General features: G+C 70.9%; 54 protein-coding genes and 3 pseudogenes. 22 read left to right on the forward strand and 35 right to left on the reverse strand.

Features of this window, described 5'->3' with window-relative positions:
• Positions 1–114: 114 nt before the first annotated feature.
• The 8 genes from ACTWQA_RS48645 to ACTWQA_RS48680 form a co-directional block, all read right to left on the reverse strand.
• The gene (locus ACTWQA_RS48645) at positions 115–879 is read right to left on the reverse strand and encodes a GNAT family N-acetyltransferase (RefSeq protein WP_443165650.1); all 765 of its coding nucleotides are present in this window, start codon (positions 877–879) and stop codon (positions 115–117) included.
• A 116-nt stretch (positions 880–995) separates the two neighbouring features.
• Positions 996–1,385 (reverse strand): D-ribose pyranase, encoded by a 390-nt coding sequence (gene rbsD, locus ACTWQA_RS48650; protein ID WP_443165651.1) that lies wholly within the window; start codon positions 1,383–1,385, stop codon positions 996–998.
• Entirely contained in the window at positions 1,382–2,302 is a 921-nt protein-coding gene (locus tag ACTWQA_RS48655; RefSeq protein ID WP_443165652.1) for a ribokinase, read from the reverse strand. The genes rbsD and ACTWQA_RS48655 overlap by 4 nt, the downstream gene beginning before the upstream one ends.
• Positions 2,299–3,252: a D-ribose ABC transporter substrate-binding protein gene (locus ACTWQA_RS48660; RefSeq protein WP_371825984.1), complete on the reverse strand. Its 954-nt coding sequence runs from the start codon at positions 3,250–3,252 to the stop codon at positions 2,299–2,301. Before ACTWQA_RS48660 ends, ACTWQA_RS48655 begins: the two co-directional genes overlap by 4 nt.
• 42 nt (positions 3,253–3,294) lie before the next feature.
• Entirely contained in the window at positions 3,295–4,263 is a 969-nt protein-coding gene (locus ACTWQA_RS48665) for an ABC transporter permease (protein WP_443165653.1), read from the reverse strand.
• The gene (locus ACTWQA_RS48670) at positions 4,247–5,755 is read right to left on the reverse strand and encodes a sugar ABC transporter ATP-binding protein (RefSeq protein WP_443165654.1); all 1,509 of its coding nucleotides are present in this window, start codon (positions 5,753–5,755) and stop codon (positions 4,247–4,249) included. The genes ACTWQA_RS48665 and ACTWQA_RS48670 overlap by 17 nt, the downstream gene beginning before the upstream one ends.
• A complete protein-coding gene (locus ACTWQA_RS48675; protein WP_443165655.1) occupies positions 5,752–6,768 on the reverse strand; it encodes a LacI family DNA-binding transcriptional regulator in 1,017 nt (338 codons plus the stop codon). Before ACTWQA_RS48675 ends, ACTWQA_RS48670 begins: the two co-directional genes overlap by 4 nt.
• A 144-nt stretch (positions 6,769–6,912) precedes the next feature.
• Positions 6,913–8,154 carry an NAD(P)/FAD-dependent oxidoreductase gene (locus tag ACTWQA_RS48680; RefSeq protein WP_443165656.1) on the reverse strand — a complete coding sequence of 414 codons (1,242 nt, stop codon included), beginning with the start codon at positions 8,152–8,154 and terminating at the stop codon, positions 6,913–6,915.
• Between the two features lie 207 nt (positions 8,155–8,361).
• Here ACTWQA_RS48680 and ACTWQA_RS48685 point away from each other — a divergent pair, with 207 nt between their 5' ends.
• The gene (locus tag ACTWQA_RS48685) at positions 8,362–9,291 is read left to right on the forward strand and encodes a hypothetical protein (protein WP_443165657.1); all 930 of its coding nucleotides are present in this window, start codon (positions 8,362–8,364) and stop codon (positions 9,289–9,291) included.
• Between the two features lie 115 nt (positions 9,292–9,406).
• Here the strand turns inward: ACTWQA_RS48685 and ACTWQA_RS48690 are convergent, their stop codons facing one another.
• Both ACTWQA_RS48690 and ACTWQA_RS48695 read right to left on the reverse strand, forming a co-directional pair.
• Entirely contained in the window at positions 9,407–9,838 is a 432-nt protein-coding gene (locus ACTWQA_RS48690; protein WP_443165658.1) for a type II toxin-antitoxin system PemK/MazF family toxin, read from the reverse strand.
• Positions 9,839–9,879: 41 nt separating this feature from the next.
• Positions 9,880–10,776: a helix-turn-helix domain-containing protein gene (locus ACTWQA_RS48695; protein ID WP_443165659.1), complete on the reverse strand. Its 897-nt coding sequence runs from the start codon at positions 10,774–10,776 to the stop codon at positions 9,880–9,882.
• A gap of 88 nt (positions 10,777–10,864) precedes the next feature.
• Here ACTWQA_RS48695 and ACTWQA_RS48700 point away from each other — a divergent pair, with 88 nt between their 5' ends.
• Positions 10,865–11,218: a VOC family protein gene (locus ACTWQA_RS48700; protein ID WP_443165660.1), complete on the forward strand. Its 354-nt coding sequence runs from the start codon at positions 10,865–10,867 to the stop codon at positions 11,216–11,218.
• A 17-nt stretch (positions 11,219–11,235) separates the two neighbouring features.
• On the opposite strand, the gene ACTWQA_RS48705 is transcribed toward ACTWQA_RS48700, so the two are convergent.
• Entirely contained in the window at positions 11,236–12,219 is a 984-nt protein-coding gene (locus tag ACTWQA_RS48705; protein WP_443165661.1) for an epoxide hydrolase family protein, read from the reverse strand.
• Positions 12,220–12,350: 131 nt separating this feature from the next.
• Between ACTWQA_RS48705 and ACTWQA_RS48710 the strand changes: the two are divergent.
• Both ACTWQA_RS48710 and ACTWQA_RS48715 read left to right on the forward strand, forming a co-directional pair.
• Positions 12,351–13,362 (forward strand): annotated as a pseudogene (locus tag ACTWQA_RS48710) (helix-turn-helix transcriptional regulator).
• Positions 13,363–13,366: 4 nt separating this feature from the next.
• Positions 13,367–14,146 carry an acyl-CoA thioesterase domain-containing protein gene (locus ACTWQA_RS48715; protein ID WP_443165662.1) on the forward strand — a complete coding sequence of 260 codons (780 nt, stop codon included), beginning with the start codon at positions 13,367–13,369 and terminating at the stop codon, positions 14,144–14,146.
• A gap of 22 nt (positions 14,147–14,168) precedes the next feature.
• Here the strand turns inward: ACTWQA_RS48715 and ACTWQA_RS48720 are convergent, their stop codons facing one another.
• Positions 14,169–14,474, reverse strand: coding sequence for a hypothetical protein (locus ACTWQA_RS48720; RefSeq protein ID WP_443165663.1), 306 nt, complete (start codon positions 14,472–14,474; stop codon positions 14,169–14,171).
• A 141-nt stretch (positions 14,475–14,615) separates the two neighbouring features.
• On the opposite strand from ACTWQA_RS48720, the gene ACTWQA_RS48725 reads away from it, so the two are divergent.
• Entirely contained in the window at positions 14,616–15,320 is a 705-nt protein-coding gene (locus ACTWQA_RS48725) for a hypothetical protein (RefSeq protein WP_443165664.1), read from the forward strand.
• A complete protein-coding gene (locus ACTWQA_RS48730; protein WP_443165665.1) occupies positions 15,320–15,877 on the forward strand; it encodes a DUF6529 family protein in 558 nt (185 codons plus the stop codon). The genes ACTWQA_RS48725 and ACTWQA_RS48730 overlap by 1 nt, the downstream gene beginning before the upstream one ends.
• 37 nt (positions 15,878–15,914) lie before the next feature.
• On the opposite strand, the gene gndA is transcribed toward ACTWQA_RS48730, so the two are convergent.
• The 3 genes and pseudogenes from gndA to ACTWQA_RS48745 form a co-directional block, all read right to left on the reverse strand.
• Positions 15,915–17,339 carry an NADP-dependent phosphogluconate dehydrogenase gene (gene gndA, locus ACTWQA_RS48735; protein ID WP_443165666.1) on the reverse strand — a complete coding sequence of 475 codons (1,425 nt, stop codon included), beginning with the start codon at positions 17,337–17,339 and terminating at the stop codon, positions 15,915–15,917.
• Positions 17,340–17,401: 62 nt separating this feature from the next.
• Positions 17,402–17,608 (reverse strand): HAD family hydrolase, encoded by a 207-nt coding sequence (locus ACTWQA_RS48740; protein ID WP_443165697.1) that lies wholly within the window; start codon positions 17,606–17,608, stop codon positions 17,402–17,404.
• Positions 17,591–18,133: pseudogene (locus ACTWQA_RS48745) on the reverse strand (HAD family hydrolase); the annotation flags it as partial. The gene ACTWQA_RS48740 and the pseudogene ACTWQA_RS48745, both read right to left, overlap by 18 nt.
• A 14-nt stretch (positions 18,134–18,147) precedes the next feature.
• On the opposite strand from ACTWQA_RS48745, the gene ACTWQA_RS48750 reads away from it, so the two are divergent.
• The 5 genes and pseudogenes from ACTWQA_RS48750 (at position 18,148) to ACTWQA_RS48770 (ending at position 23,193) form a co-directional block, all read left to right on the forward strand.
• Positions 18,148–18,792 (forward strand): SDR family oxidoreductase, encoded by a 645-nt coding sequence (locus tag ACTWQA_RS48750; RefSeq protein WP_443165667.1) that lies wholly within the window; start codon positions 18,148–18,150, stop codon positions 18,790–18,792.
• A gap of 5 nt (positions 18,793–18,797) precedes the next feature.
• Positions 18,798–19,868 (forward strand): annotated as a pseudogene (locus ACTWQA_RS48755) (aldo/keto reductase).
• 73 nt (positions 19,869–19,941) lie between these two features.
• Positions 19,942–22,443, forward strand: a complete 2,502-nt coding sequence (locus ACTWQA_RS48760; protein WP_443165668.1) for an ATP-dependent Clp protease ATP-binding subunit — start codon at positions 19,942–19,944, stop codon at positions 22,441–22,443.
• 168 nt (positions 22,444–22,611) lie between these two features.
• Positions 22,612–22,818 (forward strand): cold-shock protein, encoded by a 207-nt coding sequence (locus ACTWQA_RS48765; RefSeq protein ID WP_305924757.1) that lies wholly within the window; start codon positions 22,612–22,614, stop codon positions 22,816–22,818.
• 144 nt (positions 22,819–22,962) lie between these two features.
• On the forward strand, positions 22,963–23,193 hold the full coding sequence (locus tag ACTWQA_RS48770; RefSeq protein ID WP_443165669.1) for a hypothetical protein: 231 nt from the start codon (positions 22,963–22,965) through the stop codon (positions 23,191–23,193).
• A 43-nt stretch (positions 23,194–23,236) separates the two neighbouring features.
• Here the strand turns inward: ACTWQA_RS48770 and ptsP are convergent, their stop codons facing one another.
• The 8 genes from ptsP to ACTWQA_RS48810 are packed head-to-tail and all read right to left on the reverse strand — an operon-like array spanning position 23,237 to position 29,786.
• Positions 23,237–24,913 carry a phosphoenolpyruvate--protein phosphotransferase gene (ptsP, locus tag ACTWQA_RS48775; RefSeq protein WP_443165670.1) on the reverse strand — a complete coding sequence of 559 codons (1,677 nt, stop codon included), beginning with the start codon at positions 24,911–24,913 and terminating at the stop codon, positions 23,237–23,239.
• A complete protein-coding gene (locus ACTWQA_RS48780) occupies positions 24,906–25,187 on the reverse strand; it encodes an HPr family phosphocarrier protein (protein ID WP_327582166.1) in 282 nt (93 codons plus the stop codon). The genes ptsP and ACTWQA_RS48780 overlap by 8 nt, the downstream gene beginning before the upstream one ends.
• Positions 25,188–25,199: 12 nt before the next feature.
• On the reverse strand, positions 25,200–26,204 hold the full coding sequence (locus ACTWQA_RS48785) for a zinc-dependent dehydrogenase (protein WP_443165671.1): 1,005 nt from the start codon (positions 26,202–26,204) through the stop codon (positions 25,200–25,202).
• Positions 26,201–26,626 (reverse strand): PTS sugar transporter subunit IIA, encoded by a 426-nt coding sequence (locus tag ACTWQA_RS48790; protein WP_443165672.1) that lies wholly within the window; start codon positions 26,624–26,626, stop codon positions 26,201–26,203. The genes ACTWQA_RS48785 and ACTWQA_RS48790 overlap by 4 nt, the downstream gene beginning before the upstream one ends.
• The gene (locus ACTWQA_RS48795) at positions 26,619–26,918 is read right to left on the reverse strand and encodes a PTS lactose transporter subunit IIB (protein ID WP_305924763.1); all 300 of its coding nucleotides are present in this window, start codon (positions 26,916–26,918) and stop codon (positions 26,619–26,621) included. The genes ACTWQA_RS48790 and ACTWQA_RS48795 overlap by 8 nt, the downstream gene beginning before the upstream one ends.
• 3 nt (positions 26,919–26,921) lie before the next feature.
• Positions 26,922–28,022, reverse strand: a complete 1,101-nt coding sequence (gene mtlA, locus ACTWQA_RS48800; protein WP_443165673.1) for a mannitol-specific PTS transporter subunit IIC — start codon at positions 28,020–28,022, stop codon at positions 26,922–26,924.
• A 49-nt stretch (positions 28,023–28,071) separates the two neighbouring features.
• A complete protein-coding gene (gene pfkB / locus ACTWQA_RS48805; protein ID WP_443165674.1) occupies positions 28,072–29,028 on the reverse strand; it encodes a 1-phosphofructokinase in 957 nt (318 codons plus the stop codon).
• A complete protein-coding gene (locus ACTWQA_RS48810; protein WP_443165675.1) occupies positions 29,025–29,786 on the reverse strand; it encodes a DeoR/GlpR family DNA-binding transcription regulator in 762 nt (253 codons plus the stop codon). The genes pfkB and ACTWQA_RS48810 overlap by 4 nt, the downstream gene beginning before the upstream one ends.
• Positions 29,787–29,894: 108 nt before the next feature.
• Between ACTWQA_RS48810 and ACTWQA_RS48815 the strand changes: the two genes are divergently transcribed.
• Positions 29,895–30,743, forward strand: a complete 849-nt coding sequence (locus tag ACTWQA_RS48815; RefSeq protein ID WP_443165698.1) for a hypothetical protein — start codon at positions 29,895–29,897, stop codon at positions 30,741–30,743.
• Positions 30,744–30,955: 212 nt separating this feature from the next.
• Here ACTWQA_RS48815 and ACTWQA_RS48820 read toward each other — a convergent pair whose 3' ends face one another.
• Positions 30,956–31,468, reverse strand: coding sequence for a transposase (locus ACTWQA_RS48820; RefSeq protein ID WP_443165676.1), 513 nt, complete (start codon positions 31,466–31,468; stop codon positions 30,956–30,958).
• Between the two features lie 163 nt (positions 31,469–31,631).
• Between ACTWQA_RS48820 and ACTWQA_RS48825 the strand changes: the two genes are divergently transcribed.
• The gene (locus ACTWQA_RS48825) at positions 31,632–33,638 is read left to right on the forward strand and encodes a zinc ribbon domain-containing protein (protein WP_443165677.1); all 2,007 of its coding nucleotides are present in this window, start codon (positions 31,632–31,634) and stop codon (positions 33,636–33,638) included.
• A gap of 17 nt (positions 33,639–33,655) precedes the next feature.
• Here ACTWQA_RS48825 and ACTWQA_RS48830 read toward each other — a convergent pair whose 3' ends face one another.
• The gene (locus ACTWQA_RS48830; RefSeq protein ID WP_443165678.1) at positions 33,656–33,823 is read right to left on the reverse strand and encodes a hypothetical protein; all 168 of its coding nucleotides are present in this window, start codon (positions 33,821–33,823) and stop codon (positions 33,656–33,658) included.
• A 471-nt stretch (positions 33,824–34,294) separates the two neighbouring features.
• On the opposite strand from ACTWQA_RS48830, the gene ACTWQA_RS48835 reads away from it, so the two are divergent.
• The 3 genes from ACTWQA_RS48835 (at position 34,295) to ACTWQA_RS48845 (ending at position 35,990) form a co-directional block, all read left to right on the forward strand.
• Positions 34,295–34,456 (forward strand): hypothetical protein, encoded by a 162-nt coding sequence (locus tag ACTWQA_RS48835; protein WP_443165679.1) that lies wholly within the window; start codon positions 34,295–34,297, stop codon positions 34,454–34,456.
• Between the two features lie 80 nt (positions 34,457–34,536).
• On the forward strand, positions 34,537–35,094 hold the full coding sequence (locus tag ACTWQA_RS48840) for a PadR family transcriptional regulator (RefSeq protein ID WP_443165680.1): 558 nt from the start codon (positions 34,537–34,539) through the stop codon (positions 35,092–35,094).
• Positions 35,091–35,990 carry a CPBP family glutamic-type intramembrane protease gene (locus ACTWQA_RS48845; protein ID WP_443165681.1) on the forward strand — a complete coding sequence of 300 codons (900 nt, stop codon included), beginning with the start codon at positions 35,091–35,093 and terminating at the stop codon, positions 35,988–35,990. Before ACTWQA_RS48840 ends, ACTWQA_RS48845 begins: the two co-directional genes overlap by 4 nt.
• An 80-nt stretch (positions 35,991–36,070) precedes the next feature.
• On the opposite strand, the gene ACTWQA_RS48850 is transcribed toward ACTWQA_RS48845, so the two are convergent.
• Complete coding sequence (locus ACTWQA_RS48850) at positions 36,071–36,256, reverse strand: hypothetical protein (RefSeq protein WP_443165682.1); 186 nt, start codon at positions 36,254–36,256, stop codon at positions 36,071–36,073.
• A gap of 548 nt (positions 36,257–36,804) precedes the next feature.
• On the opposite strand from ACTWQA_RS48850, the gene ACTWQA_RS48855 reads away from it, so the two are divergent.
• From ACTWQA_RS48855 to ACTWQA_RS48865, 3 genes are all read left to right on the forward strand, one after another.
• The gene (locus ACTWQA_RS48855) at positions 36,805–37,500 is read left to right on the forward strand and encodes a hypothetical protein (protein WP_443165683.1); all 696 of its coding nucleotides are present in this window, start codon (positions 36,805–36,807) and stop codon (positions 37,498–37,500) included.
• Between the two features lie 17 nt (positions 37,501–37,517).
• Positions 37,518–37,703 carry a hypothetical protein gene (locus tag ACTWQA_RS48860; RefSeq protein ID WP_443165684.1) on the forward strand — a complete coding sequence of 62 codons (186 nt, stop codon included), beginning with the start codon at positions 37,518–37,520 and terminating at the stop codon, positions 37,701–37,703.
• Between the two features lie 69 nt (positions 37,704–37,772).
• Positions 37,773–38,642, forward strand: a complete 870-nt coding sequence (locus ACTWQA_RS48865; RefSeq protein WP_443165685.1) for a hypothetical protein — start codon at positions 37,773–37,775, stop codon at positions 38,640–38,642.
• Between the two features lie 21 nt (positions 38,643–38,663).
• Here ACTWQA_RS48865 and ACTWQA_RS48870 read toward each other — a convergent pair whose 3' ends face one another.
• The 5 genes from ACTWQA_RS48870 to def all read right to left on the reverse strand — a co-directional run bounded on the left by ACTWQA_RS48870 (position 38,664) and on the right by def (position 42,159).
• Positions 38,664–39,023, reverse strand: coding sequence for an MmcQ/YjbR family DNA-binding protein (locus ACTWQA_RS48870; protein ID WP_443165686.1), 360 nt, complete (start codon positions 39,021–39,023; stop codon positions 38,664–38,666).
• Between the two features lie 148 nt (positions 39,024–39,171).
• Entirely contained in the window at positions 39,172–39,477 is a 306-nt protein-coding gene (locus tag ACTWQA_RS48875) for a CBS domain-containing protein (RefSeq protein WP_443165687.1), read from the reverse strand.
• Between the two features lie 55 nt (positions 39,478–39,532).
• The gene (locus ACTWQA_RS48880; RefSeq protein ID WP_443165688.1) at positions 39,533–40,978 is read right to left on the reverse strand and encodes a pyridoxal phosphate-dependent decarboxylase family protein; all 1,446 of its coding nucleotides are present in this window, start codon (positions 40,976–40,978) and stop codon (positions 39,533–39,535) included.
• Positions 40,971–41,591, reverse strand: a complete 621-nt coding sequence (locus ACTWQA_RS48885) for a helix-turn-helix domain-containing protein (protein ID WP_443165689.1) — start codon at positions 41,589–41,591, stop codon at positions 40,971–40,973. The genes ACTWQA_RS48880 and ACTWQA_RS48885 overlap by 8 nt, the downstream gene beginning before the upstream one ends.
• Positions 41,592–41,598: 7 nt before the next feature.
• Positions 41,599–42,159, reverse strand: coding sequence for a peptide deformylase (def, locus tag ACTWQA_RS48890; RefSeq protein ID WP_327582142.1), 561 nt, complete (start codon positions 42,157–42,159; stop codon positions 41,599–41,601).
• Between the two features lie 117 nt (positions 42,160–42,276).
• Between def and ACTWQA_RS48895 the strand changes: the two genes are divergently transcribed.
• A complete protein-coding gene (locus tag ACTWQA_RS48895; protein ID WP_443165690.1) occupies positions 42,277–43,071 on the forward strand; it encodes a class I SAM-dependent methyltransferase in 795 nt (264 codons plus the stop codon).
• A gap of 84 nt (positions 43,072–43,155) precedes the next feature.
• On the opposite strand, the gene ACTWQA_RS48900 is transcribed toward ACTWQA_RS48895, so the two are convergent.
• Both ACTWQA_RS48900 and ACTWQA_RS48905 read right to left on the reverse strand, forming a co-directional pair.
• Positions 43,156–43,671, reverse strand: a complete 516-nt coding sequence (locus ACTWQA_RS48900; RefSeq protein ID WP_443165691.1) for a hypothetical protein — start codon at positions 43,669–43,671, stop codon at positions 43,156–43,158.
• A gap of 39 nt (positions 43,672–43,710) precedes the next feature.
• On the reverse strand, positions 43,711–44,640 hold the full coding sequence (locus ACTWQA_RS48905) for a hypothetical protein (protein WP_443165692.1): 930 nt from the start codon (positions 44,638–44,640) through the stop codon (positions 43,711–43,713).
• 130 nt (positions 44,641–44,770) lie between these two features.
• Between ACTWQA_RS48905 and ACTWQA_RS48910 the strand changes: the two genes are divergently transcribed.
• Together ACTWQA_RS48910 and ACTWQA_RS48915 are read left to right on the forward strand one after the other, a co-directional pair.
• Positions 44,771–45,733, forward strand: coding sequence for a GNAT family N-acetyltransferase (locus tag ACTWQA_RS48910; RefSeq protein ID WP_443165693.1), 963 nt, complete (start codon positions 44,771–44,773; stop codon positions 45,731–45,733).
• Between the two features lie 36 nt (positions 45,734–45,769).
• Positions 45,770–46,543, forward strand: coding sequence for an arylamine N-acetyltransferase family protein (locus tag ACTWQA_RS48915; RefSeq protein WP_443165694.1), 774 nt, complete (start codon positions 45,770–45,772; stop codon positions 46,541–46,543).
• Positions 46,544–46,948: 405 nt separating this feature from the next.
• On the opposite strand, the gene ACTWQA_RS48920 is transcribed toward ACTWQA_RS48915, so the two are convergent.
• Positions 46,949–47,425 (reverse strand): hypothetical protein, encoded by a 477-nt coding sequence (locus ACTWQA_RS48920; protein ID WP_443165695.1) that lies wholly within the window; start codon positions 47,423–47,425, stop codon positions 46,949–46,951.
• Positions 47,422–49,632 carry a DNRLRE domain-containing protein gene (locus tag ACTWQA_RS48925; protein ID WP_443165696.1) on the reverse strand — a complete coding sequence of 737 codons (2,211 nt, stop codon included), beginning with the start codon at positions 49,630–49,632 and terminating at the stop codon, positions 47,422–47,424. The genes ACTWQA_RS48920 and ACTWQA_RS48925 overlap by 4 nt, the downstream gene beginning before the upstream one ends.
• Positions 49,633–51,009 lie beyond the last annotated feature (1,377 nt).

Below are 51,009 nucleotides of genomic sequence, written 5' to 3' on the forward strand. Positions count from 1 at the left end.
CCGGCGTCACGACCCTGACCAGCAGGACGTCGCGGGCGGTCTCGGTGCCGAACGAGGTGCGGAACGGCGCCACCAGCGGCATCGCGATCCGCCGCAGCTCAACCCCGGTGATCTTCACACTCTCTCCACTACATAGAAGGACTTCTCGCAGAACCCGGTCACCTGACCGCCTTCGGCCATCAGGCCGCCGAGCACGTCGCGAACGGCGTGCCGCCACGCCTTGGCCGTGCCCGGATCGCTCCGCCGCAACGCCTCGATGTCGGCGGGCAGGCCGACCAGCACCGTCGCCCCGTCCGCGCGCCCCACGACGGGGCGACCGCCCTCGTCCGCGAGCACCACGACGGCGTCCTCCGGCGCCGCTGTGACGTACGGTTCGCGACGTGCGAGAGCTTCGACGTGCGGTGCGGTGAGCGGCCAGGAGGCGAGCAGGCGGTCGGACTCGTCGCCCTGGTTGATGGCGTCGTCCATGACGCCGTAGAAGCAGGGCAGGTACTCCTGGGGGCGGGCGCCGAGTTTGGCCAGGTTGAAGTGGGCGTTGCGGCGTACGAGAGGGTCGTAGGTCCAGGTGATGCACTCCAGGCCGCGTTCCAGGGCCCAGCGCCGCTGGTGCAGCTTCAGCTCCAGCCCGACGCCTTGCCGTGCGGTCGTGCCGGTGATGTGGGAGTGCAGCGTGCCGCCCGCGGCGAAGAAGCCTACCGAGCCGCCGACGAGCCGGTCACCGTCGAAGGCGCCCGCCACGTAGTTGCCGGAGTGCGCGAACGCGCACATCAGCTCCAGCGTGACGGGCGGGTCGCCGGATCCGAAGTGCCAGATCTCGTCGTACAGCTCAAGGACCCGTTCGAACTCCGCGATCTCATGGAGCTCCCTGACCGCGATCAACTTGCCGCCTTTCCTCCTGGACGTTCACCGGCGACGGTATGCCATGGTGCGGTCGGCGTATTCGTGCCGGACAACCAAGAGGAGGCGCGCATTCGTCGAAGCGCACCGGAGCCCGGTCAGAAGGCGACGCCGCAGCGCAGGATGACGTTGGCGTACGGCCGCGCCTCACCGGTGCGCACCACCAGCTTGCTGCCGGCGGAGAGCTGCTTGAGCCGCTCGTGCGGCACGTACGCCAGCCCTGGCAGCCGCTCGCCGAGCAGCGCGTCGCAGGCGGGGTTGGCCCCGCGGACCTCCTCGGCCGCCGTGGCGCCCTCGACGACGATCTCGGCGAGGATGCCGTCGAGCACGTCGGCGAACGACGGGATGCCCGCGACGAACGCCAGGTCCACCACCGGCACGCCGGCCGGCAGCGGCATGCCGCTGTCGCAGATGAGCAGCTCGTCGGTGTGCCCGAGCCGGGCCAGGGCTCCCGCCAGGGCCGCGTTGATGACGCCGCCGCGCTTCACAGGTCCTCCACCTCCGTCATCGTCGGGTACGAATCCTGCGCCCCCGCTCTGCGCACGGCCGCGGCGCCCACCCTGGCGGCGAACGCCGCGGCATCCGCGAGCGGCTCACCCACGGCCAGCCTCCAGGCCAGCGCCCCCGTGAACGCGTCGCCGGCCCCGGTCGTGTCCACGGCCGTCACCGGGGGACTGGGCACCGCGTGGACGGCGCCGGCCTCGGCCACCACGGCCCCGTCGGCGCCGAGCGTGATGACGACCGAGCGGGGGCCGAGCGCCAGCAGGCTCTTGGCCTGCCGGTCCGGCTCGCCGGGCACGCCGAGCAGCAGGGCCGCCTCGTGCTCGTTGACGACCAGCGGATCGCACAGCGCCAGCAGCTCGTCCGGCACCGGGGCGGCCGGCGACAGGTTGAGCACCGCGCGGCGGGCCAGCCGGGCCGCGGCGAGCACCGCCGGCAGCGGGATCTCCAGCTGCAGGGACACGACCGGAGCCGACCGCAGCAGCGGCGCCGCGTCCAGCACGTCGGCTTCGGTGAGCCGGGCGTTGGCGCCGGGGGCGACGATGATGCTGTTGTCGCCCTGCGGCCCGACGGCGATCATGGCGATGCCGCTGGCGGCGGGCGTGTCGTGCAGGTGAGCGAGGTCGATGCTGTCACGTTCCAGCGACTCGCGCAGCAGCCGCCCGTGCCCGTCGGCGCCGACCCGGCCGAGCAGCGCCACCCGCGCGCCGAGCCGCGCGGCGGCCACGGCCTGGTTGGCGCCCTTGCCTCCGGGGTGGACGGCGAGCTCCGAGCCGAGCACGGTCTCGCCCGGCGCGGGATGCCGTTCCACCCGGACGATCAAGTCGGCGTTGGCCGACCCCACCACCACGACGTCGAACGGGTGGCGGGGCCGGCCTTCGTCCTGTTCACCCACCGTGCTCATGCCCCGGTGAACTCGGACAGGTTGTCCTTCGTGGCGACCTTCACCGGCACGTTGAGGGTGGCCTCCAGCTTCTCGCCGCCCGCGGCCTTGACCGCGTTCTGCACGGACTGCTGGCCGAGCAGGGCCGGCTGCTGGGCGATGCTGGCCGCCAGGGTGCCGGCCTCGATCGCCTTCAGCCCGTCCGGGGTGCCGTCGAAGCCGACGACCTTGACCTCCTTGCCGGCCTTGGCGCCGAGCGCCTTGATCGCGCCGAGCGCCATCTCGTCGTTCTCGGCGAACACGCCGGTGACGCCGGGGTGCGACTGCAGCAGGTTCGTCATGACGTCCAGGCCCTTGGTGCGGTCGAAGTCGGCCGGCTGCTGGGCGACGACCTTGATGTTCGGGAACGCCTTGATGCCCTCGGTGAAGCCCTGGCCGCGGTCGCGCGAGGCCGAGGTGCCGGGCACGCCCTGGAGAACGACGACCTCGCCCTTCTCGCCGATCTCCTTGGCGAGCTGCTCCGCGGCCAGCTTGCCGCCGGCCACGTTGTCGGAGGCGACGGTCTGGGCGACCGTGGCCCCGTTGACGCCGCGGTCCACGGCGAGCACGGGAATGCTGGAACGCTCCGCGACCTTGACCGCGGGCGCGGCGGCGTCGGAGTCGACCGGGTTGATGATGATCGCCTTCATGTTCTGGCTGGTGAAGTTCTGCACCTGGTTCACCTGCTGGGAGGCGTCGTTCTGCGCGTCGGTGACGGTCAGCGTGACGCCCAGCTTCTTGGCCTCGGCCTCGGCGCCCTCGCGCAGCTGCACGAAGTAGGGGTTGTTCAGGGTGGAGATCGACATGCCGATCTTGACGTCGCCGCCGGAGGCGGTTGCCGGCGAGCCGGAGGAGGACGTGCCGGACGAGCCGCAGGCGGTCAGGCCGAGGGTCAGTGCGGCGCCCGCCGCGATGAGGGCGTGGATGCGCATGGGGTGGTACCTCACTTTGTTCTTGCTGGTTGTGCGGTGGGGTCAGCGGCCGCTTCGGCGGCGCAGTGTGTCGAGCAGGACGGCCAGGGCGATCACCACGCCGATGACCACCTGCTGCCAGAAGGCGGAGACCGACAGCAGGTTCAGCCCGTTGCGCAGCACGGCCAGGATGAGCGCGCCGACCAGCGTGCCGAGCGCCCTGCCTTTGCCGCCCGACAGGCTCGCCCCGCCGATGACCACGGCGGCGATCGCGTCCAGCTCGTAGCCTGAGGCGGCCTGCGGCTGGGCCGAGGCCAGCCTGCTGGCCAGGACGATCCCGGCCACCGCGGCGAACGCGCCGGACAGGGCGTAGGTGACGAGTTTCTGCCTGCTGACGGCGATGCCGGACAGCCGGGCGGCCTCTTCGTTGCCGCCGATGGCGTACATTGCCCGGCCCGCGTAGGTGCGGTTGAGCACGACGGCGGCGATCACGCCCATGAGCGTCATCACCAGCACGGGGACCGGCAGGTAACCGCCGACGGTGTCGCCGAGGTGGGAGACCGCCTCCGGCATCTCGATGGGGCTGCCCTGGGAGACCACCAGGGCCAGACCCCGCGCCACGCCCAGCATCGCGAGCGTGGCGATGAACGGCGGCAGCTTGCCGTACGCGATGAGCGCGGCGTTGACCAGCCCGCACCCGACACCGACGGCGAGGGCGACGAGCGTGGCCAGCGGCCAGGGCAGGCCGGTGTCGGCGGCCGTCCAGGCCAGCACGATCGCCGAGAGGGCGGCGACGGCGCCGACGGACAGGTCGATCCCGCCGGTGATGATGACGAACGTGGAGCCGAAGGCGAGAATAGCGGTGACCGCCGCCTGGACGCCCACGTTCAGCAGGTTCGTCACGGTCAGAAAGTCGCCGGACAGCAACGACAGCGCCACGATGAGCACGACGAGCGCCGCGAGCGAGCCGTTCTCGGCCAGCAGGCTCCTGGCCGCCGGCCGTCCGGCCAGCACGTTAGTGGACACGGGCATCCTCCACCTCGGTGACGGCCAGCGCCATCACGGAGTCCTGGGTCGCTTCGGCGGCCTCCAGCTCGCCGACGAGCCTGCCTCTGGCCATGACGAGGATGCGGTCGCTCATCCCGAGGATCTCGGGCAGATCACTGGAGATCATGAGGACCGCGTGGCCGGAGGCGGTGAGCGAATTGATCAACTGGTAGATCTCGACCTTGGCACCGACGTCGATGCCGCGCGTTGGCTCGTCGAGAATGAGTACGTTGGCGTCGGCGAGCAGCCACTTGCCGATCACGATCTTCTGCTGGTTCCCGCCCGACAGGGTGCGCACCTCCTGGCCGAGGTGGCTCATCCGCACGCCGAGCTGGGTGGCCACCCGCGCGGCGGCCTCGCGCTGCCCGGCCCGGTCGACGAATCCGCCGCGGGTGGCGCCGCGCAGGGTGACCAGGCCCAGGTTCTCGGCGATGTCGGCGCCCAGGACGAGCCCCTGGCCCTTGCGGTCCTCGGGGACCAGTCCGAGCCCGGCCTCCATGGCGGCGCGCACGTCGCCGCCGGGCAGCCGCCGGCCGCGTACCAGCACCTCGCCCGAGTCGTAGGCGTCGGCGCCGAACACCGCCCGGACCACCTCGGTGCGGCCCGCGCCGACCAGCCCGGCCAGGCCGACGACCTCGCCGGCGCGCACCTCGAACGACACGCCGGAGAACGCGCCGGCCCGGCTCAGGTCGCGCACCTGCAGCAGGGGCTCGCCGGCCGCGGCGACCTGGCGCGGGTACTGCTGGTCGATGGGCCGGCCGACCATGAGCCGGATCAGCTCCTCCTCGGGCGTGCCTGCGGGCACCTGCGCCACGGAGCGGCCGTCGCGCAGCACGGTCACCCGGTCGCCGATCTGCGCGATCTCCTCCAGGTGGTGGGTGATGAACACCACGGCGACGCCCCGCTCGCGCAGCTGCCCGACCAGGCCGAACAGGCGCTGCACCTCACTGGTGGTGAGCACGGCGGTGGGCTCGTCCATGATGAGGACGCGGGCGTTCAGCGCGAGCGCCTTGGCGATCTCGACCATCTGCATCTGCGCTATGCCCAGGTCGGCGACGCGGGTGCGCGGGTCGACGTCGATGCCCACCCGGTCGAGCAGGCCGCGGGCCTGCTCGTGCATGCGCCGCGTGTCGACGAACCCGAAGCGGCGCGGCGGGCGGCCCAGGGCGAGGTTCTCGCCCACCGTCAGCTGGGGGACCAGGTTGAATTCCTGGTAGATCGTGGCGATGCCGAGCCGCTGGGCGTCGGCGGCGGTCCGGATGGCGACCGGCTCGCCGTCGAGGAGGATGCGGCCGCTGCCGGGCTGGTAAGCGCCGGACAACATCTTGATGAGCGTGCTCTTGCCGGCGCCGTTCTCGCCGAGCAGGACGTGCACCTCGCCCTCGCGCAGGTCGAAGTCGACGCCGTCGAGCGCCACCACGCCGGGGAACCTCTTGCCGAGTCCCTCCACGCGCAGGATCTCCCGTGCCTGACTCACGAGCCGTCCTCCTTGCCTGGGCCTGTCTCTCCGCACGACTCGCGGACCACGAGCGTCGCGGGCAGCACGACCGAGTCGGTGGGCCGGCCGTGCAGCGCGTCGAGGATCAACCTGACCGCGCGCCGGCCCAGCTCGGCGGTGGGCTGGCTGATCGCGGTGATGCGGGGATTGATGTGGTTGAACCACGGCACGTCGTCGAACGAGGCCAGCGCGACGTCGCCGGGGATGTCCAGGCCGCGCTCGCGGACCTCGTCGAGCGCGCCGAGGGTCATGAGGTTGTCGCCCAGGAAGATCGCCTGCGGTGGTTCGGCCAGGTCGAGGAGTTCGGCGGTGATCCGCCGGCCGCTGCCGGCGCGGAAGTCGCCGACGCGCACGTACTCCTCGGGAACCTCCAGACCGTGCTCGGCCGCCGCCCGCAGGAAGGCCTCCGTCCGCTCGCGCCCGGTGGACAGGGTGCTCGGCCCGGAGACGAACGCGATCCGCCGGTGCCCGAGGCCGCGCAGGTGGGCGACCAGCTCGGCGATGGCGGTGCTGCCGTCGGCCCGCACCGACGGCACCTCCACGCCGCTGAGCGTCCGGTCGAGGAAGACCAGCGGCCGCTCCCCCAGGCTGACCTCCTCCACCAGGGGCGTCACCTCGGCGGTAGGGCAGATCAGCAACCCGTCCACCCGCTGTTCCATCAGGGTGCGCACGTAGTGGTCCTGCTGGTCGGGACGCTCGTCGGCGTTGCCCATGATCACGGTGTAGCCGGCCTCGCGGGCCTCGTCCTCCACGGCCCGCGCCAGCTCGGAGAAGAACGGGTTGAGGATGTCGCCGATGATCAGCCCGAGTGTCCTGGTGGCCTCGGTGCGCAGGGACCGGGCGACGGCGTTGGGCCGGTAGTTCAGCGCGGCCATCGCGTCGTGGACCCGGTTGCGCGTCTCCTCGGTGACCGAGGGGTTGTCGTTGAGCACCCGGGACACGGTCGCGACGGAGACGCCCGCCTGCGCGGCGACATCCTTGATGCGAGCCACCTGACCTCCATGTAATCGGTTACATGAGGGTATGTAATCGGTTACATGCTTGTGAAGCGAGAGGAAGTGTGATTCAGGTCACATTCGCAGCTGGCTCCGCTGGTGCTTGCCGGCGGACCGCGCGGGTCCTGGAGCCCTTCTCGCTCACGCGGTGGGCGGCGCGTAGGGCGTGACGTCCAGGGGCGGCTCTTCGCCGAGGGCCAGCGCGGCGGCGATCCTGCCGGTGAGCGGGCCTGCCGTGAGCCCGTACGCGGACAGGCCGGTCGCCACCACCACGCGGTCGGTCAGCGGGCCGATCAGGGCCGGGCCCGGCGCGTACACCGGGCGCAGGCCCACCCGCGTCTCCGTCACCGACGCCCCGAACAACCCGGGCGCCACCCGCAGCCCCGCCTCGATCAGCTCATCCAGGCCGCCCATCGTCACGCGCGGCGCGAACCCCACGTCCTCCACGGTCGCGCCGATCAGCACCCGCGAGTCGGCGAACCCCAGCAGGTACGGGCCGGCGCTGGGCAACACGATCGGCCACCACGCCGTGTCGATCCCCTCCAGCGTCACGTGCAGAATCTGCCCCCGCCTCGGGAACACCGGCAGCTCCACGCCCAGCGGCCGGCACACCTCGCCCGTCCACGCCCCGGCCGCGACGATCACCATGTCGGCCTCGAGCGGAACGCCCCCGCCGGCGAACCGGCGGGCCGACCCCATGGTCGCGGGCGGCGGGGCGGAAGGGACGAGCGGCGCGGCCTGCCGCCAGGACGTGGTCTCGCCGCTCACCTCACCCTGCGGCTCCGCGGGCGGGGACGGCGCGGCCGGGCGCCACGGCTCGGTCGGGGGCGGGCCGGTCAGAGCGTGCACGATCACCTCGCCGTCCGGGGTGAGCCGCGCGGCGCCCGTACGCACCTCGGCGCCCCTGGCGATGGCGGCGTTGAGCAGCGCGTCGCGTACCGAACAGCCGTCCACGCGGGCCGCGCCCGGCACCAGGAGCGCGCTCAGGGTGTCCGACAGTGGCGGGAACAGCTCGGCCGGGTCCGCCACGTCCGTGACCTCGCCCATCTCCGGCGCGTCCGGACGGCGGCGGCGCAGCAAGGCGCGCACCGGCTCCAGGTCCGCCGGGTCCTCCGCCACCAGCAGCGCGCCGACCTTGGCGTACCCGATGTCCTCGCCCAGCCCCTCCACCAGGTCCGGGTAGTGACGGGCGCCCTCGCGGGTGAGCCTGTACCAGTCGTCGTCCTCGGGATGGTCCACCCACGGGCACACGATGCCCGCCCCCGCCTGCGTCGCCTCACCCTGGTAGCCGCCGTCCACCACCGTCACGTCCGCGCCCCGGCCGCTCAGGTAGTAGGCCGCGCCCGCTCCGACGATGCCGCTTCCGATCACCACAACACGCATGAGCCCAATGATCGCAGCCCGGGTGACCTGGGCCGATGACCGGGCCGCCGCTTGTCGCGCGCATGCGTTCTCTGGAGGGGCGCCGGCCGGGCTCCGCCCACCTGCGTGCGCCCGTGTCTCGTAGGCCGGCCTGACGGCGGGGCCACCTCCCCGTGCGGCGCCACGGCGGGCTGAGGGGAGGCCGCGGTCCCGGGTAAGGATCAGCGCATGGAGCTCTCCCTCACGAAGATCGACCTGCCGCGCCCCATCCGGGCGGCCGCATCGGATGGAACGACCGTGTGGTGCGCGGGCACCGACGGAGTACGGGCCTACACGACGTCCGGCACGCTGCTGCGCCGTCCGGAGAGCGGCGGTCACACGAGGGGACGCCCGCCGGAGCTCCTCTCTCTGGCGGCGGTGCCGGGGACGGTGGCCGGCACGCCGGGTTTGCCGGGAATGTTGCCGGAGACGGTGATGGTGCCCAGGACGTTCGCGGGGACGGCGGCGACCGAGGGCACGCTGCAGGGGACGCTGGCCGGGACCGCGGGCCACCGGGTGTACTGGCTGGATCCGGCCGGCGTGCCCTTGGCCAGCGCGCGCTTCGACGGCCGGGTGCTCGCCGGCGGCGGGGAGATCTGGGCCGTCGCCGCCGGACAGGCGCGCAGACTGGCCGGACCGGGCCGGTTAGGGGAGCCGGTGGAACTGCCCGGCCTGGACGCGTGCGCCGTGGAGGGCGGGCGGCTGTGGTGGACCTCGACACGGGACACCCTGCTGCGGGGTGGTCCCAGGGAGATCGACCTGGGGCGGCGCGAGCGCGGCGGCATGGCCGTGTGCGCCGGCTCCCTGTGGATCAGCGTGCGGGGCGGGTTGCTGCGCGTCTCGGCCTGGTCGGGCGAGCCGAGGCGGCTCGTGGGCGCGCCGGACGAGCCGGTGCCGTTCCTCGTCTGCGCCAACGGGGTCCTGGCGGGAGGAGGACGTGACCTGTTCGCGCTGGCCCCGGCCGCCGGCGCCGCGCTGCGCGTGATCAGGCTCGGGCTGCGGGCGCCGCTCGCGCTGGTGATCGCGGCCGGCAAGCACGTCTGGGCCTTCCCCGCCGGGCGCGCCCAAGCCCTGATCGTGCCTGCCGAACTCCTCAGCGGCGGCGGGCCCGGCCGGTGACCTTGCCGACGTGCCCGTCCGGCTGGCCGTTACCGGCAGGTGGCTGTGCCGACGTGCCCGTCCTGCCGGCCATTACTGGCAGACGGCCGTGGCGACGTGTCGCTCCCGCCGGCCGTTACCGGCCGGCGCCCCAGCCGTGCGTCTTCATGAGCCGGGCCGCGACCCGGGCGAAGCGGTCGGCATCCAGCACCGCGCCCTCCCGCCGGATGTCGTCCTCGTCCAGCACGAAAACCCGGTCCAGCCGTACGTACGACGCCCGGCCGTCGCGCCCCCACGCGCCGAGCGACAGCCACTCGGGCCCGTCGTCGCCCTTGCTGGACAACATCATGCCCAGCAACCTGCGCCCAGTGCGGCCCACGACCAGCAGAGGCCGGTCCTTGCCCCGAGACGGGTCCTCCTCGTACGGCACCCAGGCCCAGACGATCTCCCCGGGGTCGGCCAGGCCGTCGAGGTCGGGGGAGTAGGCCAGGGTGGCGGGGCCGTTGAGCACGTGGATCTCGCGTACCGCACCCCGGGCAGGCTGGGGGTCCTCACCTAGATCGCGCATTGGGGGAGCTTATGGCCCGCGCCGGGCGGAAATCCACCCGGTCACGGATTTCGTGACGCGAGCAGGCGGCGCAGGGCCGTGGGGGTGTGGCCGACATGGCGGCGGATCGTGCGGGTCAGGTGCGCCTGGTCGGCGAACCCCAGGTCGGCGGCGAGCACGGCCAGGCCCGGCTCGCCGTTTTCCAGCCGGTCGAGCGCCCGCCCCACGCGGACCCGGTTGCGGTAGTGGGTCAGCGAGATGCCGAGCTCGCGGGTGAAGGCCCGGCTGAGCTGGTAAGGCGACACCTCCAGGAACTCGGCCAGCGACAGCAACCCGCCCGCCGCCGGGTGCCCGGCCGTGATGGCCTCGCGGGCGGCGCCGACGATGGCGGCGCTCGTGCGCGTGGTGGCATGCCCTGGACGGCCGGCGACGGCCCCTGGCCGGCCGGCGACGGCCCCTGGCCGGCCGGCGGTGGCAGATGGGCGGTGGATGGCGGCCTTCGGGGAGCGGTCGGCAGCCTGCGCGAGGGCGGCGCCGATCAGCGGCAGCAGCGACTCGGCCACCGCGAAGTCGGTGTCGCAACTGCGCGCGGCCGCGAGCACACGGCGGTGGGCGAGGTCGAGGCGGGCGTCCACGTAGATGGTCGAGCGTGCCGTACGGGCGCCCTCGCCGGCGAGCACCCGCCACAGGCGGGGCGACAGCGACAGCGAGGTGCACACGTCGCCGCCCGCCGGATGGGCGAAGTGCTCCTCCTCACCCGGCACCCCGAGGTAGGCCATGGTCGGGTCGGCGACCACGCTCCGGCCGTCGGCCTTGCGCCGGAACGTGCCGCGGCGCACCAGCACCACCCGATATCGGTCGTTCACCTCCGCGGCCGACCAGCCTCGGTGGTCCTCGACGCAGGTCACCGCGTCGAGGGTGAATCCGGGCCCGGTAGCGAGAAGCACGGAGGAACGCACGCGACGAACGCTACGCCGCCCCTCCGACAAATCCCGGCGCGCAAGGATGTTCAAGACCCGGCCGACCCGACACCGGCACGCTGGCCTCATGACCACGACGACATTGACCTCCATAGTCATCGACTGCGCCGACCCGACGGCCCTGGCGGCCTTCTACGCCAAGGCGACCGGATGGCGTGTCACCGACGGCGACGCCGACTTCGCCGGTCTCGAAGGCGGCCCGGTCTCGATCGGGTTCCAGCGGATCGACGGCTACCAGGGACCGGGCTGGCCCAACGAGGGCAAGCACGTGCACCTGGAATTCAAGGTCCCCGACGTCGAGACCGCCAAGAAGGAGCTGACCGCGCTGGGCGCCACCGTCCCCGGCTTCCAGCCGGGCGGCGACTCCTGGACCGTCCTCCTCGACCCCGAAGGCCACCCCTTCTGCATCATGCAGGCCTAGAAGGCGGAGGAGCAGGCCTAGAGGGCGGCGAAGAATGCCCTGATGTCGTCCGCCAGCAGCGCGGGGGCCTGCAGCGCGGCATGGTGGCCGCCGGTGGCGAACTCCGACCAGTGCACCACGTTGTGGACCTGCTCGGCGTAGCGCCTCACGGTGCTGTCGCCGGGGAAGACCGCGATGCCGGTCGGCGTCTTGTCGGGCTCGTCGGGCGGCGCCCAGTCGGGCGCGCTCTCCCGGTACAGGCGGCCTGACGAGCCCGCCGTGCCGGTGAACCAGTAGAGGGACACGTTGGTCAGGATATCGTCGGGTGACAGCCCGCCGACGTCCTGGCCCCAGGAGGCGAACGCGTCCAGGTTCCAGGCGAGCTGCCCGGCCGGCGAGTCGACCAGGGCGTAGGCGAGGGTCTGCGGCCGGGTGCCCTGGATCACGGCGTAGCCGGAGACCTCCTGCCACGTCTCGACCCGGCCGGCCCGTGCCTTCTCCTCCTCGGTCAGCCCGGACAGGTCGTCGGTGGGGAACGCCGTGACCGACGCGTTCAGGTGCACGCCCACCACCCGGCCGGGCGCCGCCCGGCCGACCGCGGCCGAGATGAGCGAGCCGAAGTCGCCGCCTTGCACGCCGAACCGGGCGTAGCCGAGCCGGCTCATCAGCTCGGCCCAGGCGGCGGCGATCCGCCGCACGCCCCAGCCCGTCTCGCGCGGGGGCCCGGAGAACGCGAAACCCGGAATCGACGGGATCACCAGGTGGAAGTCGTGGCTGAGCGGCTCGGCCACGGACGAGAAATCCGCGAACGAACTGGGCCAGCCGTGCGTGAGCAGCAGCGGCAGCGCATCCTTCCGGGCCGATCGCACGTACGCGAAGTGGACGCGCTGCCCGTCGATCTCGGTCGTGTACTGCGGCAGGACCTTCAGCCGGGCCTCGTGCTCACGCCACGCATACGCCTCGAGCCAGAAGTCCGCCAGCTCGCGGACCGCCTGCGGCGGCACCCCGTACGACCACCCCACCCCCTCGAGCGCGTCCGGCTCAGGCGCGCACGGAGATCGTCCAGCCGGGCCTGCGGTATGTCGATGACGAATGCGTCCATGCTCGCCACGCTAGGACCGATTGCGGCCATATTCGGGCCACAATGGCGAGCGTGCTGAACACCTCGGCGAGACTGCTGCGCCTGCTGTCCCTCCTGCAGACCCGGCGCGACTGGCCCAGCGCCGACCTGGCCCAGCGGCTTGGCGTGGCCCCGCGCACGGTACGCCGCGACATCGACCGGCTGCGCACCCTCGGCTACCCCGTCCACTCCACGCCCGGCGTCTCCGGCGGCTACCGCCTGGGCGCCGGCGCCGAACTGCCGCCGCTGCTGCTCGACGATGACGAGGCCGTCGCGGTCGCGGTGGGGTTGCGTACCGCCGCGAACGGCACCGTGACCGGCATCGAGGAGACCTCCCTGCGTGCCCTCTCCAAGCTCGAACAGGTCCTGCCGGCCCGCCTGCGCCTCCGCGTCAACACGCTGCAGACGCACACCGTGCGGATCAACCGGGACGGCCCCACCGTGGACGCCGGCGTGCTCACCCGCGTGGCCTCCGCCTGCCGCGATCATGAAGAGCTGCGATGGATCCGCAGCGAAGCGAGGACATCCATCGCAGCACGCCGAGCGGAGCTCGGCCAGTAGACACAGCTTCGACTACACCGACCATCAGGGCGAGCAGGCGCTCAGGAAGGCCGAGCCGCACAGCCTCGTCAGCAAGGGCAACCGCTGGTACCTGGTCGCCTGGGACGTCGACCGGCGGGACTGGCGCACCTACCGAGCCGACCGGATCAGCCTGCGCACCCCGAACGGCCCCCGCTTCACGCCGCGCGAACCGCCCGGCTCCGACGTCGCCGCCTGGGTGGAGAACCGCCTGGCCCACCAGATGTGGCCTTACGAGGCTCGCTTCCTCTTGCGCGTCCCCGCCGACCGGATCGCCGACCGGACGGCCGGCACGGTGGAGGCCGTGGACGAGCACTCCTGTGTGCTCACCCTCCGCGGTGACGACCTCCACCTCATGCCAGTGGTCGTGGCCTTCCTCGACGTCGACTTCGAGGTGCTCGAACCGGTCGAGCTGAAGGAAAGGCTGCACATCCTCGGGCAGCGCCTGCTCTCCTCTAGAATCTGATTCTGTGTCGTCGACGTCAGCGTTCTTCACCCGGAAGCAGGGCGAGTTGATCCCCTCGCCGCACGCCCGCGGCCCCTGGTCCCCCGACATGCTCCACGGCCGCCTCCTCGGCGGGCTCGCCGCCCGCGCCCTCGAGGAGGCTCACGGCGAGCCGGGCCTGCACTTCGCCCGGCTGACCGTCGACCTGTTCCGCAACAGCCCGATGTTGCCCGTCACCGTGGAGACCACCCTGGTCAGGGACGGGCGCCGGATTCGGGTCGCCGACGCCGTCATCTCCACCGAGCAGGGGGTGATCGGGCGGGCCAGCGCCGTGCTGCTGCGGCAGAGCGAGCCGCCAGGCGGCCCGCAGACCCTCGTCACGCCCACCTGGGACGAGCCCGCGCCGGACGGGCCGCCGGCCGAGTGGACCGGGTGGAGACCGCCGTTCGACCTGTGGCGGCTGACCGAATGGGGCGCCCCTGGGCCGGGGCGGGCATGGATGCGGGAGACATATCCGCTGGTGGACGAGGAAGCGGTGTCGCCGTTCGTCCGGGCGGCACTGGCCGCCGACTTCGCCAGCCCGCTCAGCAACGCCGGAACGGACGGGCTGCGTTTCATCAACGCTGATTACACGCTGACCCTCGCCCGCCTCCCGGACGGCGACGTCCTCGGCATCGAGGCCACGGGACACGTGAACGCGGCCGGCGTCGCCACCGGCCAGGTCACCCTGCACGACACGACCGGGCCGATCGGCTTCTGCACGGTGACGGCGGTGGCCAACCCGGCCGGCATCGTCGGCCGCTGACCCGGCTGTGCCCCGGAGCCCGTCAGGCTTCGGCGAACACCTCGTAGTGGTCGACGGTCCGTTCCCGGTCGACCAGGAACGCGTCGTCCTCGGGATAGAAGACCGCCCTGCCCGGATCGTCCCCCGCGAACGCCTTGATCGCGTCCCACGACTCCCACAGGGAGATCAAGAAGAACTCGGTCCTGTCGCCTGCGTCGCGCCTGGTGAAGTAGGCGCCCCGGTTGCCCGGAGTCGAGGTGTATCCGGCGAAGCCGGTGCGCAGCAGATAGGCCTCGTAGGCCTTCGCGTCGCTCGATCGCGTCCAGCCCCGCCACGTGCGAACGATCATAAGGTCCATGATGCTGCCACCGGCCATCGCCGTACAGCGGTGACATCCCTTCTGTGACGAAGGGGTCCGGATCAGTGAACCGCGGGCGCGTTTCCCGCGTACGCACTGGCAGAGGCTTCAACGGATCAAAGGCGGGAGACCATGACGAGGCCAGGCCCCATCCTCACGTTGCTGGCGGGCATGGCGACCACGGCCGCCCTGGTGTCGCTCAGCCTCGCCGAGTCGCCCGCACCACCCCAGTCCGGCGGCATGACCTCGGCGTCCATGGAGAACCCGACGCCGACCGGCACCGCGGGCGAGGACTACCCGGCGGCCGGACCGCAAGAACCTGCCCAGACCCCGACCGGCAGCCCGAGCGCCGCACCCGCGACCGGGGTCGTCCGCGCCGACTACGCGACCCGGGTCCGGGGCAGCCGCGGGCTCTTGGCGATCTCCGTTCGCGGTGCCAAGGCGATCGCGTACTTCTGCGACGGCCAAACCGAAGCCTGGTTCCAGGGCACGGCCGACGGCGGGATCCTGACCCTGGACGGCTTCGGCGGCGCCGACGTGAGCGCCGAGATCGCCGATGGCGCGGCCGTCGGCGAACTGTCAATCGGCGATCGGCGCTGGGACTTCACCGCGCCGACGGTGCGCAAGCCGTCGGGCCTCTACCGGGCGACGGCGCTGGTCCGGGGCGCGAAGCTGGTGGCCGGATGGATCTACCTGCCGGACGGCAGCAGAGTCGGCGCCGTGACCCTGGACGGCGCACTGGTCACCGCGGAGATCCCCGAGCCCGGGCAGGCCACGGTGATCAAGGGCGCGGTGATCACCCCTGAGGACGTGGACGCATTCATGGGAGGCCTCTGATGTACGACACCGAAGTCACCCGCCGGTCCGGCCCGGGCACCATCCTGCTGCTCCTGCCCCTCGGCGTGGGCGCTCTCGTCGCCGTCGCCCTCGGCCGCTACGGCACGCTGCACCAGCCCACCGGCTTCGCCGTCGGCGTCGCGGGCTTCTCCGGCGCGCTGCCGATGAAGGCCTGGCTGACCACGGGCGCGTTCCTCCTCGCCGGGGTCCAGCTCTTCTCCTCCCTGGTGATGTGGGGCCGGATCCGGCTGGACATCCCGTGGGTCTATGGCCTGCACCGCTGGTCGGGCCGGCTGGCGTTCCTGCTGACGCTGCCGGTCGCCTTCCACTGCCTGTACGCCCTGGGGGCGCGCTACGACGACACCCGCGTGCTGGTCCACTCCCTGGCGGGCTGCTTCTTCTACGGGATCTTCACCACCAAGATGCTGGCCCTGTCCCGGCGCGGGATTCCCCCGTGGGCCTTCCCCATCCTGGGCGGGCTGGCCTTCACGGCGCTGGTGGCCCTCTGGGTGACCTCGTCGCTGTGGTTCTTCACGACGGCCGGCCTGAGATGGTGATGGCGGCCCGCTCCGCGCGGAGCGGGCCGCACCGCGGCTAGGCCGGGTGTTCGGCGCGGTCGCCGGACCAGTCGGTGTGGAAGGAGCCCTCCTTGTCCACCCGGTGGTAGGTGTGCGCGCCGAAGAAGTCGCGCAACCCCTGCACCAGCGCCGCCGGCAGCCGGTCGCGCCGCAGCCCGTCGTAGTAGGCCAGCGCCGAGGAGAAGCCCGGCGTGGGCACGCCGATCTGCACCGCCGTGGTGACCACCCGCCGCCACGCCTCCTGCGCCGCGTCCAGCGCCGCCGCGAACGCGGGGTCGGCCAGCAGCGTCGGCAGGTTCGGGTTGGCGTCGTAGGCGGAGCGGATCCGGTCCAGGAACTTGGCCCTGATGATGCAGCCGCCCCGCCAGATGGTGGCCATGGCGCCCAGGTCCAGGTCCCAGCCGTACTCCTTCGAGGCGGCCGCCATCTGGTCGAAGCCCTGCGCGTACGCCACGATCTTGGACGCGTACAGTGCCTGCCGCACGTCCTCGATGAGCTCCCGCCCGCCGACCCCGGACAACTTCGGCCCCGCCAGCGACGCGGCGGCGGCCCGCTGCTCCGGGTGCCCGGACAGCGCCCGGGCGAACGTCGCCTCAGCGATGCCCGTCACCGGGACGCCGAGGTCGAGCGCGCTCTGCACGGTCCAGCGGCCGGTGCCCTTCTGCTCGGCCTGATCGACCACGACGTCCACGAACGGCTTGCCCGTCTCGGCGTCCACCTGCTCGAGCACCTCGGCGGTGATCTCGATCAGGTAGGAGTCCAGATCGCCGCGGTTCCACTCCCTGAACACCTCGGCCAGCTCGGCCGGAGTCGCGCCCAGGGCCTGACGCAGCAGGTCGTACGACTCGGCGATGAGCTGCATGTCCGAGTACTCGATGCCGTTGTGCACCATCTTCACGAAGTGCCCCGCGCCGTCCGGGCCGACGTGCACCGAGCACGGCACCCCGTCCACGTTGGCCGCGATGTCCTGCAGGATCGGGCCGAGCGCCTCCCACGACTCCTTCGACCCGCCCGGCATGATGCTCGGGCCGTGCAGCGCGCCCTCCTCGCCGCCGGAGATGCCGGTGCCGACGAAGTGGATGCCCCGCTCACGCAGCGCGGCCTCGCGCCGGCGGGTGTCCTCGAAGTGCGCGTTGCCGCCGTCGACGATCATGTCGCCCGGCTCCATCAGGTTGGCGAGCTGGTCGATCACCGCGTCGGTGCCCGCACCCGCCTTGACCATGATGATCGCCCGCCGGGGCCGCTTCAGCGAGGCCACGAAGGCGGCGAGGTCCTCGGACGGCACGAACGTGCCCTCCCCGCCGAACTCCTTGACCAGCTGCTGGGTACGGCCGTACGTCCGGTTGTGCACGGCCACCGCGTAGCCGTGCCTGGCGAGATTGCGTGCCAGGTTGCGCCCCATGGTGGCCAGGCCCGTGACGCCGATGTCTGCCAAGTCCATTTTCAAGCTCCTTTATGGGGAATACGCCTGATCCAGCCCGGGAGTTCGGGGGGATATTCCCTTTAATCGAAACGCACGCCGAGTTCGTCAAGCCTGGCCAGCATGTCCGCCGGATCGGCGTACACCCTGAAGGCTCCCGCACGTTCGAGCTCGTCCCTCCCATACCCTCCCGACAGGAGTCCGATCCCGAGCGCGCCGGCCCGGCGGGCGGCGAGCAGGTCCCAGACGCTGTCGCCCACCACCATGGCATGCCGCGGATCCACACGCACCAGGTCCGCCCCGGCGAGGAACAGGTCGGGGTCGGGCTTCGCACGCCGCACCATGTCGCGCGTGATCATCGGTATGTCGCTGGTCGCGTCTCGCGGGGACTTCGTCGCCATCGTTGCTCACCGTTATGAGCCTGGCGCCAGCCTGGCCGTGCGCGCATACCCACTGGTCGCGATCGCCCACGGCACGCCGCGCGTGCTGAGCTCCGACAGCAGCTCGGCCGCGCCGGGCAGCGGCTTGACGGAGTGGACCTGCTGCTCGTACGCCTCCATGTGCGTGGTCTGCAGCTGGTCGATCTGCTCCCGCGACAGCTTCAGCCCGGTCTCGCGCAGCAGCGCGCTGACGAACAGCCCGCCGCTCATGCCGATACGCCGGTGGATGCGCCACACCGACAGGTCGATCCCCATGCTCGACAACGCCTGCCGCCAGGCGATGACGTGCTGGTAAACGCTGTCGATCAAGGTGCCGTCAAGGTCGAAGAGGAAGGCGGGCGTCGGAGCTTGCGGGAAGTCGCTCATGGGGTCCATGACACCATGGGGATATGCGGATCATCATTGCAGGTGGTCATGGGAAGATCGGGCTGCGGCTGGCGGAGCGCCTCAAGTCCGGCGCGGTCGGCCTGGTGCGCAACCCTGCCCACGTCGCCGATGTCGAGGCCACCGGAGCCGAGGCCGTGGTCTGCGACCTGGAGAAGGCGAGCCTGGACGAGGTGACGGAGATCGTGCGCGGCGCGGACGCCGTGGTGTTCGCCGCGGGCGCGGGACCCGGCAGCGGCGCGGCACGCAAGGACACCGTGGACCGGGCCGCGTCCGTGCTGCTCGCCGACGCTGCGGAAAGAGCGGGAGTGGGGCGCTTCATCCAGATCTCCTCCATGGGTGCGGGCAAGCCGCCGGCGCCGGGCCGGGACGAGGTGTGGGCCGCGTACATCGACGCCAAGACCGCCGCCGAGGAGGACCTGCGCCGCCGCGACGGCCTGGCCTGGACGATCGTCCGCCCGGGCCGCCTGACCGACGAGCCGGGCACGGGCCTGGTCCGGCTGGCGCCCGAGGTGCCGCCCGGGTCGGTGCCGCGCGACGACGTGGCCGCCGTGATCATGGCGCTGCTCGACAACCCGGGCACGGCCGGCCGGACCCTGGAACTCGTCTCGGGCGCGACGCCCATCCGCACCCTCGTCGCGACAGAGTGAGAACCATGACTGAATATCGTGTACTCGGACGTACCGGACTCAAGGTCAGTCCGCTCTGCCTGGGCGCGATGATGTTCGGCTGGTGGGGGGAGTCCGATCCCGGCGAGTCGGCCCGGATCATCGACCGGGCGCTGGACGCGGGGGTCAACTTCATCGACACCGCCGACGTCTACTCGCAGGGGCAGTCGGAGGAGTTCGTCGGCCAAGCGCTCGCCAAGTCCGGCAAGCGGGACCAGGTGGTGCTGGCCACGAAGTGCCACGGCGTCATGGGGGAGGGGCCCAACGAGCGGGGCAACTCCCGCCTTTCCGTGCGGCGAGCAACTGTGTTGACGTAATCCCCGCGAGACGCGACCAGCGACAGCCTGAGGCGGCTAGGCACCGACTGGATCGATCTCTACCAGATCCACCGCCCCGACCCGGACACCGACATCGAGGAGACCCTCGGCGCGCTCACCGACCTCGTCCGCCAGAGCAAGGTCCGCTACCTCGGCAGCTCCACCTTCCCCGCCCACCAGATCGTCGAGGCGCAGTGGGCGTCGGACCGGCGCGGGCTGGAGCGGTTCGTGTGCGAGCAGCCGCCGTACTCGCCGCTCGTGCGCGGCATCGAGGCCGGCGTGCTGCCCGTGGCCGAGAAGTACGGCATGGGCGTCATCGTCTGGAGCCCGCCCGCCGGCGGCTGGCTGAGCGGCCACTACCGCAAGGGCCAGGACGTGCCGCAGACCCGCAGGGCGCAGCGGCTGCCCGACCGCTACGACATGACGCAGGAGGTCAACCAGCGCAAGCTCGACGCGGTCGAGAAACTCGCCGTGCTGGCCGAGGAGGCCGGGATCACGCTGATCGAGTTGTCGATCGCGTTCACGACCCGGCACCGGGCCGTGACCTCGGCGATCATCGGGCCGCGCACCATGGAGCACCTGGAGAGCCAGCTCACCGCCGCCGACGTGCGGCTGAGCGACGACGTGCTCGACCGGATCGACGAGATCGTCGCGCCCGGCGTCACGCTCAACCCGGCCGACGCGGGCTGGCAGCCGCCGCAGCTGGCCGAGGCGAGCCTGCGCCGGCGGCCCCTGACCTGATACTTGCTGATTACTGGCTATCGCTTGCGGCCTGGATGGCTAGGTGTCCCCTGGAGGGTAGAGGGGGCATTCGATGGCGGACATGCCGTTCAGGTCGTTTTTCGGTGGAGATCCGTTCAGAGGGTTCGAGGAGCTCACGGGCCGGGTGTTCGGCGGCATGGAGGGCTGGCCGCCCACCCGGCCCAGCGTGCAGCGGGTGGACGTGGGCAAGCTCCTGAGCGCCTCGGCCCGGGAGGTGCTGCGGCGCGCGCTGGAGGCGGCCGGGCAGCGCGGCGCGCCGGACCTCGACGTGCTCGACCTGCTGGACGCGCTGATCGACGACGACGCCACTCAGGCCATGCTGCGTACCGCCGGGGTGGACCTGGGCCGGCTGCGTGACCGCATCGACGAGATGAGCGGCCCCGGCCTGCCCGCCGAGCCGCCCACGACCCTCTCGCCCGCCGCCAAACGCGCCATCCTCGACGCCCAGCGCATCTCCCGCGCCCTCCAGTCCTCCTACATCGGTCCCGAGCACCTGCTGCTCGCGGTGGCCGCCAACCAGGACTCCAGCGCCGCCCGCATCCTGCAGGAGCAGGGCGTCTCGGCGAACGAGCTGCAGCAGGCCATCATGGCGGGCCCGGCCCGCCGAGGCGAAGCCCGCCGCGCGACGAACACGCCCTCGCTGGACGAGTACGGCCGGGACATCACGGAGCAGGCCCGCCAAGGCAAGATCGACCCGGTCGTCGGCCGTGAGGACGAGATCGAGCAGTCCATCGAGGTGCTGTCGCGCCGCACCAAGAACAACCCGTGCCTCATCGGCGAGCCCGGCGTCGGCAAGACCGCGATCGTCGAGGGCATCGCCCAGCGCATCGTCAACGGCAGCGTCCCCGACCCGCTCAAGGACCGCCGCGTGGTCGCCCTCGACCTGACCGGGATGGTGGCCGGGACGAAATACCGCGGCGAGTTCGAGGAACGCATCAAGAAGGTCATCGACGAGGTGCGCGAGCACGCCGACGAGATCATCGTCTTCATCGACGAGGTGCACAACCTGGTCGGCGCCGGCGCCGCCGAGGGCGGCATGGACGCGGCGAACATCCTCAAGCCCGCCCTGGCCCGCGGCGAGCTGCACGTCGTCGCCGCCACCACGATCGACGAATACCGCAAGAACATCGAGAAGGACGCGGCACTCGAACGCCGCTTCCAGCCGATCCTGGTCGCCGAGCCGACCGTGGAGGAGACGGTGGAGATCCTGGCGGGGCTGCGCGACGCGTACGAGGCCCACCACCAGGTCCGCATCACCGACGAGGCCCTGGACGCCGCCGCGACCCTGTCGGCCCGCTACATCTCCGACCGCTTCCTGCCCGACAAGGCCATCGACCTGATGGACCAGTCCGCGGCCAGGGTGCGGCTGCGCTCGCGCACCCCCGGCAGCGACGTGCGGGAGCTGGAGGAACGCCTGGACTCGCTGCGCCGCGACAAGGACCAGGCCGTCGCCGCCGACGACTTCGACCGGGCCAAGGACCTGACCAGGGAGATCGACAAGGTCCGGCCGGAGCTGCAGCGCGCCAGGCAGGGCACGGACACCGTGCCGCAGGTCATGGTGGAGGACATCGCCGAGGTCGTCTCCCGCCGCACCGGCATCCCGGTCACCCAGCTCACCGAGCAGGAACGCGACCGGCTCATGCGCCTCGAAGAGCACCTGCACCAGCGCGTGATCGGCCAGGACGAGGCGGTGACCGCGATCGCGGAGGCGGTACGCAGGGCGCGGGCGGGACTGTCGGACCCCAACCGGCCCATCGGCAGCTTCCTGTTCCTCGGCCCCACGGGCGTCGGCAAGACCGAGCTGGCCAGGGCGCTCGCCGCGGCCCTGTTCGGCGGCGAGGAGCACATGGTGAGCATCGACATGAGCGAGTACCAGGAGCGGCACACGCTCTCGCGCCTCATCGGCGCGCCGCCCGGATACGTCGGGTACGAGGAGGCGGGCCAGCTCACCGAAGCCGTACGCCGCCGCCCGCACGGCGTGATCCTCCTGGACGAGGTCGAGAAGGCCCACCCGGACGTCATGAACATCCTGCTGCAGATGCTCGACGACGGCCGCCTCACCGACGGGCACGGCCGCACGGTGGACTTCACCAACACGATCGTCATCATGACCAGCAACCTCGGCGCCCAGCTCATCCTGGAGTCCACCGCCGACCCCGCGCAGCTCGAGAGCCGGCTCATGGACCTGCTGCGCCGCTCCCTGCGGCCGGAGCTGCTCAACCGCATCGACGAGACGATCGTCTTCAAGCGGCTGGAGCGCGAGCAGCTGCGCCGGATCGTGGACCTGATGCTGGAGCGCACCCGGCAGCGGCTCCGCGGACAGGACGTCACGCTGGAGGTCACGGACCCGGCCAAGGACTGGCTGGCGCAGCGCGGCTACCAGCCGGAGTTCGGGGCCCGGCCGCTGCGGCGGACGGTGCAGCGGGAGCTGGACAACCGGCTGTCCACGATGTTGCTGACCGGCGAGGTGTCCGAGGGCGGCAGGGTGACGGTCGACGTCGAGAACGACCAGCTCCGGCTCAGGGCGGTGGACCCGAAACGTGTGCTAGACTGAACTGCAGTTGTAGTTGTGGTACCCATAAAGACTTTGTGCGCGCCTGACAGACTGTGATCTTCAGGCGCGTTTTTGTTTTCCGGTCATCTCCGGATGGGCTCATCGCGGCGACACGGCAATTCGCACGGTGCGAATTGCGTTTCCTGCACACATCTCGAGGAGATCGATATGGCAACCGGAACCGTGAAGTGGTTCAACGCCGAAAAGGGCTTCGGCTTCATCGCTCAGGACAACGACGGCCCCGACGTCTTCGCGCACTACTCCAACATCGTCGCCAGCGGCGGCTACCGGGAGCTGCACGAGGGCCAGAAGGTGTCCTTCGACGTCGTCCAGGGCCAGAAGGGTCTGCAGGCGGAGAACATCGTCGCCGCCTGACCTGGCACATGTCATGAATCCGGGCCCGCACCGCTGCGGGCCCGGATTTGGCGCGTCCCCGGCTCCCCCCGCACATCCGTGCTTTCGTGCCGTCTCCTCCGGCTCCGGTCGCTTTATTCGTCAGCAGGGCGCATACTGATACCAATGAGACCTCACGCCGCGGCCCGGCGACGCCTGCCAGGAAGCCCCTTCAACGTTGGCGAGCCGCCACCACCACCTCCCGTCGAGCAGTTCGCCGTGGGGGACCAGGCCAGCCACGACAAATACGGCCTCGGCCGCGTCATCGCCGTCGAGCAGGATGTGGCTGTCCTCGTTGATTTCGGTGCGGAGACGCGCCGCATCAACGCGCCCTACGCCAAACTCGTCAAGCTGTGACGGTGACCGCGCTCCTCGCAGGAGTAGTGGTCGGCGCGCGCCGCTAGGCGAGCGCCGCATGGGCGCGTTCCCGGCACTCCTGCAGGGTGAGGGCCGCCAAGGCCTCCCGGACCGCGGGAACGCACACCGGGGCCATGGACAGGCTCGTCACCCCCAGCCCCACCAGCAGGGGCGCCAGCAGCGGGTCGCCGGCGGCCTCCCCGCACACGCCGACCGGCTTGCCCGCCTCCCGCCCCGCCTCCGCGCACATCGCGATCAGCTCCAAGAGGGCCGGTTGACGAGGGTCGAGGAGATCGGCCAGGGAGGAGTGCTGGCGATCGGCGGCGAAGGTGTACTGGGCCAGGTCATTGGTGCCGATGCTGAGGAAGTCCACCTCCTGCAGCAACCGCCGGGCCCGCAGCGCCGCCGCCGGCACCTCCACCATCACCCCGACTCTGGCAATGCCCTTGGCGCGGGCGCGACGGGCGAAGCCGGACGCCTCGCCCATCGTGGTGACCATGGGCGCCATCACCCACGCCTGCGCGCCCGCGGCCCTGGCCGCCTCGGCGATCGCGTCGAGCTGCGTGTCCAGCACGTCCGGGAGCACCCGGTCCACCCGCAGGCCGCGCACGCCCAGGGCGGGGTTCGGCTCCCCGGGCAGTCCCAGGAAGGGCAGCGGCTTGTCGGTGCCGGCGTCCAGCGTGCGCACGATGACCGTCTCGGCCTGCGTGAACACCTCGGTGTAGGCCGCGACCTGCTCCTCGAACGAGGGCGCCTGCCTGCGGTCCAGGAACAGGAACTCCGTGCGGAACAGCCCGACGCCCTCCGCGCCCGGGCGCAGGTCCGCGGCCGAGCCGACGTTGAGTAAGAGCTTGACAGGGTGGCCGTCGGCGGTCCTGCCGGGGCCGTGGCTCGCCGCCAATCTGGCCTTCTCGGCGCGGTCGCGCTCCCCGACCTCGGCCGCCTCCGCGGCGGACAGGCCGAGGGCGATCTCGCCGGTCGTGCCGTCGACGCCCACGATGGTGCCGTCGGGGACGCCGGCGATCTCCGGGCAGGCCACCACCGCGGGCAGCCCCCGGCCGCGGGCCAGGATCGCGGTGTGGCTGGTCGGCCCGCCCCGCTCGGTGACCAGTGCCAGCACGTCGTCGCCCAGGCCGGCGGTGTCGGCGGGGGAGAGGTCCGCGGCCACCAGCACGTACGGGTGGCCGGGGGAGGGAAGCCCCGGCATGGGCAGGCCGAGCGCGAACGCCACCGCGCGATGCTTGAGGTCGTCCAGGTCGGCGGCCCGCTCGGCCAGGTAGCCGCCCAGCGCGGCGAGGGCGTCCAGGTGATGGGCGAAGGCCGCGTCCAGGGCGTGGGCCGCGTCCAGGCCGCTGCGTGCCTTTCCCTCGGCCTCCTCCCGCAGCATCGGGTCGTCGGCGATCATGGCGAGCGCCTCGAGGATCTCGGCGGCCTCCCCCTGCGCGCCGGTGGCCCGCTGGGCGAGGTCGGCGGCCACCGCCCCCAGGGCCTTGACGACGATGGCCGCCTCGGCGCCGGGGTCGGCGACCGGATGGGGGGCGGGCAGCCGCGGCGGCCCGGCCATCCGGATCACCGGGCCCGCCGCCCGGCCCTGGCTGACGCCGAGTCCGGTGAGCCGCCCGCCGGCCCCCGTCCAGGGGCCGCTGTCAGGACGGGAGCCGCCGGCACGGGCTCCTGGTCCAGGCTCCGCGACGCCGGGCCGGAGCGGGGTGTCAGGCATCGAGGGCCTCTTCCGCGTCCAGGTCGCGCGAGAGCAGCGACGCCAGCGCGTCCAGCGCCTCCTCGGCCCCCGGCCCGTCCGCCTCCAGCGTCACCTCCGTCCCCTGGACGGCCCCCAGCGACAACACTCCCAGCATGCTCTTGGCCGGCACGGCCTTCTCGCCGAGCCGCACCGTCACGGGCACCCCGAGCCGCACCGCCTCCTGGACGAAGAGCTTGGCGGGCCGGGCGTGCAGGCCGCTGGCCGAGGCCACGGCGACCGTTCGATGTGCCATCAGAGCGTCTCCTTACGGTTCGATCGTGACCTTGATGGCCGCGCCCCGGCTGACGAGGTCGATCCCGTCGAGCACCCGGGGGAGCGGCAGCCGGTGGGTGATCAGGTCGGAGACCACGACGGCCCCCTCGGCCACCAGCCCCAGCGCCGCGGCGTTGTGGGCGGGGCTGGAGCCGTTCGCGCCGACGATCGTCAGCTCGCGGTAATGAACCAGGTTGGAGTCCAGCGCGATGATCGGGTCGTCCTTGGGCAGGCCGCCGAAGAAGCTGATCCGGCCCTGCCTGGCCGCCATCCGCACCGCCTGCTCCTGCGCCGCCCCCGACGCCGCCGCCGTGATCACCACGTCGGCGCCGCGCCCGCCGGTCAGCTTCAGCACCTGCTCGACGGGGTCGGCGTCGATGGCGGCGTCCGGGCTCACCAGTTCGGCGGCCATGGCCAGGCGCTGCGCGTTGACGTCCACGAGGAACACGCGGGCGGCGCCGCGCGCCCGCGCCAGCCGGACGTGCAGGCAGCCGATCGGGCCCGCGCCCATCACCACCACGTCGTCGCCCGCGCCGACGCCCGCCAGCTCCTGCCCGTTCAGCACGCAGGCCAGGGGCTCGGCGACCGACGCCTCGGCGAAGCCGACTCCGTCGGGGATGGCGTTGACGCCGTCGACGGCGAGCACCTTCGCCGGGATGATCATGTACTCGGCGAAGCCGCCGTCGTAGTGGTAGCCCATCGACTCCTGGTTCGGGCAGACCGTCTGGCGGCCGCGCAGGCACTCGGCGCACGCGCCGCACGGGATGGCGGCGATCACCTGCACCCGGGCGCCGGTGTCCACGACCTCGCCGGCGATCTCGTGCCCCATCACCCGCGGCGGCCTGATGTGGTGGTGCCCGAACTTGTAGATCTTGGCGTCGGTGCCGCAGGTCGAGCAGTTGCGTACCCGGATCTTCAGCTCGCCCGGCCCCGCCACGGGTTCGGGCGCGTCCTCGATCCTGATGTCGCCCGGGGCGTGGAATCTGGCGACTTTCATACGAGCTCCTTCATCACCTGTGAAACCTCGCTCGCCTCGCGGAGGGCCCGGGCGCGGTCGGGGTCGAGCAGGATCTCGGCCAGCGCCGCCAGCAGCGGCACGTGGCCGCCCTCCCTGGCGGCGATGCCGACGCAGAGCGTGACCTGCTCGCCGTCCCAGTCCACGCCGCCGGGGAACCGCACGACGCAGATGGCGTCCCGCTTGATGTCCTCCTTGGACGCGTCCGTCCCGTGCGGGATGGCGACACCCTCGCCGACGTAGGTGGAGATCGACCGCTCCCGTTCGAGCATCGCCTCGACGTACGGCTCCGCGACCGCCCCCACCTCGACCAGCACCCGGCCGCAGAGGCGGATGGCCGCGTCGCGGTCGGCGGCGCTCTCGTGCAGCCGCACCGCCCGCGGGTCGAGCAGGTCGTCACGCATCGACGGTGCCGCCGTTCTTGATGGTGTTGACCAGCCTGGTCACCGCCGGGTCGCCGAGGAAGATCTGGAACGGCACCAGCAGCTTCCCCGGAGCGGCGGCCCTGGCGCGGGCGGCCAGCCCGGCATGGCACAGCACCACATCGGCGTCGTCCGGGATGGAGTTGACCGGCGTGTGCTCCACGATGACGCCGCTGTCCTTGAGCTGCTTGCGCAGCGTGGAGGCGAGCATCACGCTGCTGCCCATCCCGGCGTCGCAGGCGACGATGATCTTTCGGATGTCCTTGGCGTCCATGGCTCAGGCCTCCTTGGTGGCGGGTTCGGTGCTGGAAACTTCCTCATCGGCGGCCTTCTCGCCCCTGCCGAAGCCGAGCAGGAGGGCGGCGACGGCGAACGACACGGCCGTGGCCACGAGGATCCCGAGGCTCGAGCCCAGCCAGCCGCCCTTCGGCGTGACCGCCAGGTAGGCGAAGATGCTGCCCGGCGACGGGGTGGCGACCAGGCCGGCCCCGGTGATCATGAACGTGAACACCCCGGCCGCGCCGCCCGCGATGACGGCCGCGATGAGGCGCGGCTTCATGAGAACGTACGGGAAGTAGATCTCGTGGATGCCGCCGAAGAAGTGGATGATCATCGCGGCGGGCGTGCTCGGCCGCAGCTCGCGCGGCCCGAACAGCAGGTACGCCAGCAGCAGCCCCAGCCCGGGCCCCGGGTTCGACTCGAGCATGAACAGGATCGACTTGCCCTGCTCGGCCGCCTGCGCGACACCCAGCGGGCTGAGCACGCCGTGGTTGATGGCGTTGTTCAGGAACAGCACCTTGGCCGGCTCGATGAGTACGGACGCCACGGGCAGCAGGTTGTTGGTGATCAGCCACTCCACGGCGTTGCCCGCGGCCGTGGTGACCGCCTGCACGATGGGCCCGATGCCGAGGAATCCGACGATCGCCATCGCGCCGCCCACGATGCCGGCGGAGAAGTTGTCCACCAGCATCTCGAACCCGGCCTTGGTCCGCGCCTCCGTGAACTTGTCCACATATTTCAGGATCAGGGCGGTGAGCGGGCCGATGATCATGGCGCCCAGGAACATCGGGGCCTCCGTGCCGACCACGACGCCCATCACCGCCACCGCGCCGACGACGGCGCCGCGCTGTCCGTGCACCATCCGCCCGCCGGTGTAGGCGATGAGGACCGGCAACAGGGTGGAGATGATCGGGCCGACCATCTTGGCGAGGTCCTCGTTCGGCAGCCAGCCGGTCGGGATGAACAGCGCCGTGATCAGGCCCCAGGCGATGAACGCGCCGATGTTCGGCATGATCATGCCGGCCAGGTGGCCGCCGATGCGCTGGATGGTGGCCTTGACGCCGGTTCCGGTGACCGGAGGTGTGTAAGTGTCGGCCATGGGACTAGCTCCTTCGGGGGGTTGTGCAGAGAATCAGCGGCTTTGCCGGCTAGAGGGGAGGAGCGGGCGGGGTCGAGGTGAGGAGGCGGGCCGGGTCGGGCTGGTGGACGGTGACGGCGCCGAGGTCGATGTCGGCGGGTCCCGGCATGCGGCTTCCGGGCAGGCGCACCGCGGCGGCGCCCCAGGCCAGGGCCCGCGCCAGCGCGTCAGGCCCGTGGCCGCCCTCCGCTAGGAACCCGGCCAGCATGGCGTCGCCCGCGCCGACGGAGCTGCGGGGCTCGGTCACCGGCGCCTCGCCGTACCAGATGCCGGACTCCTCGACCAGCACCGCGCCGTCGGCGCCCAGGCTGGCCAGCACCGTGCGCGCGCCCGCCGCCCGCAGCTTGCCCGCGGCCTTCACCACGTCGCCCAGGCAGTGGATGGGCATGCCGGTGGCCGCGGCGAGCTCCTCCACGTTCGGCTTGACCAGGGCCGGCGCCGCGCCGAGCGCGCACGACAGGGCGGGCCCGCTGGTGTCGACCGCCACAAGGATGCCCGCCTCGGCGAACCTGAGGCACAACCGGGCGTAGACGTCGGCGGGCACCTCGGGAGGCAGGCTGCCGGAGGCGACCACCCAGTCCGCCTCGTGCGCGGAGGCCAGCACCGCCTCCGCGATCGTGTCCAGCTCGCCGGGCGACAGGGCCGTGCCCGGCTCGTTGATCTTGGTGGTGGTGCCGTCGGGCTCGGCGAGCGTGACGTTCGACCGGGTCGGGCCGGCCACCGGGACGGTGACCATGTCGAGCCCCTGGGCGGCGAGGAGGCGGACGAGCTGCCTGCCCTCGTCCCCGCCGAACGGCACCACCGCGCGCGAGGCGACCCGGTTGGCCAGCAGGGCGCGCGAGACGTTCACGCCCTTGCCGCCCGGATCCAGGTGAGCGGCGGCGGCGCGGATGACCGCGCCCCGGTCCAGCGCGCCGATCTCGATCGTGCGGTCCAGGCTGGGGTTGAGCGTCAGGGTGAGGATCACGCCCTGATCACCTCCGGCCCCGCCGCCGCCACGTCGGCGGCGAGCGTGACGTCCAGCCCGGTGTCGCTGATCACCACGTCGATCTGGCTCAGCTCGGCGAACGTGGCCAGGTAGGTGTTGGAGAACTTCGTGTGGTCGGCCAGGAGCACGCTGCGCTGCGCGGCCTTGACCATGGCCCGCTTGATCGCCGCCTCGGCCGGGTCCGGCGTGGTCAGTCCCCGGGCCGGCGAGCAGCCGTTGGTGCCGATGAACGCGACGTCCACGTTGAGGTGCGCGAGCGGGCGCAGCGCCCAGTCGTCGACCGTGGCGAGCGTCTTGCCGCGCAGCCGCCCGCCCAGCATGATCACGTGCAGGTTGGGGCGGGCGGCCAGGACCGTGGCCAGCGGCGGCGAGTTCACCACGACGGTGAGCTCGCGGTCGGCGGGCAGCACCTGGACCAGCCGGCCCGTCGTGGTGCCCGCGTCGATGATGACCGATCCGTCCTCGGGCAGCTCGGCCAGCGCCGCCTTGGCGATGCGCTCCTTCTCGGCCGTCATCAGCTCGTCGCGGGCGGCCAGCGCGGGCTCGAAGCCCAGCCGCTCCACGGGGATCGCGCCGCCGTGCACGCGGCGCAGCACACCCGCCCGCTCCAGCGACGTCAGGTCGCGGCGGATCGTCTCGGTGGTCACGTCGAGATCGGCGGCCAGCGTCACCACGTCGACGCGGCCTGTGGCACGCGCTCTCCGCAGGATCTCCTGCTGCCGCTCCTCCGCGTACATGATGTTGATTCACCGCCGTTTCGTGTTGGTTTCATCTGTGTTTATACCCGGTTCTGTTGGGAGGTCAAGAGTTGGACAGGAGAATCTGGTACTTATAGGCGCGTGCGTATGAAGCCCTGGGCCGCAGTGCCCCTCGTCGTCGCCGCCCTCGCCACGCCCGCTCAGGCCGCCGCGACCGCCCCACCGCGCGTTCCGGCCGGGACCACGGCGGCGTGGGTGGTGTTCGACCGGCAGGCAGGCAAGATCGTGGCCACCCGCAACGCGCACCGCGCCTACCGCTCGGCGTCCGTCGTCAAGATCCTCATCGCGATCGACTACCTGGAGCGGCGCAAGAGCGTGCCCGCCGCCGACGCCAGGCTGCTGAAGGTCATGTTGCGGTCCAGCGATGACGACGCGGCCTCGGCGTTCTGGGACCGGGGCGGCAAGGGGCAGATCATCGTGCGGATGGCCCGCAAGCTGAGGCTGGCCGACACGGCGCCACCGCCCGCGTCCAGGCCCGGCTTCTGGGGGTACAGCTCGCTGAGCGCGTACGACATCGTCCGGACGTACCGCTACCTGCTGGACACCGCCGACGCCCGGGTCAGGGACACGATCCTGGGCCACCTGCGCAGGGCCATGCCGTGCGGCACGGACGGCTTCGATCAGACCTTCGGGATCCCGGACGCGCTGCCCCGGCCGTGGGCGGTCAAGCAGGGCTGGTCGGGGTTCGGCACCACGCCGCCGATCAGGTGTGACGCCAGGGCGGTCAGCGCGCCCGTCTCGTGGATCGCCCAGCGGGCCGTCGGCTCGGGCGTGCCCGACTACGGCCGTCCCGTGCTGTACACGACCGGGCTGGTGGGCAAGGGGGAGCGGTACGTCATGGCGGTGCTCACGACGCACCCGGCGGGCAGCACGTGGAGCGCCTCCGTCAAGCGCATCACCGCCATGACCAGGGACCTCTACCGCGGCATCTCGTAGTGCCCTGATCGGGTCCACGCCGCGCCTTGCTGGAATCCCGCGGACCGTTGTCCACGGGCTCCCGAATCCGCGGAGCACTTGATCTAGGCCAGCGACATATCCGAGGCGCAGCCGACATTCCCGACTTTGCTGCCATGCCAGACCTCTCCCTTGCCTGTGAGCGGGATTCGGATTGATCTACACATGGATGGAGCCGGTCACAGGCGTTCGCCTCAGCCTTGCCGTAGTGGATGGTGTCGGTCACGGAACCAACGGGCGGCCGCCCAAGCGCGGCGGCGAATTCGCCCTGGCCAACCCCACCGACTGGCGCGAACCCGCGGTGACCACCGGAGCCGCACCACATCCAGCGGCGCCGTCCACGAACTGCGGCCCATCTCCAGCGCTGCGACGAATGAGTACAGCCGCTCGGCCGAGCAGGGCGCGTCCGAGCGGAGCAAGGGGGACACATCCACCGCCAGCACGATTCGCCCGTCCGGCCAGCGCGGTAACGGGAGCCTGGCCAGCACCTCACGTAACTGCTCCACGTCGATCCTGCGGTGGTTGAGCCCGCTGCACAAGGCGCCGTGCCCGTGCCGGTATTCCGGCGACAAGGCTGTTTGATCACGGCAGGCCTCGCCCGTCCGTTCCGGGCCTCCAGGCTTCCGCGTGTTGCCGAATGATGGTGGTGATTCGGGAATGGTGGTGAAGACAGGACCGGCTGTCAACACCCGCCGATATCCATGCATCGCTCACGTGTTCGACCCTGAGGTCAAAGCATGGTAGTCTAACGGTCACTCAGAGTGAAAACGGGGGTGAAGGGGTGCGGAGATGCGAGTTCGCTCAATCGGGTCCGCCGGCCGCGCCCAGCGAACCCGCGAGGCGGGCACACCGCAAGGGCGAGGGCGGCCGGTGACGCGAAAGCCGCCGCTGGCCGCAGGCCAGACCACGCAGACCGCCTGTGCCCGCGCACTGCTGCGCGGCGGCGTGGACGAACACAGCGGCGAGCTCGTGCCTGCGGGCGTGCTGGCCAGGCGCGTCGGCTGGTGTGCGGAACTGGTGTCCGGCATGACAGCGGTGCTACTGGCCGAGCACTGGAACAGGGCCGACGTCGCACGGCTGGCCTCCGGGGTGGACGCGGGCGGGCGACGCCTGCCGTCGCAGGCGTGGACGGCACTGCGGCGGCTGGGCTGGACCGTCGGCGCGCCGCAGGGCGTGCGGGTCAACGACCGGATCGTGCGCATGGCCCAGGAACAGGCCGGGCGGAGTCTGCGCGGCGCGCAGTGGCGGGCCGAGCTGACTGCGGGAGTGCTGGCCACCTGGCCCGCGGACCCCGACCAGCGCACGGCGGCCGAGTGGGAGGCGGTGCGCGAGGCGATCCCCGCCGGGCGTCACCTGCCCGGCAGCGTGATCAAGGCGCGGACCCGGCAGATCGCCGCGTTCAACCGCGAGCACGGCGATCTGCCCGCCGATGTGTTCGCGTTGGAGAGCGCACCACGGGCGGCGCGGATGCTCATCCTGGCCGCGGTGGACCGGCAACAGGCCACCCTCGAACGCCATGAGCACGACGGCGGCCGCGCGGTGCTGCGGTTGGAGTTGCCCACCCGCCCGGATCCGCGCTCGTATGCCGACTGGCGGTGGGTGGCCTGCCCGATCACCCTGCCACCCACCGTGCCCGCCGAGGCGGTGCTGCACCTGCCCACCCTGCGCCCCCACGGCGGCACGGTACACGCCGATGTGGCGTTCACCCACGCCGTGCCCGCCGCGTCCCGCACCGGCCACACCGTGGCCCTGGGGGTGGACTGGGGGCTGAACACCCTGCTCGGTGCAGGTGTGGTGCGCCGTCACGGCGACGGCCGTATCACCGCACTGGGGGCCGGTGCCCAGTTCCGGGCCGCCGGGGTGATGGCCCGCCAGCACCGGCTGCGCCGCCAAGGCGAACAGTTGCACGCCAAGACCGAGGCCTACCAGCGGCTCATCGCCGGCCGCGCCGACCATCCGCTGGCAGGCAGGCACGCCGTGCTAGCCGCCGAATGCCGCATGGTGGCCGATCGCCGGTCGAACCTGAACGATGCGCTGGCCTGGGCGGCGGCCCGGTGGACGGTGGATCAGGCTATCGCCGCGGGTGCGACCGTGATCTATGTGGAGGATCTGCGGTCGATGGAGGCCAAGGGCATGGGCCGCACCCTCAACACTCGCCTGTCTCAGGCCGTGCGCGGGCAGATCATGGGCAACATGCGGCACCTGGCCACCGAGCAGGGGGTCGCCGTGGTCACCGTTCCGGCGAAGAACACCTCCAAGCACTGCCCGCGGTGCCTGGTGCCGCTGCGGCACTGCAAGGCCCCCGACCGGTCGGCCACTCCGGGGTGGAAGTGGGCGCTGTGCCCCAACCCCGACTGCGGCTGGCAGGGCGACCGCGACCAGGGCGCTTGGCAGCGGATCGCCGCCCGCGGCCTGACCCACCAGAGCAAAACCGTCACCGACCGCGACACCGGCCACCTGGCCATCCGCAGCCTGGCCGGCTCACTCGAAGCCCAAGCCGTGCTCACCCCGGCCACCACCCAGACCCGCCGGAACGACCGGTCCAAGACCGGACCCACCCGGCCTCGATCCCCACGCCCCGCGCCCAGGCGACGCGGGGCACCCTCCACCCCCGGCCCCACCGGGCCGGCGGGCCAGCGTCCGGAGGGACACGCTCACACGGACCAGCACGTGCTGCCCCGCGCAGCCCGCCGGTACCAGGGCGTGCGCACGACCACCGTGCACACGATCAGCTCAAGCACCCCCACCACCCGACGGCGACATCGGCCGAGAGGGGCGGCGCTGGGCGCGGGCTTCCACCTGCACGCCCACGCCACCCCACCACGATGGGAACACATCTCCAGTCCGGAAAACATAACCGGACTAAGGATCGCTTAGCTAATCAGAGACGCTAATCACGAAAGGCGCCGCTGCGCCCTCCTCCAGGCCGCCGCGCTGACGGGCGCGGCTTCCGCGCTCACCGCCATCCCCGCCCAGGCGGACGGCCTGTCGATCTCGGCCGACGGCTCGATCGTGGTCCGCGACGCCTCGGGAGTAGATCGCCTCAGGATCGGCCACTTCATGATCAAGGACAGTGTGCTCGGGCAGCAGCACGTTCGGCGGCACGCCGAGCCTGACCACCGTGGACGGGCGGCCTGCCCTCCGGGTCGCCTACCGGATGTCGGCGGGCGCCTCGGCGGTGACCGTGCGTGGCACGTTCACCGTGTCCGCTCGCCGGGCGACCCTGAGATGGGAGGTGAGCGGCAGCACCACGCTGACTCCCACCGGCTACATGTTCTCCCCACGCGGATCGGCAACACCGCGCCGGAGAAGTACGTGCCCACCACCGCCTGGACCAAGGACGCGCGTGGCGGCGTGCCGTACGAGGTCAACGCCGGCTCGCTCTATCAGGAGACCTGGGCGGACACCCGCGCCTACTTCCGGCTGCAGAGCTCCAGGCCGGCCTTCACCAACGCCACCTGGATCCACGCGCCCGCGGCCGAGCCCGGGCGTGCCTGCTCGCCCTCGAGCCGGACGGCTTCCATGTCATCACCGTGGCCGCCCCGGAAACCCTGGTCTCCCACCCCACCGAGGAGCTGCTCCGCCGGTTCCACCCCATGACCGAGATCCGCCGTCCCCTGCCCGGCCGCACGGTCCCCCTGAACCTGGCCAAGGCCACGACCATTCTCGGATTCAGCGCGGAATTCCGTGTGTGACGCAGGCGGGGCTCTCCTCGTGCTTGCCCCATCACCGCTCTCTCTGTTAGATATATCTATCAGATAGAAGGGAGCGGTCGATGGCGCGACGAGATCAGACGGAAATGGCGGTCCTGGGTGCGCTGAGCATGCAGCCGATGACGGCGTACGCCCTGCGCGAGGCCATCAGGGAAGTGCTCGGCCATTTCTGGAGCGAGAGCTTCGGCCAGATCTACCCCACGCTGAACGCCCTGGAACAGGACGGACATGTCCGGCGCCAGGAGGGCCCGCGCGCCGGATCGTCGATCTTCCAGATCACCGAGTCCGGCCTGGCCCGCCTGCGTGACCTGCTGAACGAGCCGATCAAGGCCGTGCCGCCGCGCAACGGGCTCCTGCTGCGCCTGTTCTTCGGCCGGCACCTCGGCGTGCGCCGGTGCCGCGAGCTGCTCCGGGAGGCCAAGGCCGACGCCGAGCGGCGGCTGGCCGAATACGACGCCCTGACGCGCACGGTCGCCGAAGAGGACCGCGACTCCCCGCACCTGCCCTACACGCTCATGACGATCTCGGCCGGCCGGCACGGTGCCGAGGCGGCCGTCGCCTGGGCCGAGGAGGCCCTGGCGGTGCTCGACACTCTTCCCGGGAACGGAGACCCCCAGTGACCGCCGTCATCCAGGCCCGATCGGTTACAGGCCCCTCGCACCTGCGCGCCCGCGTCAACTTCGCGATCTTCGCCATCGTCGTCGTGGGCGGCGGCTGGCTGTTCGCCGTCTGGGACCGGGCCACCGGCCAGCTGTCCGGCACCGCCGACACGACCTCCACGAGCGGCAGCACGGCAGGGCAGGGCCTGTGGCTGCTGGCCCCCGCGCTGACCGCCCTCGCCCTCCACGTCGTCAGCAAGGATGGGGCAGGGCCGCTGGGCCTGACGTTACGGTTCCCCGGGCGCGTGCGCTGGTTCGCCTTCGCGCTCGCGCTGTTCCCCGCCGCGGCCGCCCTCTGCGTGGCGATCGCGACCGCCACCGGGGCCGCGACGTTCTCCCTCGCCCCCTCGCCCGGCAAGCCGGCTCTGGCCGAGGCGATCGTCGCCGCGCTCGGCTTCCTCCTGATCAAGAACGTGCTGGAGGAATTCATTTTCCGCGGGTACGCCACCCGCACTGCCATGGCCCTCGGCCTGCCCGGACTCGCACCGCACGCGCTCGTCGGCCTGTTGTGGGGACTATGGCACCTGCCGCTCTACCTGGTGTGGATGCGGCCCGCGGACTTCGACGCGACCACGAGTCTGCCCTGGCCATGGTTCCTGCCGGCGTTCCTCGTCGGCATCGTGGCGCTGGCCGTCCTGTACGGCGAGCTGCGGCTGCGTACCGGCTCGATCTGGCCCGGCGTGGCCCTGCACACGGTGAGCAACGCGCTCTCGACGCCCCTCCTGCTCCACGGCCACCTGCGCCTCGAGGGCCACGCCGACGCCTGGTTCGGGATCGCGCCCCACGCGATCACCTCAATGGTGATCTTCGGCGGTCTCGGCCTCCATCTCTACCGCCGTCGCATCGCCGAGCGATAGTGCTAGGAAACTTCACTAATTCGTGTGCCAGAACATCGTGGCCGTCCGCTACGTGCACGGAAGTATCGCTCGGCGATCGACTACCTGCAGCGGCGCAGGAGCGTGTCCGCGGCCGACGCGAAGCTCTTGAAGATCATGTTGCGGTCCAGCGACGATGACGCGGCCTCGGTGTTCTGGGACCGGGGCGGCGAGGGGCAGATCATCATGCGGATGGCCCACAAGCTGAGGCTGGCCGACACGGCGCCGCCGCCCCAGGGCAGGGACACGATCCTCGTTCACCTGCGCAGGGCCACGCCGTGCGGCATTGATGGCCGCCGCCGATCAGGTGCGACGCCAAGGCGGTCAGCGTGCCCGTCTCGTGGATCGCCCAGCGGGCCGTCGGCTCGGGCGTGCCCGATTACGGCCGTCCTGTGCTGTACACGACCGGCCTCGTCGGCAAGGGCGGCCGGTGCGTCATGGCGCTGCTGATGGCCCATCCGGCGGGCAGAGCGCCTCGGTCAAGCGCATCACCACCCGGACCATTCCAAGCCGGCTCCGTTCCGCGGGAGTTCGGAGGCTGGCGCTCACGCCCAGCAGGCGAGTTGAAAACGTCATTCTCAACACGGTCAAGCCTTCCGTAGAGTTAACTAAACACCCGAGGTAGACTGACCATGTTGGCCGTCAGGTAAGGGGACCGAGTGACACCGCCGCGCCATCCCAACAAGGAGATCCGAGCTGTCCTGGAAGACATGGACGCGGCTGGCTGGCGGATCGAGAAGGCGGGCACCAGTGGCCACGCGTGGGGACGGGCCTACTGTCCTGGGGGAATCGACGGATGCAGGCCACCTACCTCCATCTGGTCAACACCCGAGGTGCCCGAGAATCACGCGCGCAGACTACGCCGGGCACTCGAAAAATGCCCGCACAAGGCCGAATCGCTGACCACGACCTCACAGGAAGGATGATCACGATGGCAATGTACGAGTTCGTGGTCCACTTCATCGGACCGGCAGGTGGTGATGCCCTGATCAACCGGCTCTATGAGGCCGGGTGGGACGACGCAACGATCGCATTCGACGCCTGGAAGGCCGGCGGCGAGGGGTTCGCCGAGTTCGATCGCGAATCCAGCAGCGCCATCCAGGCAATGGTGCACGCGGTCATGCAGGGCGAGAAGTGCGGACTGAAGGCGACCCGGATCTCCGACGACAGGGTGACGCTTGGGCAGATCGCTGAGCGGATCGGGCAGACGCTCGCCTCCGTGGACCATTACCGCAAGGGCGTACGCGGGCCCGGCGGTTTCCCGGAACCCGTCGTCCCACGAGAGCGCGCTGCTTTGTGGTCATGGGCGGAGGTGGCGGAGTGGCTGCACGAGGCAGGGATCGCTGAGATCACTGCTGAGGACGCTGAAGCGGCGCGAGCCGCACAGATCGTCACGCTCCAGTTGCGGCTGCGCGAAGAGGTGGCTGGGCTGAAGAGTCTGGAAGACCGGCAAGCGCTGTGTAACCTGACATCTTTTCCCATGGCGTCATAGCTCAAGATGCCGCGGCCTTGCCGCAACGGCTGGACCTATCAGAGCCCCGTGGCGTTGAGGCGGACCTGGCCGGCCTCGAGGACGTTGACACCCGGACCGGCTGGCGCGAGGGCACGCCGAGCGGGCAGAGCGTCCTGTCGATCTACCACGATCACGCCAGGATCGCCTCCTCCTACGCGCTCGCGGAGCCGGCCAACTGGTGACGCCGCCCATGATTCAGGCGGCCGGAAAATGCCGGGCGTAGGCGGGAGCCGCCGTGATAGGGGTGGGGGATGACGGAGCGAGCGAGCGCACTTGACCGGGTGCTCAGGCAGGCGGGCGGACCCGAGATCCTGGACGTCCTGTCCGAACGCCTGTCCGGCGCCGACCTGACCACGTTGCTGCTGGAGGTGATGCGCCGCCGCGCCCGGGCACTCGCTCCGGCCGACGTGCTGCGCCGCTACGGCCAGGACCGCTTCGTCGCCCCCGCCCCGATTCCGTTCGGCAGGCTGCGGCGCGCGGAGGACGCCGTGTTATCGGCGCTGCCCGATGACGTCGAGGTGGTCACGCTGGCGCCGGTGGCGCCGCTCGGCGCCTGCTCGGCGGTCGGCCCGGTGGACCAGAACAAGGTCGTCTCCACCATCAGGAACAGCGAGGTCGCCGCCGACCCCACCAACGCGCTCGCGCTGGAGGCGGCCGTGCGTCGCCGGGCCGTCTCAGGGCCCGAGCCGGTACGGCTGGCCGCGCTGCAACGCGTCACCCGCGCCCAGCGCTTCGAAGGCGCTGCCGTCTTCGCGCACTTCACCCTGTTCGCGCTGGTGACGGCGGGTCGGGACACCGGCGACCTGGCGTTCGAGCGGCGCCACGCGGCCGAGCACCTGGCCATCCTCGCCGAGGCCGTACGCGCCTGCGGGATCCCGGACCCCGAGACGCGGGTCACGGTCCTGGACGAACGCTTCGAGCGCGTGGCCGCACCGCTCCGCGCGAAACCCGACCCGGACAGGGAGACAGGCCGGGGCTACTACACCGGCCTCTGTTACAAGATCTACAGCGACGGGCTGGAGGTCGGCGACGGCGGATTCGTCGACTGGACGGCCGGCCTGCTCGGCAACCGCAAGGAACGCCTGCTGATCAGCGCGCTCGGCGTCGACCGGCTCGCCTGAGCCCGGTGCCCGCCCCTGAGCTCAGGGGCGGGCGCGCTCGGCGGCCAGCTGCTGCTCCAGGCGCACCTTCTTCGGCACGCACATCCGCCACGCCTCCAGCACCAGCTCGTGCATCTCCGCGACGTCGAGCTCGGCCAGGCGCACCTCCACCCAGTTGAAGCGCAGATCCGACTCCCTCGGCATGAGGAACTTGTCCGGCTCGGCCGCCACCAGCGCCTCGCGCTCCTCCTTGGGAAAGCCGAAGCCCATGAGCGTCTCGTCCCGCGAGAACGCCACGTAGACGATCTGGCCGACGCGGAACTTCACCCGGTCCCTGATGAGGTGCTCCGACGAGCGCGGAAGCGTGCGCGTGAACTGTCGTACATCGTCGACTGTGACCACGCGGCCACGTTACCGGTTGCCCTCGGCGGCCGAAATGTCGGCGAGCGCGGAGTTCGGGTCGCGCTCGAGCGCGAGGTCGCCGAGACTGACGATGCCGACACTTTCGCACAGACAGCAACCATGGCGACGAAGTCCCCGTGATACGCGACTAGCGCCGGCGTATGGCGTGCGAGCGCATCAGCTGGAAGGCCTGGTCGATGCTGGTGTCGGGGCCGACGGCCTCGACCGACGGGCTGCAGGCCTCGCGGACCGGGGTCTGCGGGCCCTTCTCGTCGGCCACCACGCGCACCGCGATGTCGCGGTCGGTGACGATGCCCGCCATGCGGCCGTTGTCGTTGACGATCACGGCGCCCGCGTCGTTCTCGCGCATCAGCGCGGCGGCGACGGACACGGGCTGGTCACCCTCGATCGTCGCCGGGTGGCTCGTCATTACGTCCGCCACGGTCTTCGCCATGGAATGCCTCCTGTAGGCCGGTCGGGCCGACCTCCTACCCGGGCGAATGGGCGACTCACGTCTGGAGGCTCTTGGCCGCCAGGCGGATCTCGTCGAGCAGCACGGCCAGGTCCCGCTCGGTGGTGTCCGGGTGCAGGAAGCAGGCCCGCAACGTCTCGCGGCCGCCCAGCCGGGTGCCGGTGAGGAACGCGTTCCCGCGGGCCTGGACCGCGCCGGGGATCGCCCGGTTGAGCGCGTCCAGCCCGTCGCCGCCGTGCGGGCGGTAGCGGAAGGCCGTGATCGACGTGGTGACCGGGGCGAGCAGCTCGAAGTCGGCGGCCTGCTCGACCATGGCGGCGAGTGTGCGGGCCAGGCCCGCCGTGTGGTTCACCAGGCTCACGATGCCGGAGCGGCCGAGGTGGGACAGGGTGGCCCAGGTCTTCAGCGCGCGGAACGGCCGGGTCTGCTCGGGCCCGTACTCGGCGAACCAGCCCAGCTCGCCGGCGTTGTCGTCGATCAGGTACGACGGCACGAGGCTGAACCCGGCCCGGGCCGCCGCCGGGTCGCGCAGCAACGCGCACCCGCAGCCCACCGGCACGCCCAGCCACTTGTGCGGGTCCAGCGCGAGGGAGTCGGCGCGCTCCAGGCCGGCATAGTGGGGGGCGGCGCCGTCGGCCAGGATGCCGAGCGCGCCGTAGGCGCCGTCCACGTGGAACCAGAGCCCGTGCTCGGCGGCCACGTCGGCGATCTCGCCGAGCGGGTCGACGGCCCCGGAGTTGACGGTGCCCGCACTGCCCGCCACGCAGAACGGCCGCAACCCCGCCTGGAGGTCCTCGGCCACCATGGCGCGCAGCGCGGACACGTCCATCCGGTACGCGGCGTCCACCGGCACCGTGCGCACGTGCCGCGCCCCCAGGCCGAGCAGCTGGGCGGCCTTGTGCAGGCAGCTGTGGCCTTCCTCGGTGACGTACATGACCATGGGCGGACGCCCGGACAGTCCCTCCTCGCGGGCGTCCCAGCCGTCGGCGAGCGCGGCCCGCTGGCGGGCGGCGGCCAGGCAGATCACCGTGGCCATCGACGCCCCGCTGGTGAGCAACCCGCCGCCGGGTCGATGCGGGAACCCGACCAGCTCGGCCAGCCACCGCACCACCGCCCGCTCCAGGTGCGGCCCGGCATGGTCGCCGCCGGCACAGCTGGGGTTGAGCGCGGCGGCCAGCGGCTCGACGAGCACGCCCGCCGGATTGGGCGGGGAGTTGACCCAGCCGAAGAAGCGGGGGTGGCCGTTGCCCATCGGGTGCGGCAGCACGTGCGTGCGGGCGTCCTCGAGCAGCTCCTCCAGCGGGCGTCCGGTCTCGGGCAGCTCCTGGTCGCTCAGCCAGGCACGGTCCGCGGCCGGGACCGGCTGCCAGACCGGCCGGTCGGCGACGCCCGCGAGGTGCCCGGCCACGATCGCGGCCGCCTTCGCACCGGCCGCACGCAGGTCCTCGCCGCCGGTGCCGGTCGCCGGGCGCAGGTCATTCATCGAGTGGTTCCTTCCGTGTTTCGTGGTGCCCGGCGCCGCCCAGCTCCATGGCCAGGTAGTAAACGCAGTCGACGGCGCCGTCGTTGGCGAAGGCGTGGCGGCAGTCGCCCGGGTAGTAGACGGCGTCGCCGGTGTCGAGCACGTACGCCCTGCCGTTGATGGTCAGCCGCAGGCTGCCGTGCTCCACCGCGAGGTATTCCCGCGACCCGGGCGCGTGCGGCTCGAACTCGCCCGCGTCCACGCCCGGACCGATGGTCGTGCGCATGAACTCGAACTCCACGTCGCTGATCACCGGCGACAGCACCCGCCGCTCCCAGCCCGACGGGTCACGCAGCACCCGCTGCTCGTCGCGGCGCAGCACGCGCATGGCGCCGTGCGCCGGCTCGTCGAGCAGCCGCGCGATCGACGTGCCGAGCGCCGTGGCCAGCCGGTCGAGCACCAGCACGGTCGGCGTCTTGGCGCCACGCTCGACGTCCGACACCATGCTCCTGCTGATGCGGCTCAGCTCGGCCAGCCGCTCGATCGACAACCCGCGCGCCCGCCGCTCGCCGCGGATCCGCTGTCCCAGCTCGGCCATCGACAGGCCGGTGGACAGGACCCCTTCGCCGTCCATTCCTCCACTATAGCGGTGTCTTGTCCGCTACAGCGGAGGGGTGCTCCTCGCGGTAGGCGGCCAGCACCTGCTTGCGGCGCTTGGCCGGCAGGCGGTCGATGTAGAGGTGGCCGTCGAGGTGGTCGGTCTCGTGCTGCAGGCAGCGCGACAGCAGCCCGGTGCCCTCGACCGTGACCGGCTGTCCGGCGGCGTCGTAGCCGTGCACGGTGGCGTGGTCGGGGCGGGGGAGCGGCGCGTACTGGCCGGGGACCGACAGGCAGCCCTCGTCCCCGGCGTCGAGGTGGCGCTCACCCACCTCCGGCAACTCCAGTGTGGGGTTGACGACGACGCCCTTGTGGTGCTCGCCGTCGGCGTCTGGGCAGTCGTAGACGAACACGCGCAGCGGCACGCCGATCTGGTTGGCGGCCAGGCCCACGCCCTCCGCCGCGTACATGCTCGCGAACATGTCCTCCACCAGCGCCGCCAGCTCGTCGTCGAACCGGGTGACCGGCTCGCACGGATGATGCAGCACCGGGTCGCCCACATGCACGATCGGCCGGACCTCTCCCACGACCAACGCCTTTCTCAACGTTTGGAAACCTTTCGGCAGCAAGTCTACTGTCTCATATAATAAGACATTCTCTCTTAAATAGTGAGACCCGCGCTAAAGTGATCGGCATCGGAGCCAAACGAAGGAGTTCAGGCGATGGACGCCGTTTACACGCATGGCCACCACGAGTCCGTGTTGCGCTCGCACCGCTGGCGCACGGCGGAGAACTCGGCGGCGTACCTGCTGCCGCACCTGAAGCCGCACATGACGCTCCTGGACGTGGGCAGCGGGCCCGGCACGATCACCGCCGACCTGGCGGGCCTGGTCGGACACGTGACGGCGTCCGAGGTCACCGCCGAGGCGCTGGACCTGGCGAAGGCCGAGGTGGCCGCCAGAGGGCTGGGCAACGTGGGCTTCGCCGTCGCCGACGTGCACAACCTGGCGTACGCCGACGACACCTTCTGCGTCGTGCATGCCCACCAGGTGCTGCAGCATGTGGGCGACCCGGTGCGGGCCCTGCGCGAGATGCGCCGGGTGACCAAGCCGACCGGGTATGTGGCGGTGCGCGACAGCGACTACGCCGCGTTCACCTGGTATCCGCGGGTGCCGGCGCTGGATGAGTGGCTGGAGCTCTACCAGAAGATCGCGCGGGCGAACGGCGGCGAGCCGGACGCCGGGCGGCGGCTGCTGTCGTGGGCCAGGGCCGCGGGCTTCGAGGACGTCACCGCCACCTCCTCCACCTGGTGCTTCGCCACACCGGAAGACCGTGCCTGGTGGGGCGGCATGTGGGCCGAGCGGATCCTGCGCTCTTCCATGGCCGAGCAGGCCCTGGCCACCGGCGCCGCGACGGAGGCCGATCTGCGGCGGATCTCGGACGGGTGGCTGGAGTGGGCGGCCGCCGGCGACGGCTGGATATCCATCCTGCACGGCGAGATCCTCTGCCGCGCTTAAGCGCCTGACCTTCAGGGCCAGGCGTGCTCGGGGCGGCGTCGCGTTCAGCGGGCGCCAGAAACCGGGGGCCGTGCTCGGCGGGCGCTACAGGCCCAGGGTGCGGGCCCGCTGCCACTGCGGGTCGCGGTAGAGGACCATGTCGGCGCCGACCATCTCGTCGGGCGCCGACAGCATGGTGATCTCACCCGCGGCCTGCAACTGCAACAGCAGATCGCGGACCCGCGGCCCGACCGGCACCCGACCGGCGGGCAGCCCGAGACCGGACCGCACCGTATCGGCGATCTCCGACAGCCTGAACGGTCCGTCGAAGCCGGCCACGATCCCGCGCACCACGCTCAGTGTGATCAGGTTCTCGGCCTCGGCGTACGCCAGCTGCCAGGTGACCTGCCTCTTGCGCCGCCCGCTTCCCGCGCAGGACGGGCAGCCGCGCGCCAGGCCCGGCGCCATCTGCTCCTCGGCGGAGCCGAGGCAGGCCGAGCACAGGCCGTTCTCGGCGGCGTGCAGCTCGGCTGTCATGCGTCCGCCGAGCACCACGCCGCAGTCGCAGGCGAACGCCTCACCGAGGATGCCGGCCTGCGGGGAGATCGTATGCTTCGTCACCGAGACGACTCTACCGGGACGCGGCGTGGACACGACCCGTCACGTGCGGAGATCGGCCAGGCCACGAAGCCGCCGCAGGGCCTTACGGGCCGCCGCCGCGACCCGTTCGTCCGGATGATGGTCGATGAAGACCTGCAGCACCCGTCCCGTCCACGGATGGTCCCCGAACGCCAGCATCGCGATCGTGTTCGTCTGCTCCTCCGAGTTCATCCCCATGGCGATGGAGTTGATCACCTCGACCGGCGCGTCCCCGAACTCCAGCAGCGCCGCCGCCATGTCCACCAGCACCCACGCGATCTCCTCGGGCACCGGCTGCCGGTCCTCGCGCCCGGTCCTGGCCGCGATCACCGCACCCAGCTTCGGCTCCTCCAACAGCCTGGAGAGCGCCGGCCGGCCTTCCTCGCCGAAGTCCGACCACAGCAGCTCCACGCCGACGGCCCGGCTCAGCGGGCTCACCGTTCCCAGCACCGAGGCGATCTCCGCCGCCGCCGCGTTCGTATCCCTGTCCTTGAGCCACCCCGCCAGCTCCTCGCCGCGCTCGGCCTCCGGATAGGAGCGCAGGCCGTGCAGCAGCGCCGCCGCGTCGGCGTCCGCGAGCGATCCCATGACGGGAATCTCCTGCCCGGTGGTGTCCGCGATGATCAGCCGCGCCGCCCACAGGCCGAGCCAGCTCAGCGTGTACGGCTCCGCCTGGCGCACCAGCCCGAGCCCGGACAGCGTCTCGGGAATGTCGCCCTTGGCCGGCTCACGTGACAGGAACATCCGGATGAGCTCCAGCAGCAGGCCCTCGTCGGCAGCCAGTCGCTCCCGGCAGTGGTCCGCCCAGGCGGCCAGCACCTCCGCGTCCTCGCCCTCGGGTTTCAGCTCCTCGGCCAGGGGAGCGGCGCGTACGGCAGCGGCCAGCGTGGCCTCGTCGGGCAGCCGGATCGGAGGCTGCAGGGGCAGCGTGTCGTCGTCGTTGGACCTCACGAGCCCATCCTTTCGTGATATTTCCGCTAGAGTGCCCGCTGACGCCGAAAAGTCGGAAGAAAGGAGGCGCTGAGATGTTCGGTATTGTTCCGGGCGCTCACCGCGCCCGCTTTCACTTCTCGGAGGAATCGTGCATTTCCGTACCGCAGTCGAGGGTGATCTAGACCGCCTGCTCGGCTGCGTCGTCGACGAGTCCATCAGCTGGGCCCATCCCGACCGCCTGCTGTCGTTTCTCGAAAGCGGCAACTACCGTTACGACCGTATCTGGATCGCCGAGGACGGCGACCGGATCCTGGCCCGCGTCGTCTGGTGGGGCTTCCCCGGCGGCGACAAGCCGCTTGCGATGGACTGCCTCTACGTCCACCCCTCCGTCGAGGATCGCGTGGGCCTGGCCGCCGACCTGCTCCGGCACGCGTTCACCGAGTCCGGTGAACGGCCCGCGTACCACGTGTTCCTGTCCAACGGCTGGCGCGACGACCCGAAGGCCACGGCGGCGATCGCCTGGCGATGGGAGGCCGCGGGCCGCGCCGGGCTCACGGAGGAGCTGGAACGCCTCCGCTACGAGTGGACGGCCGACGAGCCCGTGCCCGAGCCGTCGCAGCGGCTCGTCTTCCGCGGGGATGACGACGACGAGGCGTTCGTCGCGGCGTTCCGGCGGGTGGCCGTGGGCTCGCTCGACTACGACACGCGGCAGGGGTTGCTCACCATGGACCCGGAGACGCAGGCGCGCGAAGACGTCAACGCCTACAAGTCGATGCCGGGGGACCGGTCGTGGTGGCGGCTGGCGTACACGAAGGACGGGGACCTGGCCGGGGTCGCGCTGCCGTCGGCCAACAACGCCGGACCGGTGGTGGGTTACCTCGGCGTCGTGCCCGAGCACCGCGGCCACGGGTACGTCGACGACCTGCTCGCCGAGATCACCCGCTCCCACGCCGAGCGGGGCGTGCAGCGGATCGTGGCCGACACGGACCTGGGGAACGTGCCGATGGCCCGGGCGTTCGAACGCGCCGGCTACCGGAATTTCTCCATCCGGCTGGTCTTGTCCGCCAAACCGGAAATCGCGGCCGACGATCGGAATCCCGTGAACACGTGATGCGCACGGGCCGCCGTACCCGTCATTGTTGATCGCATGACGTGGGACATTGCGAAACTCGACCTGGACGCGTACCTGACCAGGATCGGCTACGACGGCCCGCACGCCCCGACGGCGGCGACGTTACGCGCCGTGCACCTGGCGCACGTCCAGGCCATCCCGTTCGAGAACCTGGACGTGCTCCTCGGCCGGGGCATCCGCCTCGACCTGGACAGCTTGCAGGACAAGATGGTGACGGGCGGGCGCGGCGGCTACTGCCACGAACAGAACCTGCTGTTCGCGGCCGCGCTCGAAAGCCTCGGCTTCACCCTGAAACGCCACCTGGCCAGGATCCGGCTCGGCCGTTCCCACCTGCCCCGCTCGCACGCCACGCTCACCGTGGCATGCGAAGGCCGCACGTGGCTGGCCGACGTCGGGTTCGGGGGTGACGGGCTGGTGGAGCCGATGCCGTTCGAGGACGGCGCCACGCTGGTGTCGGGCGAGTGGCGGTGGCGACTGGGCCGCGACGGCGACTTCTGGGTGCTGCATTCGGGGCCTGCTTCGGAGGAGACGGAGCTGTACGCCTTCCGCCCCGACGAGCCGCACTATCCGAGCGACTTCGAGGTGGCCAACTTCTACGTCTCGGAGTATCCGCAGTCGCCGTTCCGGCACCATGTGCTCGTCCAGCGGACCACTGCCGACAGGCGGATCCGGCTGGAGGATCTACCGGTGACGACCGTGGAGGAGTTGGCGACGACCCTGCGCGACCTCTTCGGCATCGAAATCGCGGAGCCGGACGCCCAGGCCGTCCTCCCCAAGCTCGTGACCTGACCGTCCACGCCTGTGGGAGCCCCGCTCGTTCTCGTTGACGCTCATGGTTCGTGGGCCAGTTGTGGGCCAGGTGGCAACTCCCGTGTCAGAGTCATATGACAGCCTTTGCGGCAGTCAATGAAAGTCTCATATTTAGTGGCTTCAAGGGTCCGCGAAGACGGGAAAGTCGCACGAACAGCCGCAGCAGCGAAACACCACACCCAGGCCGTCCTCACCGACATCGACCACCACAACGGGCATCGACCCCACCAGACGCTTCAACAACGATCGCCAGAAGCCAATACCCGCGCGACTCCATCACCACCGAACACCGAGTTACGCATCCTCCGGCGCGACCGAGTCGGCGGACTCATCCACGAATACCGGCAGGTCACATGACATGGCAGCCTATTCGGCACCCACACCCTACTTCAGGCACTGTTGCATGGTCTTCAATCGCGACCCTGTGATCGGGCAGACGCGGATCTCGCGGCCATCCTCGTCGAAGACCTTCCGGCGCCCCAAGGGCCGGTCGAGCGTGATTGGCACAGAGACGATCCCGCCAGTACCGATGTAAGCAGGCGGCCACAACTCGTCCCGCCACTTTTCAAGCAGCGTGCGCTCATGTCGCGGGCAGACGTCGCGAAGCACCACCCGGACCCGCACGCTCGTCTCGAACTCGACCGCCTCGGCTGCGTCGGCCTTGAGGCATTCCGTGGAGTGCATCCCACTGACCGCCTGCAGGATGAGGGCCCGTCCTTCCACCTCGACCGTGTCGATCCACCCATTGAAGGGTGGTTCAGCCGGCCGAGACTCCCGTAGGGAGGCCGCCATGGAAATCGCGACGGCCAACACCAGGAGGCAGCACATGCGCCACAGGAAGGACGGGCCCAGGGGATTCATTTCTTGTAGATGTCCTTGCCGACGGCCTTCATCACGTCATGGAAGTCGGTGAAGTAAGTCACGCAAGTGGACTGGACAGGCGCATCATCGCCGACTCCGCCGCTGAAGATGCCCTTGGCCACCACGTATCCATCGCTCTGGCGGAAAGTGTAGACCGGCGCGCCTGAATCACCGCCGACCGGGCACCTGCCGGTTTTCTTGCCGACCTGAACCCACCGCGCCGTGCCGATGTATTCCCGGGTTATCTGGTGTGCATACTCGACCTTCCAGCCGATGTCGGTGACCTTGAAGCGGCAGATCTGGCCGTGCGATGCTGGATTCGTGCTGGCGCCGCCGATGCAGTACTGGTCGCCTTCCCGAGCGCGGACCGAGAACCGCCCGCCCACCCACTGCTTGACGGATGAGTCCCTGTCGCCGATGAAGATGGTGGGGCTCGTGACCCGGCCGAATCCCGTCCGGATCAGGGACACGTCGCCGTAGTAGGTCGGCTGGTTCGGCAGTTTGATCGTTCCTTGACCGTCCCGCCAGTTCGTCCATTCGATGATGCCGGCGCTCGCGATTAGCCCGTCTCCCGCAGCGCAGTGCCCGGCGCTCACCATGAGGTTGTCGGTTGCGCTCCCCATGGCGAATCCCGTCGTGCACGCCGTGTCTACGGTGTTGTCAGACTTGTAGGAAATGAACTTGGAGCCGCCGTTGAGCTTTCCCGTGTCATTTTGCCGACTGTCCGCGGCGGCGTAGGACTTCGTCTGGACGTTCGGGTGCGGACGGTCGCTTTCCGAACGCAGCCAGATGGCGACGTTGTACGTGCCGTACCGGTCCGCCAGAGCCTTACGTAACCCTGTGGAGGCATCGGTGGACTGCACCACGACCAGGTTGCGCTCGGGCCAGATCTGCGTCGCAAACAGCGCGGTTCCCGCCGGGATCGTCTCGTCCAGATCGAGCACCTGATCAGTGATGGTGTTCAGCGCCTGGTAGCTGTTGACGACCTCGACGTATCGGGGAGTGATCGAGTAGGGGGTTTCCGCGGTGGTCACCGCGGAAGTCCGGGCCGCTGGGGAATCTTCGCTCTCGAAACCGATCGCGAGGGTTTCATCGGCGTCGCCGTTGTCCAGCGCGATCCCGCTCAGCACCTGGCTCGCGGTGTCCTTGCCCGCCAGCGTCGCGGGAGCGACCACCTGCCCGCTGGCCGGGTCGAAGTAGGGCGGGGCCAACATGGTGGTGTTGGCCTGTGCACGGTCGTCAGCACCGTTCAACGCGTGCACATTCTCAGAGGAGACCGGGAGCGTGTCCAGCTTCCAGTCCGCGGGCGCGGTGAACACTTCCACCCCGTCGGGTCCCGCCGGGTACAGGACCTGAGGTGACGGGACCGGTTCTGTGACGACCGTCAGCTTCGGCACCTCGGTGCCGGGGTCACCGTACTCGGTGGAGGCGAGCTCGCGGAAGTTGTCGAAGGTGTTGGCCTCGTTCGGCTCCTGCAGTGTGAGCCCGTAGTTGGGGCTGCCGCTCGCCCAAGCTGCGGCGATCTCCTTGACAGGCCAGTCGAGTGTCCCTCTGCCGCAGTCGCTGGCGTAAGACTGGGTGACGATCGTGGCGCCCTCGGTGGTCGTGGCTGGCTTGTTGGCCCAGGTGAGATCGTACGGATCCCAGCGGCTGGTGATCCGCCGGACCTGGATGCCGTCTCCAGCCTCTCCGCAGCCCGGGCCATCGGTGTTCACCACCGACAACTTCGCGTCAACGATGCGCTGACCCGTGAGAGCCATGGTGTCGAAGCGCAGCAGGACGCGGTTACGTATGCCGAAGATGCCGCCGGCCATCAGCAACGGCGAAGACGGGTCGCCCACGCCGCCCTCGTCGGAGACGTCCACGTCCGCACTCGCCGGCATCCCGACCGAGCCGCTGATCGTAACGGGGAAGGCCGTGGTGTCCAGCTTGGCGCCGTCCAGCGCTACCCGCAGGTTGTCGCCGGACTGCTCGCCCTTGAACGCGCCGAGGGCCGATTTCGCGGTCGTACCCCGTCCTGGCTTGATGTGCAGGCGGGGCGTTGACGCGTGCAGAACGGTTCGCCCCTGAGCGTCCACGAGCTCCTCCCGCCGCTCGCCGGATGAGGCGCCCTTCACCTGCACGGGAAGCGTGAGGTCGAGGGGTTTCGCCGGGCGACGCTGGAGGACGATCTCGTAGCGGAATCCCGCTGCCATGGCGCTGACCACGAGCCGGGCACCGTCGCCCAGGTCGTACGTCGCTCGGTTCGCCGAGACCTGAGGGCGCGGGAGCGGGGTCGGCCATGACAGGGCGAGCGATTGGCCTCCGGCGGTCGACAGCTGGGCGAACGGTTCGGACTTCCCGCCTGCCGTGAAAGCGAGCGGAGCCTTCACGAGGTTCGGCCGAAGAGCGCCGTCCTTCTCGACGAGCCTCGTGTCGATCCAGGCCCACGCTCCGGTGTTCTGCTTGAGTCGCACGGGTCGGGACCAGGTTTCGATGATCACCTGCCCGTCCTGCCGGCGGACCACTCGCCGGGATTCTGTGGCGGCGCCCAGGATCTCGCCTGGTGGCTGCTTGGTCGCGGCCGCCATGGAAACAGGCGACGGGCCGGCTTGTTGTGCCTGGACGGGCGAGGGGTTGAGGACCGAGGCGGCGAGGACCGCACCCGCTGTGACGGCGAGAGCTGAGCTTCGTAACAACCGTGTAGACCGCAAGGGCGCCATCCATGAAGATCCTGACAATCTGGAAAACTCGGAGTGAGCGTAGATCACGAACGGCAGGGTGGCAAGATCCACACTGAGTCATGGCCCGATGACCAAGCCGTGGGTTTCCGTAGCGTGGCGTGCCGGTCGCTCAATCCACCACGATGGTCGCGGAGGGTCGCTACAGAGATTGAGGCGTTCTCAGTAAGCGAAGATCACGTTGTGTGATGAGGAGATGGTCCAGTCGTGTTTGTTGTCCCTCACGCGAAGGGCTGAAGTGATAACTCAGCTGAGATCCGAGCAGCGATCAGGCAACTGATCGCCAACGACGACTCGACGTAGCCCTCCTCTGCGTACTCCTGGCTGTCTTCAAGGAACTCAGTAAGTGCCTCCGTCATCGCGGCAGCGACATCCTCTGCTCTTCGAGATCGGCGATGGCATCGGACGCCTCATCGCTGTCAAACGGGCCTTCGAAGGGAGTCCAGTCGTCCACCATGCAGCCTTTCCGGAGATATGCGCCGGTCAGGCTATCCGATCTCACCCACAAGACGCACCGGCCGCTTGATCAATCCAGCCGCTCAATGGGAGCGGCCATGAGGCGCGGTTACCCGCCGTTGTGTCCGTGATTCAGCGGACACGTAGGTCCTTCGGTCGCTAGAGTTGAAGCTGTTGCGGAATCCCGTCCGCCTGGGGAATTGAGGAGCACTGATGTCTACAACGATGACCGGAGCTTCCGTTCGCCCCTTGGTGACCGCAGTCGCAGGCTTGTAACGCCGCGCGTGTAGCAGCAAAGTCAGCACACATCCCGGTCGCCGGGGCGAGGTGACACGTGTCACCGGCCCTTGGCGCTGTTTGGCGTCTCCGTTCGCCTTTCCGGGAGTTCTGCTGTGTCCGCTCGTCATG

The sequence above is a fragment of the Nonomuraea sp. 10N515B genome (genome assembly GCF_052245915.1).
In the GTDB taxonomy this organism is placed as follows: domain Bacteria; phylum Actinomycetota; class Actinomycetes; order Streptosporangiales; family Streptosporangiaceae; genus Nonomuraea.

What these genes read in the sequence shown, in the direction of transcription:
- ACTWQA_RS48830 (WP_443165678.1), bottom strand. Translation starts at nt 33,823, where the DNA reads ATGAAGTGGCCGATCCTGAGGCGATCTACTCCCGAGGCGTCGCGGACC.
- ACTWQA_RS48815 (WP_443165698.1), top strand. Translation starts at nt 29,895, where the DNA reads ATGAAGCCCTGGGCCGCAGTGCCCCTCGTCGTCGCCGCCCTCGCCACG.
- ACTWQA_RS48785 (WP_443165671.1), bottom strand. Translation starts at nt 26,204, where the DNA reads ATGAAAGTCGCCAGATTCCACGCCCCGGGCGACATCAGGATCGAGGAC.
- ACTWQA_RS48760 (WP_443165668.1), top strand. Translation starts at nt 19,942, where the DNA reads ATGGCGGACATGCCGTTCAGGTCGTTTTTCGGTGGAGATCCGTTCAGA.
- ptsP (WP_443165670.1), bottom strand. Translation starts at nt 24,913, where the DNA reads ATGCCTGACACCCCGCTCCGGCCCGGCGTCGCGGAGCCTGGACCAGGA.
- ACTWQA_RS48855 (WP_443165683.1), top strand. Translation starts at nt 36,805, where the DNA reads ATGCAGGCCACCTACCTCCATCTGGTCAACACCCGAGGTGCCCGAGAA.
- ACTWQA_RS48690 (WP_443165658.1), bottom strand. Translation starts at nt 9,838, where the DNA reads ATGCGCGATCTAGGTGAGGACCCCCAGCCTGCCCGGGGTGCGGTACGC.
- ACTWQA_RS48895 (WP_443165690.1), top strand. Translation starts at nt 42,277, where the DNA reads ATGGACGCCGTTTACACGCATGGCCACCACGAGTCCGTGTTGCGCTCG.
- ACTWQA_RS48885 (WP_443165689.1), bottom strand. Translation starts at nt 41,591, where the DNA reads ATGGACGGCGAAGGGGTCCTGTCCACCGGCCTGTCGATGGCCGAGCTG.
- ACTWQA_RS48840 (WP_443165680.1), top strand. Translation starts at nt 34,537, where the DNA reads ATGGCGCGACGAGATCAGACGGAAATGGCGGTCCTGGGTGCGCTGAGC.
- ACTWQA_RS48765 (WP_305924757.1), top strand. Translation starts at nt 22,612, where the DNA reads ATGGCAACCGGAACCGTGAAGTGGTTCAACGCCGAAAAGGGCTTCGGC.
- ACTWQA_RS48700 (WP_443165660.1), top strand. Translation starts at nt 10,865, where the DNA reads ATGACCACGACGACATTGACCTCCATAGTCATCGACTGCGCCGACCCG.
- gndA (WP_443165666.1), bottom strand. Translation starts at nt 17,339, where the DNA reads ATGGACTTGGCAGACATCGGCGTCACGGGCCTGGCCACCATGGGGCGC.
- ACTWQA_RS48770 (WP_443165669.1), top strand. Translation starts at nt 22,963, where the DNA reads ATGAGACCTCACGCCGCGGCCCGGCGACGCCTGCCAGGAAGCCCCTTC.
- ACTWQA_RS48820 (WP_443165676.1), bottom strand. Translation starts at nt 31,468, where the DNA reads ATGCATGGATATCGGCGGGTGTTGACAGCCGGTCCTGTCTTCACCACC.
- ACTWQA_RS48915 (WP_443165694.1), top strand. Translation starts at nt 45,770, where the DNA reads ATGACGTGGGACATTGCGAAACTCGACCTGGACGCGTACCTGACCAGG.
- ACTWQA_RS48730 (WP_443165665.1), top strand. Translation starts at nt 15,320, where the DNA reads ATGTACGACACCGAAGTCACCCGCCGGTCCGGCCCGGGCACCATCCTG.
- ACTWQA_RS48790 (WP_443165672.1), bottom strand. Translation starts at nt 26,626, where the DNA reads ATGCGTGACGACCTGCTCGACCCGCGGGCGGTGCGGCTGCACGAGAGC.
- ACTWQA_RS48880 (WP_443165688.1), bottom strand. Translation starts at nt 40,978, where the DNA reads ATGAATGACCTGCGCCCGGCGACCGGCACCGGCGGCGAGGACCTGCGT.
- ACTWQA_RS48680 (WP_443165656.1), bottom strand. Translation starts at nt 8,154, where the DNA reads ATGCGTGTTGTGGTGATCGGAAGCGGCATCGTCGGAGCGGGCGCGGCC.
- ACTWQA_RS48865 (WP_443165685.1), top strand. Translation starts at nt 37,773, where the DNA reads ATGACGGAGCGAGCGAGCGCACTTGACCGGGTGCTCAGGCAGGCGGGC.
- ACTWQA_RS48875 (WP_443165687.1), bottom strand. Translation starts at nt 39,477, where the DNA reads ATGGCGAAGACCGTGGCGGACGTAATGACGAGCCACCCGGCGACGATC.
- ACTWQA_RS48795 (WP_305924763.1), bottom strand. Translation starts at nt 26,918, where the DNA reads ATGGACGCCAAGGACATCCGAAAGATCATCGTCGCCTGCGACGCCGGG.
- ACTWQA_RS48810 (WP_443165675.1), bottom strand. Translation starts at nt 29,786, where the DNA reads ATGTACGCGGAGGAGCGGCAGCAGGAGATCCTGCGGAGAGCGCGTGCC.
- ACTWQA_RS48780 (WP_327582166.1), bottom strand. Translation starts at nt 25,187, where the DNA reads ATGGCACATCGAACGGTCGCCGTGGCCTCGGCCAGCGGCCTGCACGCC.
- ACTWQA_RS48660 (WP_371825984.1), bottom strand. Translation starts at nt 3,252, where the DNA reads ATGCGCATCCACGCCCTCATCGCGGCGGGCGCCGCACTGACCCTCGGC.
- ACTWQA_RS48920 (WP_443165695.1), bottom strand. Translation starts at nt 47,425, where the DNA reads ATGAATCCCCTGGGCCCGTCCTTCCTGTGGCGCATGTGCTGCCTCCTG.
- ACTWQA_RS48685 (WP_443165657.1), top strand. Translation starts at nt 8,362, where the DNA reads ATGGAGCTCTCCCTCACGAAGATCGACCTGCCGCGCCCCATCCGGGCG.
- mtlA (WP_443165673.1), bottom strand. Translation starts at nt 28,022, where the DNA reads ATGGCCGACACTTACACACCTCCGGTCACCGGAACCGGCGTCAAGGCC.
- ACTWQA_RS48720 (WP_443165663.1), bottom strand. Translation starts at nt 14,474, where the DNA reads ATGATCGTTCGCACGTGGCGGGGCTGGACGCGATCGAGCGACGCGAAG.
- ACTWQA_RS48665 (WP_443165653.1), bottom strand. Translation starts at nt 4,263, where the DNA reads ATGCCCGTGTCCACTAACGTGCTGGCCGGACGGCCGGCGGCCAGGAGC.
- ACTWQA_RS48655 (WP_443165652.1), bottom strand. Translation starts at nt 2,302, where the DNA reads ATGAGCACGGTGGGTGAACAGGACGAAGGCCGGCCCCGCCACCCGTTC.
- ACTWQA_RS48725 (WP_443165664.1), top strand. Translation starts at nt 14,616, where the DNA reads ATGACGAGGCCAGGCCCCATCCTCACGTTGCTGGCGGGCATGGCGACC.
- ACTWQA_RS48750 (WP_443165667.1), top strand. Translation starts at nt 18,148, where the DNA reads ATGCGGATCATCATTGCAGGTGGTCATGGGAAGATCGGGCTGCGGCTG.